This is a genomic window from Variovorax sp. PBS-H4 (assembly GCF_901827205.1).
Classification (GTDB): Bacteria; Pseudomonadota; Gammaproteobacteria; order Burkholderiales; family Burkholderiaceae_C; genus Variovorax.
On sequence record NZ_LR594675.1, the window covers coordinates 1 to 54,994 of the forward strand.

A 54,994-nucleotide genomic window follows, 5' to 3' on the forward strand; every position below is an offset into this window, starting at 1 on the left:
ATGCCGAGTGAAGGCATTGGCGACAGCCTTTGGCAGGCCTGCGTCGACCAGCTCGCGCAGGAACTGTCGGAACAGCAGTTCAACACCTGGATCAAGCCCCTGACCGCGAGGGTCGCTGACGATCTTTCGCGCGTCACCGTCTTTGTCGCCAACCGCTTCAAGCTGGACTGGATCCGGGCTCAGTACGCGGGCAAGATTGCTGCCATGGCCGAGAAGCTCTACGGCCAGCCAGTCATCATCGAGTTAGCGCTTGCTCCGCGAGAAATCGTTGCGCGGCCTGTATCAATGGCGGTCACGGTTGAGACCGATGTGCCTCGCGATGTGGCCGGCCCGGGGGAGGACCTCTCGGGCGGCGCCTTCAAGAACAGACTCAACTCCGGCCTGACCTTCGAGACGCTGGTCGAAGGCACGGCCAACCGGATGGCGCGAGCCGCCGCCATGCACGTGGCCGGCATGCCGGGGCATCTTTACAACCCGTTGTTCATCTACGGCGGCGTCGGCCTCGGCAAGACGCACCTGATGCATGCAGTGGGCAACCGCCTGCTGTCCGACCGCCCCGACGCCAAAGTTCTCTACATCCACGCCGAGCAGTTCGTGTCGGATGTGGTCAAGGCCTATCAGCGCAAGACATTCGATGAGTTCAAGGAGCGCTATCACTCGCTCGACCTGCTGCTGATCGACGACGTCCAGTTCTTCGCCAACAAGGACCGCACGCAAGAAGAATTCTTCAATGCCTTCGAAGCACTGCTGGCCAAGAAGTCGCACATCGTCATGACCAGCGACACCTATCCGAAGGGGCTGTCGGATATCCACGAACGGCTGGTCTCGCGCTTCGATTCGGGGCTCACGGTGGCTATCGAGCCGCCCGAGCTCGAAATGCGCGTGGCGATCCTGATCAACAAGGCGCGCGCCGAGAACGCCGAAATGCCCGAGGAAGTGGCCTTCTTCGTGGCCAAGAACGTGCGTTCCAACGTGCGCGAGCTCGAAGGCGCGCTGCGCAAGATCCTCGCCTACTCGCGCTTCAACCAGAAGGAGATTTCAATCGCCCTGGCACGCGAGGCGTTGCGCGACCTCCTGTCCATCCAGAACCGGCAGATCTCGGTCGAGAACATCCAGAAAACGGTGGCCGACTACTACAAGATCAAGGTCGCCGACATGTATTCGAAAAAGCGGCCGGCCTCGATTGCCCGGCCGCGTCAGATAGCGATGTACCTCGCCAAGGAGCTGACCCAAAAGAGCCTGCCCGAGATCGGTGAACTGTTTGGCGGCCGCGATCACACGACGGTGCTGCACGCGGTGCGCAAGATCTCCGGCGAGCGCCAACAGCTCACCGAGCTCAACCAGCAGTTGCACGTGCTGGAACAAACCCTCAAGGGCTGATGCATGCCTGCTCATCGCAGATTCATGGGGACCTGTCAAAGGACAACTCTGGGGAAAGTTCCGGCACAAGCAGGCGGTTGTCCACAGGCGAGTCGCGCTTCCCAAACTTGTGCGCTTTGGCGCGACACCACGGAAGCGCGCCTGCACACAGCCTGCCAGCGACGGCAAGTGGCTGTCGGCAAAGCGGAAAACCGCTCTGTCCACAGCGGAGGCCGTTCCTTATCTACTACTACTAATTTGAATTAAAGAAATAAAGGAAGAGGTAAGTCATGATCGTTTTGAAGGCTACACAAGACAAAGTCCTCGCCGCCCTGCAGTCGGTGGCGGGCATCGTGGAGCGGCGGCACACGCTTCCGATCCTGGCCAACGTGCTGATCCGCAAGACCGGGCCCCGCCTGCAGCTGACCACCAGCGACCTGGAGATCCAGATCCGCACCCATGCCGAGCTCGGCGGCGACGACGGCAACTTCACGACCACCGTGGGCGCGCGCAAGCTGATCGACATCCTGCGGACCATGCCAGCCGACCAGACCGTGAGCCTGGAGTCCAGCGCGAGCAAGCTGGTGCTCAAGGGCGGTAAAAGCCGCTTTACGCTTCAGTCGCTGCCCGCCGAGGACTTCCCGCTGGTGCAGGAGTCGGCCAACTTCGGGCCCGTGTTCAGCGTGCCGCAGAAGACCCTGAAAGACCTGCTGAGCCAGGTGTCCTTCGCGATGGCGGTGCACGACATCCGCTACTACCTGAACGGGATCCTGTTCGTGGCCGAAGGCAAGCAGCTGAGTCTGGTGGCCACCGACGGCCATCGCCTGGCTTTCGCTTCCGCGATGCTCGATGTCGAAGTCCCGCGCCAGGAAGTGATCCTCCCGCGCAAGACAGTGCTGGAGATGCAGCGCCTGCTGTCGGATGCAGATGGCGCGATCGAGATGCAGTTTGCCAACAACCAGGCCAAGTTCGCCTTCGAGGGCATGGAGTTCGTCACCAAGCTCGTGGAGGGCAAGTTCCCCGACTACAACCGGGTGATCCCAAAGAACCACAAGAACTCGGTGACGCTTGGCCGCGCGACTCTGCTGGCCAGCCTGCAGCGCACTGCGATCCTGACCAGCGAGAAGTTCAAGGGCGTGCGCCTCAACATCGAGCCCGGGACCTTGCGCATTGCCTCCAACAATGCCGAGCAGGAAGAAGCCCAGGACGAGCTCGACATCGACTATGGCGGCGACGCCATCGAGATCGGCTTCAACGTGAGCTACCTGATCGACGCGCTGGCCAACATGGGCCAGGACATGGTGAAGCTCGACCTCGCCGATTCCAACAGCTCGGTGCTGATGACGATCCCAGAGAACGCTTCATTCAAGTACGTCGTCATGCCGATGCGTATCTGACGGCGTTTGGCAGGGAGCGAGAAGACCGCCCGCGGCATTCCGCGGGCTTGGTCTTTGAGAGACGAACAAAACCCGGTCCGAGAGAGAGAGAGAAAGATCCTGATGAGCGAAGACAACAAGCCGGACGCGCCCCACACCGAGCCCGTCTACACCCCTGAAATCGACAGCGCCATTCCGATCGAAGTGACGCCCGCTGCCGTGGACACCTACGGCGAAGGCTCCATCACGATCCTCGAGGGGCTGGAGGCGGTGCGCAAGCGCCCCGGGATGTACATCGGCGACACCTCGGACGGCACCGGGCTGCATCACCTGGTCTTCGAGGTGGTCGACAACTCCATCGACGAAGCGCTGGCGGGCTACTGCGACGACATCATCGTCACCATTCACACGGACAACTCGATCTCGGTGGTCGACAACGGCCGCGGCATCCCGACCGGCGTCAAGATGGACGACAAGCACGAGCCCAAGCGCTCGGCCGCCGAAATCGCGCTGACCGAACTGCATGCCGGCGGCAAGTTCAACCAGAACAGCTACAAGGTCTCGGGCGGGCTGCACGGCGTGGGCGTGAGCTGCGTGAATGCGCTGAGCAAGATGCTGCGCCTCACGGTGCGGCGCGAGGGCAAGGTGCATGTCCTCGAGTTCAGCAAGGGCTTCGTGCAGAACCGCATCGTCGAGACACTGAATGGCGTCGAGGTGTCGCCGATGAAGATCACGGGCGATACGGAGAAGCGCGGCACCGAGGTGCACTTCCTGCCCGACACCGAGATCTTCAAGGAGAACGCCGATTTCCACTACGAGATCCTCAGCAAGCGGCTGCGCGAGCTGAGCTTCCTGAACAACGGCGTGCGTATCCGGCTGCTGGACGAGCGCACCGGCAAGGAAGACGACTTCTCCGGGGCCGGAGGCGTCAAGGGCTTCGTCGAATTCATCAACAAGGGCAAGACGATCCTGCACCCCAACGTGTTCTACGCGGCCGGAGAGAAGCCTGCCGACACCTATGGCGGCATCCCCGGCACGCACATCGGCGTCGAGGTCGCGATGCAATGGAACAGCGGCTACAACGAGCAGGTGCTGTGCTTCACCAACAACATTCCGCAGCGCGACGGCGGCACCCATCTGACCGGCCTTCGCGCCGCAATGACACGGGTGATCAACAAGTACATCGAGGAAAACGAGCTCGCCAAGAAGGCCAAGGTCGAGGTCACCGGCGATGACATGCGCGAGGGCTTGTGCTGCGTGCTCAGCGTGAAGGTGCCCGAGCCGAAGTTCTCCAGCCAGACCAAGGACAAGCTGGTTTCCAGCGAGGTGCGCGCGCCGGTCGAGGACATCGTCGGCCGGCTGCTCGGCGACTACCTGCAGGAGCGCCCCAACGACGCCAAGATCATCTGCGGCAAGATCGTCGAGGCCGCGCGTGCGCGCGAGGCGGCTCGCAAGGCGCGCGAGATGACGCGCCGCAAAGGCGTGCTCGACGGGATGGGCCTGCCGGGCAAGCTGGCCGATTGCCAGGAGAAGGACCCGGCGCTGTGCGAGGTCTATCTGGTCGAGGGTGACTCCGCCGGCGGCTCCGCCAAGCAGGGGCGAGACCGGAAGTTCCAGGCCATCCTGCCGCTGCGCGGCAAGATTCTCAACGTCGAGAAGGCGCGTTACGAGAAGCTGCTGACCAGCAACGAGATCCTGACCATGATCACGGCGCTGGGCACCGGCATCGGCCGCGCGGGCGCGACCACCGCCGGTGGCGGCGCAGACGACTTCAACGTGGCCAAGCTGCGCTACCACCGCATCATCATCATGACGGACGCCGACGTCGACGGTGCCCACATCCGCACGTTGCTGCTGACCTTCTTTTATCGCCAGATGCCCGAGCTGGTCGAGCGGGGTCACATCTACATCGCGCAGCCGCCGCTCTACAAGGTGAAGGTCGGCAAGGAGGAGCAGTACCTCAAGGACGGGCCTGCGCTCGACGCCTTCTTGCTGAAGGTCGCCCTCAAGGACGCGAGCATCCAGACCGGCGGCGACAAGCCGACGACGCTCAGCGGCGAGACGCTGGCCGAACTGGCCCGCAAGCACCAGTTGGCCGAGGCAGTGATCGCGCGCCTCGGCAACTTCCTCGACGCCGAGGCGCTGCGTGCGATTGCCGACGGCGTCTCGCTCGACCTGGACACCACGCCTGCGGCAGAGGCCTCGGCCGTGGCGCTGCAGGCGAAGCTGCGCGAACTCAGCGCCACCGGTGTGCCGGCCGAGGTGGCCAGCGAGTTCGACGCGCGCACCGACAAGCCGCTGCTGCGCATCAGTCGCCGCCACCACGGCAACATCAAGAGCAGCGTGATTACGCAGGACTTCGTGCACGGCGCCGACTACGCCGCGCTCGCCGAGGCTGCCAAGACCTTCCGCGATTTGCTCGGCGAGGGTGCTGTCGTCCGCCGGGGAGAAGGCGAGAAGGCCAAGGAAGAGAAGGCCGGCGATTTCCGCGAAGCGATGCGGTGGCTGATCGGCCAGGCCGAGAACGCCACCTCTCGCCAGCGCTACAAGGGCCTGGGCGAGATGAACCCGGCGCAGCTCTGGGAGACGACCATGGATCCCAACGTGCGCCGCCTGCTCCGAGTCCAAATCGACGATGCGATCGAGGCCGACCGCGTGTTCACCATGCTGATGGGCGACGAGGTCGAGCCGCGCCGGGAGTTCATCGAGCAGAACGCACTGCGGGCGGCGAACATCGACGTCTAGGAGAGAGAAGAACGGCGGCCGGGATGCTATGAACGCCGCAAGAAAAAGGCCCGCATTTGGGCCCGGCCGGTGCCGCACTGCGCGTAAACGCTATACCTAGCCTGACTTTTGCTAAGCAAGAATTTCGGCCGATTGGATGCCGTTTTTTGGAGCGAGGACAGAAGCGATGAAACCGAACCGTTTCGGGTGGGCCCTGGTGGCAATGGTCATCCTGGGTGCAGGGACTTCGGCACAGGCACTGCCGTCGAACCCGCCGATCCAGTTGACCCAAGGCATCGAGTACATGTGCGGCGGCAGGAACAGCGCGGAGGCGGCGTTCATGCGCATGGTGTCGCCGCGTTGGGCCGCCACACTGGAGTTCTCGGTCAACCGCGCAAAGCCGGGTGACGTGCCGGACGACGTGACCGTGGTGGTGCGTGAGCGCTATACCGGGCGTCCGATCATGGAAGCGGTCGCAGGGGCGCCATTCATGCTGGCGCGGCTCGATCCGGGCGCCTACGAGGTCGACGCCACCCTGGGCGGGGTCACCCTCCGGCAGGCCTTGACGGTGTTCAGTGGCGTCGCGTCGCGGGCCGTGTTTGTCTGGCCTTCCAATGTCGATTTCGCCAATGCCGGCGGCCCGCGCATGGCGCAGCAGCAGGCCGCCGTGCGCGGCAGCAGCGACTGACGCAGTGGCCGCGGCACGGCGCCGCCGCCCGACGTTCAGCTTCATCTAAGGCGGCCGAGCCATATTTGCTGCCGTGGGGGCGATCGATTTCGCCTCCGCTTCACAGAACCCGATCGAGGACATGGCTATGAACACAACCTGTTTCTGGCGGCCAGCGGCTGCCCTGGCGCTGGGTGGTGCGTCGCTTCTGGGTGCACTGTCGGCACATGCGGCCTACAACCCACCGATCCATATGGCCAACGGCATCGAATACATGAGCGGCGGCGTCAGCAGCGACGAGGCTGCGCTGATGGAGAGCGTGGCGCCCCGGTGGCCTGCGACCTTCGAGTTCGCGGTCAAGGACGGCAGCCGTTCGGACTTCGCGGCCGATGTTGCGGTGACGGTTCGCGACGCCGCCGGGCGCGCTGTGCTGTCGCAGGTCACGGCACGGGGCCCCTTCATGGTGGCGCGCCTCGACCCAGGCCGCTACGAAGTGGAGGCGACGCTCGGCGGCCGCACGCTGAAGCAAACCGTCGAGATCCACGCCGGCAGCCCGACCCGGGCGCTGTTCCTCTGGCCGCCGGGCACGGACGTCAGCGCCCACTCGTGAACGGCACATGGGCATGTAATGAAGCCAAGCGGATTGCCGGCTTTCCTGCCGCACGCGCTTGATTGTTGGCACGTACCTTGAATGGGGCCGAGGCAGCGCCCACATGCGCTCCTTGCCTCCTGCTGGTACCGTGCAGGGCTTCGATGCCGCTTCGCCCAATTACGCTCCTCTTCACACTGCTGCATGTCTACATCGGCCTGCGGCTGTTGCCTGCCCTCGCCGTACTCACTGGTGCCTGGCCATTGCTAGTGGCCGCACTGGTGCTGTCGGCGGCCACCATGCCGTTGCCCTTCGTCCGCGCGCGCAGCGCTGGCGGGCGTGCGACCTTGTCCGACGGCTGGAAGTGGCTGGGGCTGCTCAGCATGGGCTGGTTTTCCTCGATGTTCGTCCTGACCCTGGTGCGCGACCTTGGGCTGCTGCTGACCTGGATCGTCGTCGCCGCTGGCGGGTGGGCGTTCGACGCCCTGCATGCCCAGGCCTGGAGCGCAGCGGCGGTGCCCTTCATGGCGACCCTGGTCTCGCTGATCGGCTTCTTCAACGCCCGGCGCACCGCCAGTGTCGTGCGCGTGGACGTGCCGATCCGCAACCTGCCGGCGGGCCTCGAGGGCTTCACCATCGCCCAGCTCAGCGACATCCACGTCGGGACGACCATCCGGCGCGGATACATCCAGCGCATCGTCGATGCGGTCAACCGGCTGGGCGCCGACATGGTCGCGATCACCGGCGATCTGGTGGACGGAACGGTCGCCGAACTGCGCGAGCATGTGGCGCCCTTGGCCGGCTTGCGTGCGCGCCTCGGCACCTTCGTGGTCACCGGCAACCACGAGTACTACGCCGGTGCCCATGCCTGGATCGATGAACTGCGGCGTCTCGGGCTGCGCGTGCTGCTCAACGAGCACGTGGTGCTGCAGACACGCAATGTGAAGGGCGCGCAGACCGACGAGGAGGCGTTCGACAGCGCACTGCTGGTGGCCGGCGTGACCGACTACACCGCCGTGCATTTCGATGCAGCCCACGCGAGCGATCCCGTGCGCGCCCTGCACGGCGCGCCGCCGCTGGTGCGCACCCGGCTACTGCTCGCGCACCAGCCGCGCAGCGCGCCGGCCGCGGCCGAGGCGGGCTACCAGCTGCAGCTCTCCGGGCACACGCACGGGGGACAGTTCTTCCCGTGGAACCTGTTCGTGCCGCTCCAGCAGCCCTTCACGGCAGGGCTGCACCGGCTGCGCGAGATGTGGGTCTACACCAGCCGCGGGACTGGCTACTGGGGTCCGCCCAAGCGCTTCGGCGCGCCGTCCGAAATCACGCTGCTGAGGTTGGTGCCGGAGCGATCCTGACCGGGTTCAGGGCCGCGAGCGTGTGAGCCGCCGCGCGTTGGCGCTTGCCTTGGCGTGGATCGGCTTGAGGCCGCGTTGCGCGATACGAGCGCCGGCGCTCGACAGCTGGCTCAGGGTGGCAGCCGAGCGCGTGGCGGCGCCGATGAGCGCCCGGCCGTGGGTCGAGACCTGCGTTGGCGTGGTGCTGGTGGCCAGCGAAGCCATGGCGAATGCGCCGCCCAGCCATTGCTGCACGGCGCGGCCGACGAGCGCGAACTGGGTGCTGTGCAGCTGGTTGCAAATCGCCGCGCCCGACTCGGTGGCGGCCGCCAGCTTCTCATGGCCCATGAGCTGCATCTCGGCCACGTCCGCGTCGCTGGGCGCAAGCCCGGCCCTGGCCATGCGCTCGGTGCGCAGCTGGATCACGGAGCTGGAGTACAGCAGCATCTCGTGCGTCTTGAAGGCCACATCCGTCCAAAGCATGAACGGGTTGAAGAACCGAGGGGAGGAGAAGAAGGAGGCGGTGGACATGAACGTCATACGATAAGCAGAAACCCACTATAGGCTCATCAAGGGGAGTCCGTGGCGGCACGGCGGGTTTTCGGCGAAGATTTAGTCTCACTTGTCACGGCGACCTCGCACGTCGGCCCCTTCATGGGTGCGGTGGCAGGCGCCGTTTCCGTTTCTCCCCTGGCCCATTCGAATGCCCAATAAAAAATCGCCTTGCGCCAAGATTCTGCTGTGTGCGGGTCTCCTGTCGCTTTCAGTCAGCGCGTCCGCCTTTGAGGATGGATCCCCCGCCTTCTATTTCGAAGCCGGCCGCGCGCCGCACAACAACACCAGCACGCGATCGCTGACCGTCGGCGCCATCCTGCCCTGGGGACAGCAGAACCTGATCTGGGGTACCCAGGTCACGTCCTATGCGGACTTGTTCCTCAGCCAGTGGCGTACACCCAATGTCGAGCGCAATGGGGGCCATCACGACTACTCGCAGCTGGGTGCCATTGCCGGCTGGCGTCTTCGCTTCGAGGAGGGCGCTTCGCCCTGGTTCTTCGAGGCGGGTCTCGGTGCCACCACGATGAACGACCGCTACCGGTCGCCCGACCGCAGCTTCAGCACCCGCTTCCAGTTCACCGAGCAATTGGGCATCGGCCGCAATTTCGGCCCGCGCGGGGAGCACGAGCTTTCGCTGCGGATCCAGCACTTCTCGAACGCCGGCATCCGCAAGCCCAACCCGGGTGAAAATTTCTACAAGGTGCGCTACCTCTACCGCTTCTGAGCGGGCCGCTTGCCTGCGGCGAGATACTCGTTGGCGACCGCAAGGTCGTGCAGCCATTGGGCATAGGCGGAATCGCGTTGCTCCGGATCGCCCCTGAGCAGCGCTGACGGATGCAGCGTGACCAGCACAGGCAGGCCGCGCGCATCGGTGTGCCACTGGCCGCGCTCGCGCATCACCGGCACGGGTCGCCCGAGCAGGGCGCGCGCTGCCGTGGCGCCGAGCGCGATGAGCGCATGCGGGCGCACTTGGTCGATCTCTTTTTCGAGCCAGTGCAGGCAGATGGCGACTTCGCGTTGGGCTGGTGTCTTGTGCATGCGGCGTTTGCCGCGTAATTCGAACTTGAAGTGCTTGACCGCATTGGTCACATACAGCTGGTCGCGCGACCAACCCAGGTCAGCCACGGCCTTGTCGAACAGCCGTCCCGCCGGCCCTACGAAAGGCCTGCCTTGAAGGTCCTCCTGGTCGCCGGGTTGCTCGCCGACGACCATCACCGCGGCGGCGGCCGGGCCTTCGCCGAACACCGACTGAGTGGCGTGTTCGCCGATCGGGCATGCCCGACAGCGGTCCGTCGCCTGGCCCAGCAGTTCCAGCGCCTGCTCGGGGTCCGCGGGCAGTTTCGGTGGGTCGGGATAGTCGAGCGGGTCGGAGTGATCGGCCATGGCAAGCTCCATCGATCTGGGACTGCGTGCAGCGGCGGGAATGCGGCGCATGGGCAGGGTTGGCGCCGCCTCGATCATGCGCTCGCTGCGCGATGCAGCGTCGCGTGCGAGCGTATCGATCAATGGGGCTTCGGGCAGGTTGGGCCAATAGCCACGCGGCATCTGCCGCTGCATGGTGGCAAGCTTCAGGCGTGCCGGATTGAAGACGTGGCGGTAATAGGTGAGCCAGAGCTGCTCTCCGGCGTCGGGCGGTGGCATGTGGTCGCGCGAGGCGCCGGGCCCGCATTCGAGCACCTTGCCGTTCCAGCGCACGCTGCACTCGGGCGTCAGGATGGCCCAGTGCATGCCGGTGAAGCGCTGCAGGAAAAAGGGCGCAACCGCTTCGACGACGTGGTGGTCGGGCTCGAACCAGGCCACGTGCAGTGGCGCGTCCTCGTCCGGGTCCCCGACCGTGCGGAATCGGACGAATGCCTTCATGCGGTGCATGTCTCTTCGCACCGCCTGTGCCATGCGGCGCGCGCGCAAACGGTCGGGATCCAGTGAATCGTGGCGCAGCCCGGGCTCGTGCACCAGCCGCCAGAGCAGCAGGTAGAGCAGGGCGAAGCGCGTCGGATCGGCATGCAGGATCACGGATTCGCACAGCGAAAGAAAGGATGCCGGCACAGCGAAGGTGCCGCTACCGGTGTGTTCGCCGCGCACCTGGGGCACGACCTCGCCGAACAGCTCGCTGGTGCTTGCCCCGGGCGTGCACCAGCTCACCTCTTCCGGAGGCACGAGGTGCGCCAGCAGGGTGCGGGCCTCGCGGCGGAAGCCGTGCCAATCGGTCTCGCTGGACAGCGTGACGAGGTGATGCGCCATGCAGCACGTTAGAGAACGGGCACGCAGCCGTGTTGTAGGCCTTCAGCCGGAAAACAGCGAGGCCTGGACCGGCGCCGGCGTGAAGCGCGCGGCGATGTCGGCCGCGTCGAGGCCGCGGCCGGGTCGATGGTCCTCGGTAATGACGAATGGCATAACGGTCGAAAGCGGCACGCGCAGCCTGCGCAGGTCTTCGCCGCGCAGCCTCCGCACACGGCGCGTTGCCAGCAGCCGCTCGACCGTCTTGACGCCGAGGCCGGGCACGCGCAGCAGCATCTCGCGCGGTGCGCGGTTCAAGTCCACGGGGAAGCGTTCGCGATGCGCGAGCGCCCACGCCAGCTTGGGATCGAGGTCGAGCCGAAGCATGCCTTGCGTGGGTGGGACGATCTCCTCGTGCGAGAAGCCGTAGTAGCGCATCAGCCAGTCGGCCTGGTAGAGGCGGTGCTCGCGCACCAGCGGCGGCGCCTGCAGCGGCAGGGATGGCGAGGCATCGGGGATGGGGCTGAAGGCCGAGTAGTACACGCGGCGCAGGCCGTAGGCGCCGTACAGCCTGGCGCTCGACTCCAGGATGGCCCGGTCGTCGGCACCATCGGCGCCGACGATCATCTGCGTGCTCTGCCCGGCCGGCGCGAACGGAGCGGGCGCGCTGCGCCGGGGTGCCCCGCCAGGCAACGAGGCCGGCTTGGCGGACGCTGCCTCGCGTGCTTCCCCGCGAGCATCGTCGATCTGCGTGCGCAACCGGGCCATCGAGCGGCGAATGGCGTGGATGTTCTTTTCAGGGGCGAGCGAAGCCAGTCCTTGCACGGTCGGAAGCTCGATGTTGATGCTCAACCGGTCGGCGTAGCGCCCTGCGCGCTGCAGCAACTCGGGTGCCGCGTCGGGAATGGTCTTGAGGTGGATGTAGCCGCGAAAGTCATGCGTCTCGCGCAGCACGCGCGCGACCTCCACCACCTGCTCCATGGTGTAGTCGGGGCTGCGGATGATGCCTGAGCTCAGGAACAAACCTTCGATGCAGTTGCGGCGATAGAAGTCGAGCGTCAGCGCCACGACTTCGTCGATGGTGAAGCGGGCGCGAGGCACGTTGCTGCTGACTCGGTTCACGCAGTAGAGGCAGTCGAAGCTGCAGTAGTTGGTGAGCAGCACCTTCAGGAGCGAGACGCATCGGCCGTCCGGCGTGAAGCTGTGGCAGATGCCGTGTCCGTCGGTCGACCCGATGCCTCGGCCGCCGACCGAGTCGCGGCGCACGCCGCCGCTGGAGGCACACGAGGCGTCGTACTTGGCGGCGTCGGCGAGGATGGCGAGCTTCTGCTGGGTGTCCACTGTATGAATATACAGCTACAGCAGTTCCCCACTGGCATCAGGGTCTGCGCTTCCTCTCGATGCGGCGCCGTTGCCGGGCGCGCACCTCGGTCAAGAAATACGCGACCGATGCGATGCACAGCGGCAGCAGATAGTAGGTGGCCCGATAAGCCAGCAGCGCGCCGAGCAGGCGATCCGTCGGCACCTGGTACAGCAGCGCGACGAACACCGCCTCCAGCACACCCAGGCCTGCGGGCACGTGCGTGATGACGCCCGCCACTGCAGCTACCAGCAACACCGCAAGCACATGTGGATAGGGCAACTGCTGCTCGAGCAGGAACCAGATCACGCCGCCGATCAGTGCCCAGTTGGTGCAAGACAAGGCCAGTTGCAGCAGCGCCATGCCGAGCGCCGGCGTCTGCAACTCGTGTCCGCGAATATTCCAGATGTGCTCCCGTGCCACTGCGCACAAGACCAGGTAGCCCAGCGCCAGCACCAGCAGAGTCGCGCCGAGGATGCGCAGCCCATCCGCCTCGATCCTCCACTCGGGCGGCAGCGCCATGGGCCAGAAGTAGAAAGCGGCGCCGGCGACCACGAGGTAGCCGAGCCAGTTGGTCAGCATGCTGAAACCGAGCACACGCGTGATCGTGAGGTTGCCCAGGCCGTGGCGCGAATAGAGTCGGTAGCGGAAGGCAATGCCGCCGATCAACGATCCGAGGTTGAGGTTGAAGGCATAGCTGATGAAGGTGATCCCCATCACCGTACGCGTGCCGAGCCGATGACCCGTCATGTGTCGGCCGAGCAGGTCGTAGGTGCTGTAGATCGCGAAGCTGCACGCGGCAAGCAGCAGTGCAGCCAGCAGCGCTGGCAGTGGAATATCGAGCACCGCCTGGAGCACTTTCGTCCAGTCGATGGTGCGCGCCTGATGCACCAGCAGCCAGGCCACCAGGCCGAAAAAGATCCAGGTTGCAATACGTCTGGCCCATAGCCACCAGCCACGCTTCGGCGCTTGCCCGGGCGTCGCGGCGGGCAAGGTCGGGCGCGCGCTGCCGCTCATGCGTTGTCCGTTCGCGCCGCGCCCCCGTGCGGCCCTTGTCCGGCCAGCGGCTGGAGACGCGGCGCATGGCGCGGCAACCAGCCCACCCACGACGGGTACCAGCGCAGCAGGTGAAAGACAAAGAAGCTGCGCACCAGCCGCCACGCGCTCCATTCGCTGAGCTGCTCCACCTCGATCTTCTTGCAGTGGTGATGCATCAGGTGGTTGAGCCGTTCGTCGAGCTGGCGGGCGAAGCCGGGGTCGCGCACGATCACATTGGCCTCCAGGTTGAGCGACAGGCTCAGCGGGTCGAGGTTGCTGGAGCCGATGGTGCTCCAGTGCTCGTCCACCCGCGCGACCTTGCCGTGCAGCGGCCGCTGGCAATACTCGTGGATGTGCACGCCGGCGTGCAGCAGGTGGTGGTAGAGCATGCTGGCGCCCACCTTGACGATCGGCATGTCGGGCTCGCCCTGCAGGATCAGGTTTACATCGACACCGCGCCGGGCCGCGCGGCGCAATGCCTTGATGAGCCGATAGCCCGGGAAGAAGTAGGCATTGGCGATCACGATGCGCTGCCGGGCGGCGCGGATGGCCGCCAGATAGTGGCGCTCGATGTCGTTGGTGTGCCGCCGGTTGTCACGGCTGACGAATTGCACCTCGGACTCCCCGACCGCCGCGTGGGCCGGCGGGGGTGCGGCCTTCAGCCGGCGCCGGAACCAGCCCGCACCCTTGTTGCCGACGGCGATCGCGTGCAGCACGAAGCGATGGATCTCGGAGACGATCGGCCCCTCGAGCTCCACCGCATAGTCCTGCTTGGCCTTGGGCCCGAAATCCATCAGGTGGTCGGCCGAAAAGTTGATCCCGCCCACAAAGGCCAGCCGCCCGTCGATGACCGTGATCTTGCGGTGCATGCGGCGAAAGAGGTTGAGTCGCTGGCCCAGGAAGCGGCGACCCGGGTCGAACACGCGCACCCGCACCCCCGCGTCGGCCAGGCTCTGGGTGAACTCGTCGGACAGGTCCGGCGAGCCGAAGCCGTCGATCATCAGGTCGACCTTCACGCCGCGCCGCGCGGCCTCGCGCATGGCCTCGTGCAGCGCGAGGCCGACTTTGTCCTCGAACAGGATGAAGGTCTCGACGATCACCTCGCGCTCGGCGTTGCGGATGGCCTCGAAGACGCGGGGGAAGAACTGCTCGCCGTTCTCGAGCAGCTCCACGCGATTGCCAAATGTCCAGCGCTGGGCCATGGAAGAGTTCCCTTGGGCGGTCAGAGCTCGATCTCCGCCACGAGCGGCGCATGGTCGGACAGGTGCGACCACGGCTTGCGCGGCAGCACCACCGGCGCATGCACGCCTGCATTGCGCACGTAGATGCGGTCCAGCGGCAAAAGAGGAAAGCGCGAGGGAAAGGTCCTGGCGGCGCTGCCATGGGCATGCACGAAAACCTCGCGCAGCGACGCGCCCTGTTCGAGGATGTCGTGCGCGCGGCCGCGCCAGTCGTTGAAGTCGCCGGCCACGATCAGCGGCGCGTCGCGCGGGACCTCGTCGCGCACGATGTGGCAGAGCAGTTCGAGCTGCTGCACCCGGTGGTTTTCGGCCAGGCCCAGGTGCGCGCAGATCGCGTGCACATCGACCGGACGCCCGGGCAGCCGCAGCACGCAGTGCAGCAGCCCGCGCTTTTCGGGGCCGACGATCGACACGTCGTGGTTCTTGAAGTGCACGATCGGGAACTTCGACAGCACGGCGTTGCCGTGATGGCCGCGCGGATACACCGCGTTGCGGCCGTAGGCGAACTGCGGCCACATGGTGTCGGCCAGAAATTCATAGTGCGGCGCTTCCGGCCAGTTGTCGATCTTGCGCGAGTGGCGGGTATGGGTCCCGAGCACTTCTTGCAGGAACACCACGTCGGCGCCGACGGTGCGCACCGCTTCGCGCAGCTCGGGCAGGATGAACCGGCGATTCAGCGCGGTGAAGCCCTTGTGGGTGTTCACCGTCATGACCTTGAGCGAGGTGGGCGTGGTCGCCGTGCCAGCAGCGGGGATGGAGGGCTTCACAGGGGCAGTTGTAAGCCGCAGCGCGTCCCCATGCTGTAGGAGCTTGCCACCTCCTGCACCGGCCTGCGCGAGTCGGCGGCGGGTTCCTACAGCCGCGGCTGCCCGATCCCCACATCGAGGCTGTCCACGGCCACCTAGGTTGAACTCAGAGCCCCGCAAAAGGGGCTCATGTTCAGCCTGGTTTGACCTTTGAAAGGGGACATCATCATGAAGAGAGCCTTGATTGCGAGCACCGTGTTCACCGGCCTGATGGGCTTGGCGGGCGTCGGTTTCGCCCAGACCACGACGGTCCCGGCCCAGCCCGACCCGGCCAAGGGCGGCCAGGCCAGCACCAAGAGCGTGCCCGGCGGCGTGGCCAATGCCACCCAGCGGCCCGATGGCAGCGACCCCGCCTCGCGCAATGCTGTGAAGGCCGAGGCCCGTGCCCACAACCGCAACAACACGAACAACCCGGTCCCCAAGGGCGAGGCGACGACCACGGTGAACAGCCAGCCCAACGCCATGCCGAAGCCGACAGGCGAGATGTCGCGTGCCGAGGTGAGCGCGGACGCCCGCAAGGTCAAGCCGCACTTCGGCCAAAGGGGCGAGCGACCGGAAGTGCCGACCAACCCGAAGAACAAGACGGGTACGCCGCAGTAGGCGCGGCGCGATCACTAAAAAAGCCCGCAGCGATGCGGGCTTTTTCGTGGGAGGGGAACAGGCTCAGCTCTTCGCGCCTTCGCTCGGGCCCTGATGGCCATGGCCGCCACGATGACCGGCGTGAATGGTTTCCGCATCGAAGGTCTTTTGCTGCTCCGGCGACAGCGTCGCGTAGAAGCTGCGCGTGGCCTCGACGCGCTGGGTGAAGCGCGCGCTGCGTTCGGCCTGGCGCGCCTGCATGCGCTCCAGTCGCTGCGGCGTCGTCAGCTTGGCGAACTCGGCGCGGTCCATGCGTACCGTGGCTGCCGACCGGGGCCGCTGCTGCGTGGCGGTGAAGTTGTTCCACGCGCCTTCCTGGCTGGCATCGAGCCGCAGCTTCTGCTTGAGCTCGGCCAGCCGTTGCGCACGCTTGGCCTGCATGCGCTCGAAGCGCTGGGTGCGGTCCACGTGCGGGCGAGACGCCTTGGCGTCGGCCGGGGCGGCCTGCGCGGTCGCGGCGGGAGCCGCCGTTGCGGCCGGGGAACCCTGTGCGAAGCCGGTGCTGCAGGCGAAGGCGGCCGAGGCAATCAGGCCGGCCATGAGCGTTTTCTGACGAGACGAGATCATGAGAGTGCTTCCTTTCGAAGAAGCCTGCCGACACGGCGGCAGGTGAGGCAAGTGTGGAAGCGCTCTGTATCGCACCCGTCGAGCCACGGTGAGTGCGATGTAAAGAAAGATTTCGGTCCGTTTCGTCCCAACTCTACTTGGGCCGGGGCGGCTCGAGGCCGGCATCCGGCTGCTGGTAGCGCCCTTCACGCAGCGCTGTCACCGCGCGGGCCACCGCGCGGGCGACATTGCGAACCTCTTCCTGCAGGCCGGTATCGCGGTCGAGTGCCTCGTGGCTGGTGGCGTAGGGTTCGTAATACCCGACATATCGGTCCAGCCGCGCCTGTGCGCCGGCGTCGATCAGGCCCATCCAGTCCAGCCAGTCGCTGAGATTGCGCCGCAGGCTTTCCACGCCGGCCACGTCGCCGTGCACCACGAGGCCGTAGGCGCGGCCCGCCAGGTGCTTCGGATACCCCCAGCCCTTGAGCTCGATGGCCTTGGCTTCGTCGGCCTTCTTGCCATGGGTGGAGGTGGGGTCGGGGTTGCCGCCGTCGGCGCAGACCAGGCGGTCGGCCATCAGCTTGAGCGGGCTCGTGGCCTGGTACCAATGCGTCGGCGTGAAAAGAATGACGCCATGGGCTGCAGTCCACCGCTCGTAGATTTCGTTCATCCAGTCCCCCGTCTGCCGCAGCGAATGGTTCGGGTAGCAGCTGCAGGGCCAATGGCACAGCGGCATCGCGGTGGAGACACAGCCCTTGCAGGGATGGATGTGGCGCCCGTAGTCGGACGTCAGCCGGCTGAGGTCCAGCACATCGCAATCGAACTGCTGTGCGTCCAGCTCCTCGCGGGCCAGTTGCAGCAGCCGGAAGGTCTTCGACATCTCGCCGGGGCAGGTGCCATCGTTGCGCGGCGAGCCGTTGACCAGCAGCACGCGCGACTTCGTCTCCGGCCTCGACCAGGCGGCCTTCGCGTGCTCGATGCGCTCTTTTGCTTCAAGCCAATCGACGGAAAGCTCGTACTCGGGGTCCGCATAGCCCGGGCCTGCCTTGCGCGTCACGGGGGCCTTGCGGCCTTTCTGGTAGGCCTCCCAAGCGATGACCTCGATGCGCGCGAGTGCCTCCGACTCGGCGTGGAAGGCGGGGTCGCGGTAGGTCTGCATGAAGCGGTCGTGGAACTCGGCGCGCTCGATGGGCGGCGGCGCCTGGCCTTTGCGGACTTCAGTCATCGCTCGACTCTAAGCAGAGATCGGCTCGCGCGCTGCACCGCGGCGCACGCGAGTTGCCGTAGGCGCATGACGACATGTGCCCGGTTGGCGTCAGCCGAGCTTTCCGCTCTGAAAGTCGTGCATGGCCTGCGTCAATTGCTCGCGCGTGTTCATGACGAAGGGGCCGTACTGCACGATCGGCTCATGCAGCGGCTTGCCCGCGATCAGCAGCGCTCGCGCGAGGCTGTGGTTGGAGGCCGGCGCACGAACCAGTACGCCGTCGCTGCCTGCATCGTTGGCGAGGATGGCCATGCGCTTGGTCGGGATCTCGCTGCTCCCGATGTAGAGCGACTCGCGAAATACATAGACAAGCGCGTTGCGGTCCGGCGCCAGGGGCTGGGCGAACTCGGTGCCCGGCGGCAGCGTGAGGTCGAGGTAGAGCGGCTCGGTGTGCTCGCGCTGTACGGCGCCCGCGATGCCGTGGCTCTCGCCCGCGATCACGCGAACGTGCACGCCGGCCGGCGTCACGAGCTCGGGGATTGCCTCGCTCTGGATGTCGCGGTACCAGGGTTCGCGCATCTTGTCCTTGGCCGGCAGGTTGAGCCAGAGCTGGAAGCCTTCCATCAGCCCTTCCTCCTGCTCCGGCAGCTCGCTGTGCACCAGGCCGCGGCCGGCGGTCATCCACTGCACGCCGCCGTTGGCCAGCAGGCCTTCGTGGCCGGCGCTGTCGCGATGGCGCATGCGGCCCGCGATCATGTAGGTGACGGTCTCGAAGCCGCGGTGCGGGTGGCTGGGAAAGCCGCCGATGTAGTCGCCGGGGTTGTCGCTGCCGAAGGCGTCGAGCATCAGGTAGGGGTCGAGCCGCTGCTGCAGCGGCTGGTGCAGCACGCGCGTGAGCTTGACTCCGTCGCCGTCGCTGGTCGAGACGCCGGCGACGATCTGGTCGATGCTGCGCGGGCGCGACAGCATGACAGGTTCGACATGGTGCGGGGGGTGGGCCGTGTCAGGTGTGCTCATCCGCGGCATGGTGGCACGGAGCCGACGACCGCGTCAGGGGTGTGGATGCCCTCGCCGCCAGCGCCTCGAGCTCCCAGGACACGCCCTGCCAGGCCACGTCGATGCAGGCGGCGGATGGACGGGGCGCCGCGCGCCCGGCCCCCATGGCCCAGCGCGCGCCCGCACTCACGCTGTCGATCAGCGGCACCGGCAGGCCGGGCGCGATGGCAGCGGCCAGGCCGGCCAGTCCGGCGCCGCCTAGGATCACCGCGTCGGCCCCGAAGCGCGCCACGGCCTCCAGGCAGGCGTCGGCCAGCAGCGCATGGGCACCGGCCGGATCGGCTGCCAACTCGGCGCCGCTTTGCGCCACCGTGTGAATGCCTGCCAGCGAGTGCGCGTGGCCGAGCGCCAGGGCGAGGCGCTCTAGCATCGGGCCCCAGCGCTCGCCCCCCGTCACGACCGCAAAGCGCCCGTGCGCGGCCGCAGCCGAGAAGGCGGCCTGCGCCAAGCCGCCCACCGGCAGTCCGCAGGTCTCTCGCAGGGCGAACAGTCCCGGATCGCCGAAGCAGCCGATCAGCACCGCGTCGGGCCGCTCGCCGCGTTCCACCGCGGCGGCCCAGGCGTCGAGCACGGCATGCTGCGCCACCGCGTAGCTGGCCTCGCTGGCGATGTAGGGCGCGCCGAAACGGGCGGTGACGGTGTGCACCTTGAGGGCCGGGCTGACCTCGCCTTGCACGTGGCGCTGCAGCAGCGCGCTCACCGTGGCCGAGGTATTGGGATTGATGATCAGCAGGCGGCCCATGGTCATCGGCATCAGGGCCGCCGGCGCGTGGCACGCTGGCGCAGCCAGGCGGCGCTGCCGAGCGCGATGGCCATCACCGCCAGCGAGACGACGGTGGTCACCGTGCCCAGCGCGTAGATGGCGGGCGTGGTGATGGTCGAGGTGAGGCCCTGCAGTTCCAGCGGCAGGGTGTTGACGTCTCCGATGGCCTGCGAGGTGCGCGCGATCTCGTCCCAACTGAGCGTGAAGCCGAACATGCCGATGCCGATGATCGACGGCCCGATCAGCGGCAGCACCACATGCCTGAAGCTCTGCCACGGCGTGGCGCCCAGGTCGCGCGCGGCCTCTTCGTAGGCCGGGTTGAAGCGGTTGAAGACCGCGAACATGATCAGCAGGCCGAAGGGCAGGGTCCAAGTGAGGTGCGCTCCCAGGGCGGAGCTGAGCAGGCCCAGCGCGGTGCCGTAGTTCTCGAGCGCGCCGTGGGCCTCGAATGCGGCGAGAGCGCCCTTGATGCCGCTGTCGACCAGGCGGAACTGCAGGCCGATGCCCAGCGACACGATGATGGAGGGCATGATCAGGCTCGCCACCGTGACGAAGAAGAGCGCGTTGCCGCCCCGAAGCTTCTTGCGGAAGGCCAGGCCCGCGAGCACCGACAGCGCGACCGTCAAGAGCATGACCACCGTGCCCAACATCAGCGAGCGCCTGAAGGCCGCGCCGATGTCTACCGTGCCCAGGCCTTCGGCGAGCTTGTGGAACCAGTGCAGCGAGACGCCCCGCAGCGGAAAGGTCAGGCCGCCTTCGGGTCCCTGAAAGCTCAGCACGAAGATGGTGATCATCGGCCCGTAGAGGAAGAGCACGAAGAGTGCGAACACGATCGCCAGCGGCCAGAAGCCTGCGGCGCGCGCATTCGACACGCGCGCATGCATGTCAGTTCGCCCACCGCGCAACGCGCGGGCGTGTTCGGGAAACACCGTGGAACCGGCTTCGCCGGGCCACCGGTGTTGCCCCCTCGAGGGGCGAGGCGGCGACACGAAGTGAGCAAGCAACGGGGGTGGTCATAGCTCCTTGCGGATGTCGACCAGGCGCGTGAGGCCCCAAATGATCATCAGCACCACGGCGAGCAGGATCATCGCGTTGGCGGCCGCCAGCGGGAACTGGAGGTAGGAGGTCTGGACCTGGATGATCTTGCCGACCGAGGCGATCTGCTGGCCGCCCATGACGCCGATGGTGACGAAGTCGCCCATCACGATGGTGACGACGAAGATCGAGCCGATGAGAATGCCGGTGCGCGAGAGCGGCACGACGACGTTCCACAGCGTCTGCCACCCGGAGGCGCCGGCGTCGCTGGCCGCTTCGAGCAGCGAGCGGTCGATGCGCATCATCGAATTGAAGATCGGCACGATCATGAACATCGTGTAGAGGTGCACGAAGGCCAGTACCACCGAGAAATCGGAAAACAGCAGCCATTCGACGGGCGCGTCGACCAGGCCCAGCCCCACCAGGCCCTGGTTGACGAGCCCGTTGCGCCCGAGCAGCGGAACCCAAGAGATCATGCGGATCACGTTGGAGGTCCAGAAGGGCACGGTGCACAGCACGAACAGCAAGGTCTGCATGCCCGGCGAGCGCACGTGGAAGGCCAGGAAGTAGGCGACCGCGAAGCCGATGGACAGCGTGATGGCCCAGACCAGCAGGCAGAACTTCAGCGTGCTCAGGTAGGTCGAGAAGGTGACGCAGAAGTCGCCGTTGTCGGTGAGGTGCGAGCAGCCTTCGAAGATGCTTGCGTAGTTGCGCGGCGTGAGCGCCGGGATGAGCTCGTACTCGTTGAAGTTCCAGAGGCTGACCATCGCGATCAGCGCCAGCGGGATCAGGAAGAAGAGCAGGAAGACCGCTGCAAAGGGCGCGGCCTGCCACCAGGGCTTGATGGCGTGCATGGGCATGGTGCCCCCGGTCGGGGATGGGAGTCGCGACACGAAGTGCGCAGCGACCTGGGGGCGAGCCAAGGTCACGCTGCGACGAACTCGTTCCATTTCCGGACCATGTACTCGTTCTCGTCCATCACCGCGTTCCAGCAGGCGATGCCGCCCATGCGCTGCTCGTAGCTGCCGCCGTCACGCACCGCGCCGGCCTTGGCCAGCAGATCACCATTGGGACTCTTGATGTCTTGCGTGGCGGCCTTGCCCTCCATCCAGTAGGCCCACTCATAAGGCTCCATCTTCGCCTTCGCGGTTTCGAGCACTGCGCTGTAGTAGCCCTGGCGGTTGAGGTAGGCGCCGGCCCACCCATCGAGAAACCAGTTGATGAACTCGTAGGCGCCGTCGAGCTTCCTGCCCGACAGGGTAGCCGGCAGGCCGAAGCCCGCGGCCCAGGCGCGGTAGCCTTCCTTGAGCGGCTGGAAGTTGCAGGCGATGCCCTTGGTGCGCACGGCCGTCACGGCTGGCGACCACATCGACTGGATGACGACCTCGCCCGAGGCCATGAGGTTGACCGATTCGTTGAAGTCCTTCCACAGCGCGCGGAACTGACCTGCCTTCTTGGCTTCGATCAGGGTCTTGATCGTGAGATCGATCTCGGCCTTGGTCATGTTGCCCTTGTCGGCGTACTTGTGGAGGCCCTTGGCCTCCACCACCATCGCGGCGTCCATGATGCCGATGGAGGGGATGTTGAGGATCGCGGTCTTGCCCTTGAACTCGGGATTGAGCAGTTCGGCCCATGTGTCGATCGGCCGCTTGATCAAGTCGGGCCGGATGCCCAGCGTGTCCGCGTTGTAGACCGTCGGGATCAGCGACATGAACTGTGTCGGCGACTTGGCGAACACCTTGCTCTTCTCGCCATCCAGGAAGATCACCTTCTTCGGCGCCGTGCCCTGGTCGCCGACCTTCTTGCCGCCCACCTCGCCCTGGGTGAAGAGCGGGGTGATCTTGTCAGCGTTCTTGATCTTCCGGGTGTCGATGCCCTTGAGGTTGCCCGTGGGCACGATCTTCTTCAGCGAGAAGTATTCGGTGTCGATCAGGTCAAAGCTGTTGGGCGCGGTCACCGCGCGCTTGGTGACGTCGTCCGTGGTGACGGCCACGTACTGGATCTCGATGCCCGTGTCCGCCTTGAACTTCTCGGCGATCGCCTTGTCCTGGTTGACTGCGGTGCCGAGGTAGCGCAGCACCGTCTTCTCCTGCGCGTGGATCGCAGGGAACACGCCGGCGGCGAGGATGCCTGCCGTGCCCTGAAGCAGGGTGCGGCGCTGCACGTCTTTTCCGAAGGTCGAGTCGATGGGTTCAGACATGGAGGGGCTCCTGATGCGCGGTGATGAACTGAGTGAATGGGTCAGGCGGCCATCGCCGCGAGCGCGGACAAGGGCGCGGGTCGCGACACCGGCCCGGCGGGCGGTGGGTCCTGCGGACGGACCGCACCGGGGCCCAGCGCACGCGCATCGGACGGCGACCACGACAGGCGCACGGCCTCGCCGACGCCGTACGGACGCGTTCCGAAGGTCTTCTCCGGCAGCAGCACCGAGACGCCCCTGCGCTCGGGCGCCGCATCCGCAAGTTCCAGGCCGACCAGCACATAGGTGCCCTGGTACTCCACGTCGGTGACGCGTGCCGCGAGGCCGCGCTCGCCGCCTTCGGGCGCGATGCGCATGTGATCGTTGCGCACCGCGATCAGCCCGCTGGGCGTCTCCAGCACGTTGTGCCCGCCCATGAAGCGCGCCACGAATTCGCTGGCGGGGTGGTTGTAGACCGCGTGCGGCGTGCCCACCTGCTCGATCAGCCCATGGTTCATCACCACCATCGTGTCGGCCAGCGCCATGGCCTCTTCCTGCGAGTGCGTGACATGGATGAAGGTCAGGCCCAGCTCCTTCTGCCAGCGCCGCAGCTCGGCGCGCATCTGGACGCGCAGGAAGGGATCGAGCGCGGACAGCGGCTCGTCGAGCAGCAGCACGCGCGGCTCGGTGATCAGCGCGCGCGCCAGCGCCACGCGCTGCTGCTGCCCACCGGACAGCTCGCCCGGCTTGCGCTGGGCCAGCGGCCCCATGGCGACGCGCTCCAGCAACTGGCCGGCGCGCCGGTGGCGCTCGACCTGCGAGACGCCCTTCATCTTGAGGCTGAAGGCCACGTTGTCGAGCGCCGAGAGATGCGGGAAGAGAGCAAAGCTCTGGAACATCATGGCGGTGCCGCGGGCCGCGGCCGGCAGGTGCGTGATGTTGCGGTTGTCCAGCAGGATGTCGCCGCTGGTGACCGGCTCGTGGCCCGCCACCATGCGCAGCGTGGTGCTCTTGCCGCAGCCTGAGGGGCCGAGCAGGCAGCAGTAGCTGCCGCTGGCGATGCGCAGGTCGATCTGGTCGACTGCGGGCGGCGCGCCGCCCGCGTAGCGCTTGCTGAGCGCCACGATCTCGACGGCCGCGGGCGGGGGAGCGGAGGCAGCATCCATCGAGAGCGGCATCGCAAGATGGATGCCAGCGGCCGCCGGGCTTGGGCGCGTGCTGTCGCGCCGTCTTGGTGCGGTCTGTGCCCGCTTCAGGGCGGCGGTGCGAAGCGCGCCGCGGCGATGTTCCTTTGCAGCGACTCGCGCTGGCTGCGGGTGATCCCGCGCAGGCCCTCGGCCACCCATTTGGCGCGTTCGACGTCGATGTGTCCGTCGCGCTGCCACTTCTCGAGCGCCGCGCCGGGGTTGTTCAGCATGGCAGCCAGCCAGACGGCCTGCGCCGGCTCCAGGTTGCGGGCACCGCGCTTGAAGTAGCGGCGGGCCGCCGCCTCGGCGCCGCACAGGCCGCCCGGGCCCCAGGGCGCGTTGTCGAGGTAAAGCTGCAGGATGCGCGGCTTGCCCAGCGTCTGCTCCATCTCCACCGCGTAGAGCAGCTCGCGCAGCTTGCGCTCGGCGCTGCGCTCGCTGCCGGTCACGACCAGCCGGGCCAGCTGCTGGCTGAGGGTGCTGCCGCCGCGCTCGATCCGGTCGGCCTTCTGGTTCGCGTCGAGGGCGGCCGTGAGCTCGGCGAGGTCGTAGCCGGGATGGCTGAAGAAGCGCTGGTCCTCGGCCGCGATGACCGCGCGCGCGAGCCAGCTGTCGGGGGCGAGCCGGCTCGGCGGGCCGCAGCTGGTGCGGGTGTCGAGCAGTGCTTCGGTGCCCAGGCCCTCGACGCTGAACTGCTCGATGCGCGGATGCAGCGCGAGATGGTTGGCCGGCAGGTCGAGCTGGGCGCGCAGTGCCAGCGTGCCGCCGATGCGGGCCCGCTGCAGCTCGGGAATGGCAGGCGCCAGCACGCTGTACCAGCGGGCGATCGGTGCGTCGGGCGCATCGACGTGGATCTGCAGCGACTTCTGGGTGAGCTTGCCGTCCCAGCGCGCGCGCAGCACGTTGTCGCCGGCCAGGCTGGACACGGTGGTTGCGGCCGGCGTGGCTTCGAGCAAGCCGTTGAGGGAGCCGGCATCGCGGCGGGCGGTGAAGCGCAGGTTGTCGAGGCGTATTGGTGCATGGCCGAGCGCCGGCACCGACGCGCTGCAGGGCGCGCAGTCCAGCTCGAGGGTGCTGGCGGTCTCGTTCCAGCCGACACGCACGGGGCCGTGCTCGGTCTCGAAGCTGCGGCCCACCAGCCAGGGCGCGAACCAGGAGGAGGTGGCGAGCCGGATCGCGGTGGGCACGCCGACCTCGAGGGCAAAAGGCCCGGCCTTGACGCGGGTCGGCCACTCGCCCGGACCGGGCGCCAGCGCCAGCTTCACGACCAGGTAGACGGCGACCGCGGCGGTCAGCACCAGGGCCAGCAGCCCGAAGAGCAGGTAGAGCAGCGCTTTCTTCAAAAATGTCTCTCAATCACTCGGATGCGATCGGCCTGGCCAGGGTGACGGCCTGCCAAGGCCCCCTGGACCGGCCACCAGCGGCCGCCCAGTACCAGGCTGAAGTGTCGGTGAAAGCCGTGCCCTCGGCATCGACGATGCGCTCGCAGACTCGCAACTTTCGTCCGTCGGGGCCCTGGGTGACGAAACAACGCCACAGTCGATCCTGCGGATCGCGTTCGAGCCGGGTCTCGCCGATGCGGAAGCCGAGCGCCCGGTAACAGTCGGCGGCCGGGTGCAGCATGCGCGCGGGCGCGTCGACCTGGCGCAGCACCACGGTCTGCTGGCCGTCGCTCAGGCGGGCGATCGCGCCGGGGAAGCGCTCGGCAAAACGCTGTTCGACCGCACCCAATGCCATTGGCCGCAGCGCGGCGCCGTCCCAGTGGCTCGGCCATTCGTGAAAGGTCGCGACCGGCGGCGGTGCCTGTGGTGCCCGCAGGGCCGAGGCGGCGGACCACAGCAGGCACAGCGCCATCGCCCCTGCGAAGGCCGCCTTGTGCGCGATGCGATTGAGGAAGCGGTTGCCGAAGCAGCGTTCAAGACAAAGCGGTATCGACACGGCGGGCTCCGGGGGCGGTGATCAGGCCGGGAATGGCAGTGGGAGTGAAGCAAGGCGCGCGGGGCGCCGGCGCCATCAGTTGCGCGATGGCGCCGCAGACCAGCGCCAGCACGGTCAGCCCCATGGCTTCGTGCAACCAGGGCGCGAGGGCATGGCCCGCCCCTTCGAAGCCCACGAGCACGCTGTTGCGCAGGATGTTGCCGGCCAGCACCAGCAGGCCGACGGCCGGCAGCCGGGCAAGGAAGCGGCGGTCCCCGTGCCGCGCCCACAGTGCCACGGCACAGGCCGTGAAATAGCCGAGCCAGGCCATCTGCACGCCGGAGCAGGGCGCATCGACGATGACCCGCCGGCCATCGACCAGCAGGCTGCTGCCTTCGCGCAACACCGAGAAGCCGGGCGCCAGCAGCCAGCGGCTGGCTTCCGCCGTGATCACGCGCAGCGGATAGCCGGCATAGAACTGCAGCGAGGACAGGAGCGGCAATGCCAGGACCGCCAGCCCCAGCACGGGCAGCTTAGCGACCTGGCGCGGCAGGAACGCCAAGAGGCCGGCGGCGAGCGCCAGCACGGCGACCAGGCCCGCCGCGAGCGGCGGGAATGGCAGCAGGGGGCCGATGCCGGTGCGCAGCAGGGTGGCTGCCACGGTGCCGGTGCCGGCGAGGGCCAGCCAGCCGAGGCGCGGCGCGTTGCGCAGCGACCGGCGCCTCGACCACGCGAAGAGCGCGAGCGCGCCGAGCGCCAGCAGGCCGAGCGGATCGTCGGCCCCGTCCTGCAGCCGGCGGGCCATCCAGAGCCAGGTCGGTGCCAGCGCAGCGGCCTGCAGCGCCAGCCAGGCAGCGGCGGGCGCGCGATCGAGGCGAATGCCCGAGTCGAACAGGCGCGGATGCGTGCGGGCGAATTGGTCGAGGGTCATGCATGCGTCCTCGTTATGCCGTGAAGCGACGCGGATCATGGCGGCGCGCGCGGCGGCGCAGCATGGCCAGCATCGACAGCAGCACCGCGACGGCGCCCCAGGTCTCGGGCTCCGGCGTGCTCGGCACTTCGGCACCCAGCGTCGCTCCCTGGCCCAGCGCCAGTTCGCTCACGCCCTTGGGCAGAGGCTGCGGCTGGTCGACCGAGGTGCCGGCCCGCGGCGCGGGGTTGCGCACCACCTTGTCGACCGCGATGAAGCTGGTGTACTGCGTGAGCAGGCCATAGCGCAGGCCCAGGTCGGTGATGCGCTGCCGGAAGGCGTCACCCCCCTCCAGCGCCTCCTGGTCGCTCAGGCTCGCGATGCGGTGCCGTGCCCACAGGCTGCGCAGCGCGGCGGCATCCTGGCGCGTCTTCCCGTCGATCACCAGCTCCTGGCGGTAGGGACCTTCGGCGCCCTGGCCCTGGATGACGACGCGGCCCTTGGGTTCGCCGCGCCACTTGCCGAACAGGATCACCGGTCGCTCGCCGAGCACGTCGGGCAGCGCCTGGGGTTCCACGTCGTACACATCGAGGCCGTCGAAGCTGGCTTTCACGTGGGTGAGCACCGGCGACTCGACCATGCGCTTGAAGCGCGCCGCCTGCTCGGGCGCCTGGACCGGGTCGGTGATGATGAAAGGCTCGCCCATCCCGGCGCGCGCCAGGCCTTCCATCAGGTGCCGGTTGACCGAGCTGCCGATGCCGAACGCGAAGACATTGGCCTTGGACAGGTTCCGCCGCACCAGCTCGAAGGCCTCGCGCTCCACCGTGACATAGCCGTCCGTCACGACCACGACGGTGCGCGACACCTCGTCGGCCTTGGGCTCGGCATAGACGCGCTTGAGCGCCGGGATGAGCTCGGTGCTGCCACCGCCGCCGTAGTTCCTGATGGTGGCGAGTGCCTGCTCGATGTTGGCGCGGGTCGCTGGCACGGACTGCGGCGAAAGCATCTTGCTGCTGCCCGAGAACAGCAGCACGTTGAAGGTGTCGCTGGGCCGCAGGCCGCCGATGAGCCGCTCCAGCAGCACCTTTGCGGTGTCCAGCGGAAAGCCGTGCATCGACCCCGAGATGTCGACCACGAAGATGTAGTCGCGCGGGGAGATGGCGTTGGCCGCCACCGACTTGGGCGGCTCGACCATCGCGAGGAAGAAGTTCTCTGCGTTCTCGCCTTGTCCGTGATAGAGCATCAGGCCCGATTCGATCCTTTCGCCCGCCAGGCGCCAGTCGAGGATGAAATCCCGATTGCCGGCGGGCTCGCCGGTGTGCGCCAGCGTGATGTCGGCACGCTGGTCGTCGTCGCGCTTGCCGACGTCGATGGCGTGGGTTGCGGAGCGCACTTCCTTGATGCCCAGCGGTGTGTCGAGCGCGACCTTCATCCTGAACGTGGTGTTCGGCGCGACGCCCGCACGCAGGGTGGGCTGCGCCGCCCACTTTGCATGGGCCTGGGACGATTGCGGGCTGTTGTACCGGGGGCCCACGACCGTCGGGAACACGAACTGGTAGTTGCCTGCCTGCGGCACCAGCAGCTCGGTGTAGCGCAGCTCCACCTTGACCTCGTCGCCCGGCAGGATGTTGGCGACGTTCATCTGGAATACGTTGGGCAGGTGCTGCTCCAGCAGGGCGGCAGTCTTGCCCTCGTTCTTCGCGGCGTCGTACTCGATGCGCGCCTGCTGCTTCTCGCGGATCTGCGCGGCGATCAGGCGATCGCCCAGCCGCACGTTGAGTCCGCTGACCGCGGCGCGCGTGGAGCCCGGGAACACGTACCGGGCCTCGATGGCGCGCGTGCCCTCGTTGCGGTAGGTCTGCGTGACGGTGACGTCGGCGATCACGCCCGAGACCTTGACGTCGACCGCCGTCTCCTTGAGCGGCAGTGCATCGACGGCGGGGTCGTCGCTCTTGATGAAGAAGTACGGGCTTTCTGTCTTCAGTCGCGGGCCGGGTGCTTCCTGTGCATGCAGAGGCCGCGCGACGAGCAGCGCGAAGCCCGCGCTCGCGAGGCCCAGGGTCGCGAGCCAGAGCCAGCGGCCGGGGCGGATGATGATGGCTTCCATGGCGTTGGTCCTTTTCCCCTCGATTCGTGCAACGGTGCACGGGCTCGACTGTCGAGAGGGAAGGCGAAGAAAGTTGGAAGCCTTCTTGAAGCACGCGGCGTCGTGTGAAGGCCGTGTGAAGTCCCATGCCGCGCGCACTTCACATGCGCTTCGGGTCGCACGCCCAGCATCGGCCCATCGTCATCGATGAGGAGATTTCCATGCTTGTGCGGCTTCGACGTCCCGTGCTCATCACGGTTTCGGGCTTGCTGGTCCTGGCCGTGCTGCTGATGGCTGCCTTCATGCTGCTGGGCCCGCAGCTGCCGGACGTTTCCGAACTCTCCGACTACCGGCCCAAGCTCCCCCTGCGCGTCTACACCGCGGATGGCGTGCTGATCGGCGAGTTCGGCGAGGAGCGGCGGGAGCTGGTGCCCATCGCCGAAGTGCCGAAGCAGCTCAAGGATGCCGTGGTGGCGGTGGAGGATGCACGGTTCTACGAGCATCGAGGCATCGATCCGAAGGGCCTGGTGCGCGCGGTGCTGGCCAACCTGCGGCACGGCGTGCACCAGGGCGCCTCCACCATCACGCAGCAGGTGGCGCGCAACGTCTACCTGAGCGCCGAGCGGACGCTGTCGCGCAAGATGCTGGAGGCGCTGCTGGCCTTCCGGCTTGAGCAGCATCTGAGCAAGGACCAGATCCTCGAGATCTACATGAACCAGATCTTCCTCGGCCACCGCGCCTACGGCTTCGCCTCGGCATCGGAGCGCTACTTCGGCAAGGCCTTGAAGGACATCACACTGGCCGAGGCTGCCATGCTGGCCGGCCTGCCGAAGGCGCCGGGCACCAACGACCCGGTGAGCAATCCGCGCCGCGCCCGCGCTCGGCAGCTCTACGTGCTGGACCGCATGGTGGCGACCGGTGCCATCAGCGCAGCGCAGGCGGCCGAGGCCAAGGGCGAAGCGTTGCGGCTGCGCGACCCTTCCGAGCCGAAGCGCCTGCATGCCGAGCACGCGGCCGAGACCGTGCGGCAGCTGATGGTCGCGCAGTACGGAGCGAGCACCTACACGCGCGGCTTCAAGGTCTTCACCTCTCTGGTGGCGAGCGAGCAGGCGGCCGCTTATCAATCTCTGCGCAAGGGCATCCTCGACTATGAGCGGCGGCAGCCCTGGCGTGGGCCGGAGCGCTTCGTCGAGTTGCCCGCCGAATCGGACGATCGGGCCTTGCTCGACGACGCCGTCGATGAGGCATTGGCCGACCATCCCGACAACGGCGATGTGCTCGCCGCCGTGGTGCTGCGGGCCGACGCAAAAGAGGTGGTGGCTGTGCGCGGCAATGGTGAAAGCATGAGCATCGTGGGCGAGGGCCTGCGCACGGCGCAGGCCGGGCTGTCGGCGCGAGCCGCGGCGAATCTGCGCTTGCGTCCCGGTGCGGTGATCTACGTGATGAAGAAGCCCAACGGCGCCTGGGAGATCACGCAGTTGCCCGAGGTCGAAGGCGCCTTCGTGTCGCTCGACCCCCGCGATGGTGCGATCCGGGCGCTGGTGGGCGGCTTCAGCTTCGACCGGAACAAGTTCAACCATGTGACCCAGGCCTGGCGCCAGCCGGGCTCGAGCTTCAAGCCCTTCGTCTATTCAGCGGCGCTCGAGAAGGGCTTCACACCGAGCACCATGGTCGACGACGCGCCGCTGTTCGTTGACGGCGCGACCACGGGCGGCTCACCCTGGGAGCCGCGCAACTACGACGGGACTTTCGAAGGCGCGATGACCTTGCGCCGCGCGCTCGAGCAGTCGAAGAACATGGTCACCATCCGGGTCCTGCAGTCGATCGGGCCGCGCTATGCGCAGGACTGGATCAGCCGCTTCGGCTTCGAGCGTGCGAAGCACCCGGCGTACCTGCCGATGGCGCTGGGGGCGGGTTCGGTCACGCCGATGCAGATGGCGGCGGCCTACGCGGTCTTCGCCAACGGCGGCTATCGCGTGAGCCCCGCGCTGGTGACGCGCATCACCGACCACAAGGGAAACGTGCTGGTCGAGGCACCACCGCCGGTGCGCGACGAGACGATGCGCGCCATCCCTGAGCGCAATGCCTTCGTGGTGAGCTCGCTGCTGCAGAGCGTGGTGCGGCACGGGACCGGCTTCAAGGCCTGGCAGGCGCTGCGGCGCGAGGACCTGCATGGCAAGACAGGCACCACCAACGACTCGATCGATACCTGGTTCGCGGGCTTTGCCTCGACGCGAGTGGGCGTGGCGTGGATCGGCTACGACACGCCGCGCCAGCTGGGTGTGCGCGGCGAGACCGGCGGCAGCCTGAGCCTGCCGATCTGGACCGGCTACATGCAGGCGGCCCTGCAAGGGGTTCCGGTTGCGCCCATGGCGGTGCCGGCAGGGGTGATGCAAGTCGACGGCGAGTGGTACTACGACGACTACGCGCCAGGGCGCGGCATCGCGAGCCTGGATCCGGCCATGGACGCGGTCCCGCAGGCCGAGGCGCTAGCCGGCGTGCCCGTCGGCGAAGCGCCGACGCCGGAGGAACGCAGCAGCATCCTCGATCTGTTCCGCTGAAGGACATGCAACTCGCCCCACCGCGGCCGGCGACGCCAAGCCCGTTCGGGAGACACCGCGGAACCGGCTTTGCCGGGCCGCTGGTGTCGCCCCCGGTGAGGGGGTGGGCGGCTACACGAAGTGAGCCAACCTGGGGGAGAGCCTATTGCACCAGCGGCAGCGTGAGCGTGGCCAACGCACCGCCGCGCGGCGCATTCGCGAGCTCGATGCGCCCGCGGTGCAGCGCGGCGATCTCCTTCACGAAGGCGAGTCCGAGGCCAGTGCTCTTCTTCTGGCTTTGCGGGCGCGCCAGCGAATAGAACTTTTCGAAGACCTTGTCCTTGGCGTAGTCGGGAATGCCGCGGCCATGGTCGCGCACGGTGACGCGGGCCTCGCGCGCGTTGGCATGCAGGGCCAGCGCGACCTCGGCGCCGGCAGGCGAGAAGTCGATCGCGTTGTCGAGCAGGTTGCTGACCGCGCGCCGCAGGAGGAAGGGGTCGCCCTCGACATGGGCCTCGGCGTCGATGGCCACATGCACGCGGACCTCGCGCGCCGCCGCCGCGCCTTGCGCGCTGGCCGCCACCTCCTGCAGCAGCGGCGCGAGCGCGACGGTCTCGCTCCGGTCGAGTGCGCGCTGGGTTTCCAACGCGGTCAGCTCCATCATGCGGTCCACGATCTCCTGGATGCGCTGGGTCTCTTGCGTGATGTTCGCAAGAAAACGTTCGCGCTCGGACTGAGGCATCGAGGGCTCCTGCACCAGCTCGGCAGCACCACGGATGGCCGACAGCGGGCTCTTGATCTCGTGCGTGAAGGTCTGCACGTAGTCGGCGACGTAGCTGCGGCCGGTGAACGCATCGCGCATTTCGCCGAAGCCGCTGCGCAAGGTGTCCACCGCGCGGCGCAGCATGCGGGACACGCTCCAGCTTTGCTGCTTGCGCAGCCAGCGCCAGTAGTCCGAGATCAGGCCGAAGGGCCGCACCAGCCAGACGGAAAAGATCAGCGCGCCCACCAGCAGCGCAAGGGCCGAGCCCACGCCCACCCACAGCGTGCGGGTGCGCGCGTCCTCGACGAACTGGCCGAAGCTCTGCACCGGCTTGCCGACGCTGACCACGCCGACGATTTCGTTGTTCCAGCGCACCGGTGCGGCGGCGTACATGACAGAGGTCAGCGGGTCGCTCTCGATGTCGCGCGAGGTCCGCGCGCCGTAGAGGCCCGCCAGCGTGCGGCTGACGTCGCTCCACCGCGAGAAGTCGGCGCCGGTGCTGCGGCCCAGCGAATCGAAGAGCACGCGCCCGCTGCGATCGGTGACGTAGACGCGCAATTCCACGCGACTCTTGTGCAGGTTGTAGATCTGTGCCGAAAACTGGCGCCCGTAGACCGAGCGGAACAGCGGCTGCAGCCGCGCGGTGTTGATGGCGCCGGCAATCACGTCCTGTTCGACCAGGCTGGCCATGAACTGCGAAGTCTCTACCAAGGACTCCTCGGCCGACTCGCGGTAGCGCGGGTCGATGTCGACGACAACGCGGTAGAGCAGGAAGGCGATGCCGGCTGCGTAGACCAGCAGGATTCCGATGAAGATGCGGGTTCTTCGGCTCATGGCGCCCCCGCGTTCCGCACTTCGTGTCGTCGCTGCGTTCTTGCCGGCCTGGCACGCTTCATCGCAAAGGAAGCTCTTCGTTGAGGGCGTAGCCCGTGCCGCGCAGCGTGCGGATCGCCTCGACCTCGGGCGCGACGGCACGCAGCTTGGCGCGCAGGGTCTTGACGTGGGCATCGACGGTACGGTCGAAGCTCTCGCTGGCGTCGTCCCACACGAGTGCAAGCAGTTCGTCGCGCGTGAACACGCGGCCGGGACGTTGCGCGAGCAGCTTCAGCAGCCCGTACTCGTAGCGCGAAAGCTCGAGCAGGCGGCCGTAGTAGCGGATCTGCATGCGCTCGGCATCGAGCGAGAAAGGCGAGGGTGGCCCGCCGCTCGTAGGTGGCGCTGCGGCGGCGGGCCCGGGGCGCGCCGTCGAATGCCCGTTGCCGCGCCCGCTGCGCCGCAGGATGGTGCGCACGCGCGCCACCAGCTCGCGCGGCGAAAAGGGCTTGGCCACGTAGTCATCGGCGCCCAGTTCGAGGCCCACGACCCGGTCGATCTCGTCGCTGCGCGCCGTGAGGAAGAGCATCGGCACCTCGGCGCCGCCCTGCTCTCGGTTGAGCGCCTGCAGCCGCTTGAAGAGCTCGAATCCGTTCATGTCGGGCAGGCCCACATCCAGGATGGCGAGCGCGGGCGGCTGGGCCGCGAACTCGGCGATGGCCTCCTCGGCGGTAGCGCACCAGACCGGTATGAAGCCGTCAGTCCGGAGCACGTACTGCAGGGTGTCGGCGATGCCGGACTCGTCTTCGGCAATCAGGATCCGCGGGTGGGAAAGCATGGGGCGGATGGTAGCGGCCCGAAGCGTTTGCGCACCGCGGCGGATGGCAGCCGGACACGCGCCTGGCGCGCCGGGCCGTGGGCTCAGGCCTGCTGCAGGTCGAAGCAGCAGCCCGCGTAGAAGGGCTTGTCGCCGCCATCGACGAAGGGCACCTCGATCGCCTTCCCCTCGTTGCGCCAGGCGTCACGCCGCCTGTAGCCGGAGGCAGCCAGGTCGGCCATCAGCTCGTCATGGTGCTGAATGCGGTAGGGGCAGACGGCAAAGCCGATGCTGTTGAGCGTGTAGATCGTGCGCTCCGGATGCACGGCGGTGGTGTTCAGCACGATGCGCCGCGGCTTGACGGGCAGCGCAGCGATGATCTCCGAGATGCGCTGCTGCAGGTACTGCAGGCTGCCCGAGGCGTAGAGCACGTCGTAGCCGCTCGCGTCCCGGAAGTCGGTGCTGAAGCTCAGCTGCGCGGTGGCCTCGCGCTGCACCGCAAGCTCGCGGCCGGTCTTGACCACCGTAGGCACATCGCACACCGTCCAGCGCAGGTCGGCCGGGTAGTTCAGCATGCGGCGAAAGGCGTAGTACTTGATACCGACGTGGCCGCCCAGGTCGAAGATGCTGCGCATCCCGTCGTCCAGCGCGCGGCCGATCCAGAACAGGCCCGGATAGTCGTAGGGCGCGACCTGGTGGCTGTAGAAGGCGTCGGCCGGCGCGTTGTCGTAGCCGACAGCCTTGCTGGGCGGCGCACCGGCCTCGGCCGCGGCAAAACTTTCGAATGAACCCATGAAGAGGTTTTCTTCGCGGTTCTCCAGGAACTTTCGGCGGTAGGCCGCTTCGCGGACCGACGGGGGAAGGAGACTCGTAAGCATGGGTGCTCTTTTGCCTTGTGTTGAATGCATTTGCAACGCGCATTTTGCACTTTGAAACAAAAGTATTCAACAGCAAATACTCGGCAACGCCCGCCGTCTGGCCCGCCACCGGCCGCCGCTATTCGACGCGGTAGCCAGCGTTCTCGATCGCCAGCACGATGTCCTGGCGGGGCTGCGTGCTCAGTACGTCGACGTGGCCGGTTTCGAGATCCACCGTGACTTGCGCCTTCGGATCGATTGCCTGCACGGCGTTCTGGACCGTGGTGACACAGTGATTGCAGCTCATGCCCGACACCTGGAATTTCTGGCTCATCGTTGCTCCTTGTTGGGGTTGAAGCGGAAGTTTCGACTTTGCCACGGTGTCAATGTCAAGTTCGCCTCCACCGCCTGTCTGTTGAACGGCAATGCCCATTTCTGGGAACCGAGGGCCGCGCCCGGCTGTCGTATCCTCGTGCGCGATTGCGCCGCCAGCCTGCCAGTGATCAGCCTCCTGGCTTTTGCCCTTTTTTTGTTTTATCCATGCGAATCCTCCTGATCGAAGACGATTCCGTGCTGCGCGGCGTGATGTTGCGCAGCTTCGGCGATGCCGGGCATCGCGTCGACGTGGCGGCCAATGCCGAGGACGCGGACCACCTGTGGCGGGTGCAGCTCTTCGATGCCGTACTCCTCGACCTCAGCCTTCCGGCCACCGCGAGCGCGACCAGCGGGCTCGGCAGCGGGTTGACGGTGTTGCGCCATGCGCGTGCACGCGGCGACCGCACGCCGGTGCTGGTGTTGACGGCCCGCGGACGGACCGAGGAGCGCATTGCCGGCCTGGATGCCGGCGCCGACGATTATCTTGGCAAGCCCTTCGATCTGGCCGAGGTGGAGGCGCGGCTGCGTGCGCTGGTGCGGCGGGCGCAGGGCACCGAGGACATCGCAACCTTGGGGCAGCTGAAGCTCGACCGCAAGGCGCGCCGCTTCGCCGTGGCCGGCGCGCCGCTGGACCTGCCGGCACGCGAATTCGAGGTGCTCTGGGAGCTGATGAGCCCGCCGGGACGCACCGTGAGCAAGCGCGCGCTGTCCGACAAGCTCTCCACCTTCGACGAGGCGCTGGGCGACAACGCGCTGGAGGCGTTCATCTCGAGGCTGCGCAAGAAGCTGACCGGCAGCGGCGCGGCCATTCGCACACTGCGGGGCATCGGCTATCTGCTGGAAACCGCGACGTGAGCGGAACGCCACGCCGTGCTGCGGCGGGCGCGCCTTCGCTGACCGCGCGCGTGCTGCGGCGCGTGCTGCTGCCGCTGGCATTGACTTGGCTCGCGGGCACGGCGCTGGCGGTCGCCGTGGCGAGCCATTTCACCGAGCAGGCTTTCGACCGCTCAATGCTCGACGACGCCTACGCGGTCTCGGCCAATGTCGAGGCAGGCGAGCGCGACATCCAGTTGCGGCTGACGCCGCGGGAGGTCTCGAGCGTCCTCTTCGATCAATCTGAAGTCATCTACTTCGCAGTGCTGCGGCAGGACGGCTCGCTTCTGGCGGGCCACCAGGGCCTGCGCGCACCGCCGCCGGCGGAGGGCGCCCGCTACCGGTTCTCCGACATCGTTCACCAGGGCCAGCCGCTGCGCGCGGTGGTGCTGGACCATGAGCCGCCGAACGCGTTCCGCGTGGTGATCGCGCAGACGACGCTGGCGCGCAGCGCGCTGGTAAAGCGCCTGCTGGCCTACGCGCTGGCGCCGCAGTTGCTCCTGCTGGCGCTGCTCGCCGTGTGGCTTTGGCGCGGCATCGAGGGCGAGCTGCGGCCGCTGGGCGCGCTGCGGCGGACGCTGGACCAGCGCGATGCACGCGACCTGGCGCCGGTGCCCGTGGCACGCAGCTCGCGCGAGCTGGAGCGCCTGGGCGAAACGCTCAACGCGCTGTTCGAGCGGCTCGGGCACAGCGTGCGCGCGCAGCGCGAATTCGCCGGCAACGTGGCGCACGAGCTGCGCACGCCCCTGGCGGGTATTCGCGCGCTGGCCGACTATGGACTGGCGCAGCAAGCCCCCGCCGTTTGGCGCGAGCAGCTGCGGCAGATCGCCGCGAGCCAGGCGCGCGCCAGCCGCCTGGTCGACCAGCTGCTCGGTCTGGCGCTGGCCGACGAAGGACGCACGGGCCTGCAGATCGAGCCGTTGCGACTCGACCTGCTGGTGGAACAGGCGGTGCTGCGCCACCTGGCGCGCGCCGATGCCCAGGGCGTGGACCTTGGCGCGCTGGGCCTGGAGGCGCCCGTGACAGTGCAGGCCAACGCCGCGCTGGTCGAAGGCATTCTCGACAACCTGATCGACAACGCACTGCGCTATGGGGGCCGCACCATCACCATTGCACTGGCCGGGCGCACGCTGGCGGTGATCGACGACGGGCCCGGCATTGCGCCCGAGCTGCAGCGTGCGCTGATGCAGCGCTGGGCCCAGGGCCCCGAAGGCGTGAAGCTGGGCCAGGGTGCCGGCCTCGGGCTGCCGATCGTGGCCCGCTATGCCGCGCTGCTGAACGCCGAATTGCGCTTCGAAAAGGCCGGCGACGCCGGCGGGCTGCGGGTCAGCGTGAACTTCGGCGCGCCAGCGGTTCAGGCGAGCGCCGGATAGTCGATGTAGCCCTCTTCGCCACCGCCATAGAAGGTGTTCTTGTCCCAGGGATTGAGCGGCGCGTCTTCGCGCAGCCGGCGCACCAGGTCAGGGTTGGAGATGAAGGGCTTGCCGAAGGCCACGAGGTCGTCGCCTTCCTTCAGGGCATTTTCCGCCAGCGGCTTGTCGTACCCGTTGTTCACCATCCAGGCCGCGCGGCCGCCGGCTTCGCGGTAGGCGGCCTTGAGGGCCTCGTAGTCGAACGGCCGGTCCTCCAGCTCGCGAGGCCCGCCGGTGGCGCCTTCGATGACGTGGATGTAGGCCAGGCCCAGCGGCGCGAGCTGTTTCACGACGTATTCGAAGAGGGGTTGCGGGTCCGCATCATGCACGTCGTTGGCGGGCGTGACCGGCGACAAGCGGATGCCGGTAATGCCGCCGCCCACCGCATCGACCACGGCCCTGGCCACCTCGAGCAGCAGGCGCGCCCGGTTCTCGATGCTGCCGCCGTAGTCGTCGCGGCGATGGTTGCTGTCGGTCTTGAGGAACTGATCGAGCAGGTAGCCGTTGGCGGCATGGATCTCCACGCCGTCGAAGCCGGCGGTCTTCACGGCGTTGCGGGCGGCTGCCGCATAGGCGTGGACGATGCCAGGAAGCTCGCTCGCCTCGAGCGCACGGGGCTCGGAGGTCTCGACGAAGGTGGGCACGCCGTTCTTGATCAGGACCGTCTTGGTCTTGGCCGCGATGGCCGACGGGGCGACTGGCTTGCCGCCGTCGGGTTGCAGCTCGTTGTGCGAGACCCGGCCGACGTGCCACAGCTGCACGACGATCTTGCCGCCCTCGGCATGGACGGCATCGGTGACGTGTTTCCAGGCCTCGAGCTGCTCCGTGCTGTAGAGACCGGGCACGTCGGCATAGCCTTGGCCCTGGTGGCTGATGGCGGTGGCCTCGGTGATCAGCAGACCGGCGCCGGCGCGTTGCGCATAGTAGGTGGCGGCAATGGGGGGCGGCACTGCATCGGGCGAGCGGTTGCGCGTGAGCGGTGCCATGACGATGCGGTTGGCCAGCTTCAGGTCGCCGGCCTGGATCGTATCGAAAAGGGAGGGCATCGATTCATCCTTTGTTGTGATGGGAATGACGCACGGTAATGCGATGCGCACGGCCGTGCTGCCGCGGGGTTGTCGCATTGCTGCTAGTGCAAGCCGCAGAATGGCCGTCCCAGATGACGACGCTTGCCACCACGCTCACGCCCGCCCGAGCCCTGCGCCTCGCGCTCGCGCTCTCTCTGGGAGCGGCGGTATCGCTGGGCATCACGCGCTTTTCCTACGGCTTGCTTTTGCCGCCGATGCGCGCCGACCTCGGCTGGAGCTACACACTGGCAGGCGGCATGAACACCGCCAACGCCGCCGGCTACCTGCTGGGCGCGCTGATGACGCCCGCCTTGATAAGACGCTACGGGCCGCTGCGGCTGCTGGTCGGCGGTGCGATGTGGGCCAGTCTCTTCATGGCGGCCAGCGGCTTCTTCACCTCTGCGCCGGCGCTGCTGGCGCAACGGCTGCTGGCCGGCCTCGCGAGCGCCTGGGTCTTCGTGGCTGGCGGACTGCTGGCCGCGCGCCTCGGCGCGCTGCAGCCCGAACGCGCAGGCCTGCTGCTGGGCCTCTACTACGGGGGCACGGGCTTCGGCATCACCCTGTCTGCGTTGCTGGTGCCGCCGGTGCTGCTGGCCGCGAACGCCCGGGCGCATGGCTGGGCCTGGGCTTGGTGGGCGCTGGCGCTGGCCTGCATGGCTGCGACGGCAGTGCTCGGCCTGGCGGTGCGCGCCATGCCGGCCGGCGCGTCCCCAAACGCTGCGACATCGCCGGCTGCCGCCGCTGCGCCTCGCAGCGGCGTGCATCGTCTGGGCTGGGCGCTTGCAGGCTACGCCATGTTCGGGATGGGCTACATCGGCTACATGACCTTCGTGATCGCGCTCCTGCGCGAGCAGGGGGCGAGTCCGGTGGGCGTCACGGTTTTTTATGCACTGCTCGGCGCGGCCTGCGTGGGGTCGGCTCGGCTCTGGGCCGGGCTGCTGGATCGTTCTCGGGGCGGCGGGCCGCAAGCCTTGCTCAACGCACTGCTGGGAGTGGCGACGCTGCTGCCGGTGCTCAGCACGGCGTGGCCGGTTGCGTTGCTGTCGGGTCTGCTGTTCGGTGCGGTCTTCCTGTCGGTCGTGGCCTCCACCACGGCGCTGGTGCGCCACAACCTGCCGGATGCGCAGTGGGCGGCCGGCATCAGCGTCTTCACCGTCGTCTTCGCGCTCGGGCAGATCGTGGGGCCGACGGTCACAGGCTGGATCTCCGACGGCATGGGCGGCCTGGGCCGCGGCCTCGTGGCCTCGGCCGCGGCGCTATGGATCGGCGCGGCGCTGGCGTGGCGTCAGCGGCCGCTCGGCCGCTGACGACATCGAGCCTTACTTGCCGAGGCCCTCGGCCTTGAGCGCTTCCTGCACGTGCGGCCGGGCGCCGACGCGCGCGTGCCAGGCCTGCACATTCGGGTAGGGCGAGAGGTCCATGCCGACCGGCTTGGCCCAGTTGGTGACGGTAAACAGATAGCCGTCGGCGACTGTGAAGTGTTCGCCCATGAGGTAGTTTTTGCCCTCGAGCTCGCGGTTCAGCCACTCGTAGCGAGACTCCAGCTTGCTCTTGAAGACGGCCTTCGCCTCGTCGGGCATGGCGGGGTTGAAGAAGGGCGAGTAGGTCTTGTGGATCTCGGTGCCGATGAAGGTCAGCCACTCCTGCAGCCGATAGCGCGACAGCGTGCCGGCGGCGGGCGCGAGGTTCTTGGTGGGGGCGAGATCGGCGATGTACTGCACGATGGCCGGGCCTTCCCGCAGGCGCGTGCCGTCGTCGAGCTCGAGCATCGGCACATAGCCGAGCGGGTTGATGCCGTAGTAGTCGGTGCCGTCCTTCAGCTTGTGGCTTTTGGTGCTGGCGAGCACGGCTTCGAACGCGATGCCGGCTTCACGCAGCGCGATGTGCGGCGAGAGTGAGCAGGCGCCCGGCGAGTAGTACAGCTTCATGCGAAAGACTCCTGATGAATGTTGGGAACGATTTCGAGTGAGCAGAGGATGCTAGCGGTTTCGCGCCGCGTTTTTGTCCTACGGTTCCACGGGTGGGCCGACTATCGGCAACGAAAGAAGCTTTTCCTATCTTCGAGTCGCTGCGGCCGGGGCCGCGATCTTGAAAAGGAGCTTCTCCATGTTGAAGTACGCCATCATCTTTGCCATCGTTGCGTTGATCGCGGGCGCGCTCGGCTTCGGCGGGATCGCCGCGGGCGCAGCCGGCATTGCCAAGCTGCTCTTCGGCCTGTTCCTGATCATGGCCGTGGTGTTCCTGGTCTTGGCCGCGCTGGGCATCGGCGCTGCGAAAAAAGCCTTGGACTGACGGACGCGGGGCCTAAGGAGGAACATGCATGCCTCGAACCTCGAAGCCGTGCTCGACTACGAGGTCGAGGCGCCTTCGCACCTGGTGTTCAACATCGAGGCAGCACGCTGCGGCGCGCAGGCCATCACCAGCGAGGAGCTGGTGATCGAGCCTGCGGTGCAGCGGGAGGCTTTCTGCGACGAGACCAGCGGCAACCGCTTCGTGCGCTTCGATGCGCCGCCCGGCCCCTTGAGGATTCGCTATCGGGCCCAGGTCCAGCGCTCCCACGTGCTGGTACCAACCGACCTCGCGGAGCTGCCGGTGAATCAGGTGCCGCATCAGTTCCTGCGCGACCTGATGCCCAGCCGCTACTGCGAGTCGGACCTGATGTCGCGTTGCGCGCAGCAGCTGTTCGGCGACCTGCCCCCGGGGATTGGGCGCGTGCAGGCGATCGCCGACTGGATCCACGACAGCATCACCTATGAGCCGGGAAGCAGCAGTTCGACCACGACCGCCCGCGAGGTGTTCGTCGAGCGCGCCGGCGTGTGCCGTGACTTCGCGCACCTGGGCATTACTTTCTGCCGCGCGCTCAACATCCCGGCGCGCCTGGTGGTCGGCTATGTCTGGTTCGATGAGCCGCCCCAGGACTTTCATGCGGTGTTCGAGGCTTGGTTGGGCGGGCAATGGGTGCTGTTCGACGCGACGCGCATGGCCCCGCCGGACCGCCTGGTGCGTGTCGGAACCGGGCGCGATGCCAAGGATGTGGCCTTTTGCACCTTCTTCGGGCCCGTCCGAATGACCGGCAAGGCACTGAGCGTGCACGAGGTGCAGGATCAGCGGCTCGTGGTGTCCCGCGCGCCTGCTCCGAGTGGGCAACTGGTGGGTATCGAGAAGCCGGTGCCGGTGATTTCGGCTTCGGCGACGCTGCTGCAGATGCCCGCGCCTGCACAGTTGCTATAAAAAAGATAGCAAACCGGGCATTGTATCAGCGCTCGGGCGTCCAAATAGTGGCCTGCGCCGCCTTGCCCCTGCGGGCCAGCGGGCACGCTCTGCGCGATTAAAATCGACGCCCCCTTCCCGCAAGCGCATGCGCAAGTGCGCCCTTTCCCAATGTTGTATCCCGAAGAATTCGACGTGATCGTCGTCGGCGGCGGCCATGCCGGCACCGAGGCCGCGCTGGCGTCCGCGCGCATGGGCGCCCGAACCCTGCTGCTCACGCACAACATCGAGACGCTCGGGCAGATGAGCTGCAACCCGTCGATCGGCGGCATCGGCAAGGGGCACTTGGTGAAAGAGGTCGATGCGCTCGGCGGCGCAATGGCCATCGCGACGGATGAGGCGGGCATCCAGTTCCGCATTCTCAACTCGAGCAAGGGGCCGGCTGTGCGGGCGACCCGCGCTCAGGCCGATCGAGTCCTTTACAAGGCGGCGATCCGGCGGCGGCTCGAGAACCAGCCGAATCTCTCGCTTTTCCAGCAGGCCGTCGACGACCTGATGATCGAAGGGGACCGGGTGGTCGGCGCAGTGACGCAGGTGGGCATCGCGTTTCGGGCCCGGGCCGTTGTGCTGACGGCCGGCACCTTTCTCGATGGCCGAATCCATGTCGGCCTCGACAACTACCAAGCCGGCCGAGCGGGAGACCCGCCTGCCGTCAGCCTCTCGGCGCGACTCAAGGAGTTGAAGCTGCCGCAAGGCCGGCTCAAGACCGGAACGCCGCCGCGGTTGGATGGCCGCAGCATCGACTTCTCCAAGTGCATCGAACAGCCGGGCGATGGCATGGCCGGTGGGGCGGGGCCGATGCCGGTCTTCAGCTTCATGGGCCGGACGGACATGCATCCGAAGCAGCTGCCGTGCTGGATCACCAACACGAATGCAAGTACGCACGAGATCATCCGCTCGGGTTTCGATCGCAGTCCGATGTTCACGGGCAAGATCGACGGCGTAGGGCCGCGCTATTGCCCCAGCGTGGAGGACAAGATCAACCGCTTTGCCGACAAGGAAAGCCACCAGATCTTCCTGGAGCCGGAGGGACTGACGACCAATGAGTACTACCCGAACGGTATCTCTACGAGCTTGCCCTTCGACATCCAGTACCAGCTGGTCCGCTCGATCGCCGGGCTGGAGAACGCGCACATCCTGCGACCCGGCTACGCTATCGAATATGACTACTTCGATCCGCGCGAGCTCAAGAGCAGCTTCGAGACGCGCGCCGTTCATGGGCTGTTCTTCGCCGGGCAGATCAACGGAACGACCGGCTATGAGGAGGCTGCAGCTCAGGGGCTCTTCGCCGGGGTGAACGCTGCGCTGCTATGTCGTGACGAGGCGGCATGGCTGCCGGGCCGGAACGAAGCGTACTTGGGCGTGTTGGTCGACGACCTCATCACCAAGGGCGTCACCGAACCCTATCGCATGTTCACAAGCCGTGCCGAGTTCCGCCTGCAACTGCGGGAGGACAACGCAGATGCGCGCCTGACCGAGGTCGGCCGCAAGCTGGGCTTGGTGGATGACGCCCGTTGGGACGCGTTCGCCCGGAAGCGCGATCTTGTTTCACGTGAAACAGAGCGCCTGCGGTCGATCTGGGTAAATCCGCGCAACTTGCCGGCGAGCGAGTCGGAACGCGTGCTGGGCAAGGCAATTGAACATGAGTACAACCTTGGAGACCTTCTTCGGCGTCCCGATGTCGACTATGCCGCGCTGATGTCACTGGACGGGGGCAAGTACGCTTCAACCGAGGTCTTGGGTGAACCCGAGATCGAGCAGATCGAGATCACTGCGAAGTACGCCGGCTACATCGATCGGCAGCACGACGAAGTCGAGCGCGCCGCCCATTTGGAACACCTCAAGCTCCCCGCGGATCTGGATTACGGCCAAGTCAAGGCGCTGAGCTTCGAGGTGCGCCAGAAGCTGGCCAAGCATCGGCCGGAGACCCTTGGCCTCGCATCGCGGATCTCTGGCGTGACGCCGGCCGCCATCTCGCTGTTGATGATCCATCTGCGTAAGGGCGGACACCGCGCGTTTTCGCCGGGCGCTGCGACCGAGTCTCAGCACGTTGGGAAATGAGCTCCGATCGCGAACTGCGTGCAGGCGCAGCAGCGCTCGGCCTGAACCTTGATGAGCGGCAGTGCGAACTGCTGCTGAGCTACGCGGCGTTGATCTTGAAGTGGAACAAGGTTTACAACTTGACCGCGTTGCGCGACCCCTCGAGCATCCTCACGCATCACCTGCTCGACAGCTTGACCGTCATTGAGCCTCTGGCTCGTGAGTGGCCGGGGAGGGCGGCGCTGCTCGATGTCGGCTCGGGGCCGGGTTTGCCGGGTGTCGTCATTGCGATCATGCGCCCAGACGTTAGCGTCACGTGCTTGGACGCAGTGGCAAAGAAGACAGCTTTCGTCCGCCAAGTGTCTGCGGAACTTGGCTTGCCCAACTTGCAGGGCTTGCACGCTCGCGTTGAATCACTGGCCGGAAGCTTCGAGCTGATCAGCTCCCGCGCCTTTGCCTCCTTGCCTAATTTCTTTGCGGGCTCCAAGCATCTGCTCGCGGATGGTGGCAAATGGCTGGCGATGAAAGGCAAGCTCCCGCAAGATGAGCTGGCCCAGCTATCCGCCGACGTTGATGTGTTTCACGTGGAACAAGTGCAAGTCCCCGGGCTGCAAGCCGACCGCTGCATCGTTTGGGCACGAAAACAGCCAGCCTGAGCGGCTCCGGTGCACTGTCCTCGCGTAGACTCGAAACCTCCCTTACCTAGGCAAACCCATGTTCGGCATCGCTGACTACGGCGCGTTCGTCGTCGCCATCATCATTTTTCTTGCGATCCCTGGGCCGGGCAACCTCGCCATCATCACGTCGACAGGGAAGGGTGGCATCCGGGGTGGGCTTGCGGCTACGTTTGGCGTGATTGCAGGCGACCAAGTCTTGATGTGGGCTGCCGTAGCCGGGGTTGCAGCCTTGCTGACCGCCTATCCACCTGCTTTCCGCGCGGTGCAATGGCTAGGTGCTGCCTACCTGGCTTGGTTGGGGTTTCGAATGCTGACCGCCAAGGCGGGAGCGGCGCCCGTGCTGAACATCCGGCCGCGCCAGTATTTTCGACAGGCGATGATGATCACACTGTTGAACCCGAAGGCGATCGTTTTCTATATGGCCTTCTTTCCGCTCTTCGTCGACCCCATCCGCCACCAGGGCTTGCTCACCTTCGGTGTCATGGCGCTCACCATCGCCGGCTTGACCTTTGCGTACTGCCTTGGCGCCACCCTGCTCACACATTTCCTGGCGGAGCGCCTTCGCGCCAACCCGCGAATCAAGACATCGCTCGAAAAGCTCGCCGGCATCTTCCTGATTGGCTTCGGCGTGAAGCTGGCGGCCTCTCAGTAGCATGGCGAAGATTTTCTGCATCGCAAATCAGAAGGGCGGCGTGGGCAAGACCACGACTGCCGTCAATCTCGCTGCGGGCTTGGCCAAAGTGGGGCAGCGAGTTCTGATGATCGACCTCGATCCTCAGGGGAACGCCACCATGGGCTCTGGCATCGACAAGCGCCGGTTGGAAACCACGGTTTATGACGTGCTGCTCGAATCGGCCTCCGTGGCCGAGACGCGTGTGAAATCCGAAAAGTGCGGCTACGACGTACTGGGCGCCAACAGAGAGCTGGCCGGCGCTGAAGTCGAGATGGTGACGCTCGACCGCCGCGAAAAGCGGCTGCGCACCGCGCTGGCGGCCGTCGGCGCGGAGTACGACTTCATCCTCATCGACTGCCCGCCCAGTCTGAGCTTGCTGACGCTCAACGGCCTTTGCTCCGCGCACGGCGTCATCGTGCCCATGCAATGCGAGTACTTTGCGTTGGAGGGCCTGACCGACCTGGTCAACACCATCAAGCAAGTGCACGCCAATCTCAACAAGAACCTGCAGATCATCGGGCTGCTGCGGGTCATGTTCGACCCCCGCATCACGCTTCAGCAGCAGGTCAGCGAGCAACTCAAGGCGCATTTCGGCGAAAAGGTGTTCGACACCGTGATTCCGCGCAACGTGCGGTTGGCAGAGGCACCCAGCTACGGCTTACCGGGCGTCATCTTCGACCCAGCAGCACGGGGCAGCCAGGCGTTTGTGGCGTTTGCGGAGGAACTCGTGCGCAAGATGCCACCCGCCAGCGCGTTCGCCAATGCCTCGCCCGCTCCTGTGCCCGTCGACGCCCCACCCGTCGCCGTGCAGGACCCGAGCGGCGTCTGAGCCACGCGGCTTTTCTGTCAAATTGCAGCAGATGCCCAAGACAGCCATCCTGTTGCTGCCCGGCTGGCAGAACAGCGACCCGCCTCACTGGCAAAGCCGTTGGGAAGCGGTCCATGGTGATCGGCGAGTCGAGCAGCACGAATGGATGCGGCCCCGGCGCGGCGATTGGTCGACCCGCCTCGAGGAAGAGGTGCTCGCCGCCACCGGTCCCGTGGCCTTGGTCGCGCACAGCCTGGGCTGCATTCTCGTAGCAGCCTGGGCGGCCCATTCGCGCAACACCCATAAGGTAAATGCTGCGTTCCTGGTCGCCCCTGGCGACCTGGAGCGCGACGACCTGCGTCAGATGATCCCCGGCTGGGCGCCGATCGTGCGTGAGGCCCTGCCTTTTCGGGCCCTGATGGTTGCCGCGAGTGACGATCCTTACTGCAGCGCCGAACGCTCCCGCGAGATGGCGTGCGACTGGGGCGCCCGCTACATCGACGCCGGCACCGGTGGCCACCTCAACGGCGATTCCGGTTTGGGCGATTGGCCCGAGGGACGCCAACTGCTGAACGAACTCCTGAAAGAAGAATGACCTCCATGGCCACCAAGAAACCCAAGGGCCTCGGGCGCGGACTCGAAGCCCTGCTCGGGCCGACCTTCACCGGCCCCGACACCTCGGCGAACGACGATGCCGCGCCGCTCAATCCGACCACCCTCAACCTGGACCAGATGGTGCCCGGCGTCTACCAGCCGCGCACGCGGATGGACGAGGGCGCGCTCTACGAACTGGCCGAAAGCATCAAGGCGCAGGGCATCATGCAGCCCATCCTGGTACGCCGCCTCGATGGCGATGCTGCGCGCGCGAAGAACGCCGAGTTCGAGATCATCGCGGGCGAAAGGCGCTTCCGTGCCGCCAAGCTGGCGGGACTGGACAGCGTCCCCGTGCTCGTGCGCGACGTGCCGAACGAGGCCGCGGCGGCCATGTCGCTGATCGAGAACATCCAGCGCGAAGACCTCAATCCGCTGGAAGAAGCTCAAGGCCTGCAACGCTTGGTCTCTGAGTTTGGGCTCACTCACGAGTCGGCTGCGCAGGCCGTCGGCAGGTCGCGCAGCGCCGCGAGCAATTTGCTGCGCCTGCTGAACCTGGCCGAACCTGCCCAGGCCATGCTGATGGCGGGCGACCTCGACATGGGCCACGCGCGCGCGCTCCTGTCGCTCGACAAGGGTACCCAGATCACCGCGGCCAACCAGATTGCCGCCAAGAAACTCTCCGTCCGCGAGACGGAGGCCCTGGTCAAGAAGCTGAGCGCCGAATTCAGCCTGCGCCCGCCGACCCGGCGCGGCGGTACGGACAAGTCCCGGGACCTGCAGCGCGTCGAAGAGGAGCTCGCCGACTTACTGGCGGCCGAGGTCGAGGTGCGCATCAAGAAGCGCAGCAAGCGTGGGGGGCGGGTGGAGCAGAGCGGCGAGCTCGCAATCCATTTCGGATCGCTCGAAGCCTTGAACGGCTTGATCGAGCGAATCCGCCAAACGGCCTAATTGAAAGTTGGGAAGTCCTAGCTTCTGGACAGTTGTCCGGAGGCTTCTTTCCGCCTATGCTCTGCCCGTTACTTTTTCTAACCAATAACCTGAAAGTACTCCGAGGGGTCCCGACCATGAATTTCGCCCGTCTTTCGCTCGTCACCGTCGCCGTGGGCGCGTTTCTCCTGGCCGGCTGCCAGACCACGGACATGCAGATGGGCAGCCAGAGCGCGAAGACGGTGGCTACCGGCAGCGCCGCCGGCACTGCATCGGCCAACACGAGCAGCGCGCTCGAGCGCTGCCCATCACCGCTCGGTACCGTTTCGCTGATCGAGAACCAGTCGGCCGGTTGGTACACCATTCTGCGCAACGAATACCGCCTGCCGCCGACCGCGAACCTGCTGCGCCTGCTGGTCCAGCAATCCAACTGCTTCGTGGTGGTGGAGCGCGGCGCGGCCGGAATGAATGCGATGTCGCGCGAGCGTGACTTGATGGCGTCGGGCGAAATGCGCCAGGGCAGCAATTTCGGCCGCGGGCAGATGGTGGCTTCGGACTACGGCTTGTCGCCAGAGATCGTCTTCAGCAACAACAATGCCGGCGGCGTGGGCGGCTCCTTGGGGGGCCTCGTGGGCGGGCGCTACAGCGGCGTGCTGGCAGCGGTGGGCGGCAACCTGCAGACCAAGGAGGCCAGCGCGCTGCTGACCTTGATCGACAACCGTTCGGGCGTGCAGGTCGCGGCCTCGGAGGGCAGCGCCTCGAAGACAGACTTTGGTGCCTTCGGTTCGGTCTTCGGCAGTGGCGGTGCGGGCGGCCTGGGCGGCTACACGAACACGGCACAGGGCAAGGTGATCAGCGCCGCATTCATGGACGCCTTCAACCAGATGGTCGTTTCGCTGCGCAACTACAAGGCACAGACGGTGCAGGGCCAGGGCCTGGGTGGCGGCGGACGCCTGGGTGTGGACGGCGGCGTGGCGCCGTCCCAGACCTCGGCACCGGCCGAGCGTGCGCCCGCCCGGGCGCCGGCGCGTCGCAAGTAGTTCGCGAGCGAGCACCGAGCTCGCTCGAGGTACAGGAAGCGCCCGGCCTCCTCGAAAGGGCGGGCGTTTCCGCGCATCAAAGAGTGAAGATCTTCCCCGGATTCATGATGTTCTTGGGGTCGAGTGCGCGCTTGATGGTCCGCATCATGTCGATGGCGCCAACCCCGGCCTCATTCACCAGGAACTCCATCTTGTGCAGCCCGACGCCGTGCTCGCCGGTGCAGGTGCCTTCGAGCGCCAGCGCGCGGGAGACCAATGCGTGGTTGAGGTTCTCTGCGGTCACGCGCTCCTCGGGTGCGTTCGGGTCGAGCAGATAGCCAAAATGAAAATTGCCGTCGCCCACGTGGCCGACGAGAAAGTACGGGATGCCGCTCGCGTCGGCTTCGGCGACGGATTCGAGCAGGCAGTCGGCGAGTCGCGAAATCGGCACACAGGTGTCGGTCGAGATCACGCGGCAGCCGGGGCGTGACTGCACTGCCGCGAAGTAGCTGTTGTGCCGCGCGGTCCAAAGCCGCGTGCGCTCCTCCGGCGTACTGGCCCATTCAAAGGCCTTGCCCCCATGGCCGCTGGCCAATTCCTGCACTGTCTCCGCCTGCTCCTTGACGCCGGCCGGTGAGCCGTGGAACTCCATCAGCAGCATCGGCTCCTCGCGCAGCGCCAGCTTGGCGTACGCGTTCACCATGCGTACCGTGTTCACGTCGATCAGTTCCACGCGCGCGATGGGCACGCCGAGCTGGATGATCTCGATGGTGGTGCGCACCGCGGCCTCGATGCTCGGGAAGGAGCAGATGGCTGCCGACACGGCCTCCGGCAGCGGGTAGAGGCGCAGGGTGATTTCCGTCACCACGCCCAGCGTGCCCTCGCTGCCGACGAAGAGGCGCGTGAGGTCGTAGCCGGCAGACGACTTCTTCGCGCGGGTGCCGGTGCGGATCACCTCGCCGGCGGCGGTGACCACTTCGAGCGCGAGCACGTTCTCGCGCATGGTGCCGTAGCGCACCGCGTTCGTGCCGCTCGCTCGCGTGGCGGTCATGCCGCCGATCGAGGCATCGGCACCGGGATCGATGGGGAAGAACAGGCCCGTGCTCTTGATCTCCTCGTTGAGCTGCTTGCGCGTGACGCCGGGCTCCACGGTCACCGTGAGATCGTCGGCGTTGACCGAGAGTACGCGGTTCATGCGGCTCACGTCGATGCTGATGCCGCCCTGCACCGCGAGCAGGTGGCCTTCGAGCGAGGAGCCGACGCCGAAGGGAATCACCGGCACGCTGTGCGCGCTGGCGAGCTTCACCGCGTCGGCCACGTCCTGCGAGGTCTCGGCAAAGACCACGGCAGCCGGCGGCGGCGCATCGAAGGAGGACTCGTCGCGCCCATGCTGCGTGCGAACCGCCAGGGCGGTAGAGCACTGCCCACCGAAGCGCTCCTTCAGCGCCTGGAGCAATGCGTCCGGTACGTCGCGCAGCGCAATGGAAGGAGTGAGATGGGCGAGGGCGGTGGGCGCGTTCATCGGCGAGTCTCCAGAGGGGGCTACCATTCTACGAACCAGCCACCCTCGAAGACACCGACATGGGAAACCGACTCACGCAGATCGCCACGCGCACCGGCGACGACGGCACCACCGGCCTCGGCGACAACACGCGCGTTCCCAAGGACCACCTGCGCGTACACGCGATGGGCGACGTCGACGAACTCAACTCGCACGTCGGCCTGCTGCTGTGCGAGCCGATGCCGGCCGCGCTGCGCGAGCTGCTGGTCGACGTGCAGCACCAGCTCTTCAACCTCGGTGGCGAACTGTCGATGCCGGGTTTCACGCTGCTGAAGGCCGATGCGCTGCTGCAACTCGACAATGCCCTCGCCGAACACAATGCCGCGCTGCCTCGGCTGGCCGAGTTCATTCTGCCGGCGGGCACTCGCGCCGCCGCGCAGGCGCACGTGTGCCGCACCGTCGCGCGGCGTGCGGAGCGAGCAGTCGTGGCCCTTGGCGCCGAGGTGGAACTCAACGAGGCGCCGCGGCAGTACCTGAATCGCCTGAGCGACCTGCTCTTCGTGCTCGCGCGCGTGCTCAATCGCGTGGACGGCGGCGACGACGTGTACTGGAAGAGCGAGCGGATGGCGCGTGCCGCCGTTGGCGACGGCGATGGCGAATCAAAGACCTGATCCACGGAGACCGATACATGCCCATCAAGCCTCTCTCGTGCGCGTGCGCCGCAGCGCTCGCCGCCTGGCTCGCATTCCCGACGTTGGCGTGCGCGCAGAACGCCAACGATCCGCCCGCCGCCCAACGCGCGCACACGCTCAAGCCGCCGCCGAAGAACGGCAAGGTCCTGGGCGGTATCCAGCGCGGCTCTGATGCCGCGGGCCGCGGCATCGACCACGCCGACTCGGCCACGCGCCGGGGCATCGGCAATGCCTCCGAGCGTGCCAGCCGGCCCATTCGCAACTTCGGTGAATCGCTGGGCCGCAAGCTGCCCGGTGGGCACGGCAGCGGCGCGCAACCGGCCGTCGGGCCGCAGGGCAACGCGCCCTGAACAGGACCTGGGGCCGAACCTCCGGCCCGTACCCGCGCTTACCCGCGCTTACACCCTTCATGGCCGCCACACCGGTGGCGCGCGGCGGCGATACATGGGCTTTTCATACTGCACCCATGTTCCAACGCACTGAAGGAGTTGCAATGAGCAGCAGGCGCATCAAGACCCGGACCAGCATCGTCGCAGCCGTGCTGGCGCTCGGCATGGCTGGTAGCGCGATGGCGCGCGACGATGGCTACGGTCATCGCGACCGCCGTGACGACGATGGGCCGCGCCACTCGCAACGGTTCGATCGCGACCACGACCGCAGCGGCCATTGGGATGCAAGGGACAACGACCATCGCGGCTGGCGTCGCGGCGGCTACCTGCCTCCGACCTACCGCAGCCCTTACAGTGAGGTCGGTGACTGGCGCGCCCGGCGCCTGCAGGCACCGCCCAGCGGCTACCACTGGGTGAGCGCGAACGGCGACCTGGTGCTGGCGGCGATCGCGACCGGGTTGATCGCCAAGATCATCGCGTCGCACTGAGCCGGGTCAGGCGGCCGCTGCGACCGTCTGGGCACACACGTTGTGCCCGGTGATCGTGAGGCGCAGCCCACCCCCATGCCATTCGAGCCAATTGAGAGCGACGTAGGCCTCGATGTCTGCATCGGCGATCTGGTCAGCCTGACGCTGCTTCAAGAGGTTGACCGTGGCCGGCAGGGCCTGCCGCAGCCTTTCCCTCGCCGTGGCCTGGTCTGCCGCCGCGGGGGAAAGGTTGCGCGTGGGAAGAGAAGTCGATGCCTTGGCCAAAATCGCTCCGATCGCAGACGAAAGAGACCAATGTACGCTTCCTGAGAGCACCGTCGCGGACCTTTTTGGCAAAATCCGCCGCCGGGTGTGCGCTGCCGGCAGCGACAACGCGGCCTACTTGCGCGGCGTCTTCAGCAGCTTGCTGACTTCCTCCACGTTGTCGCGAATGCGCTGGCTCACGATGTCGAAGGCCTCTGCCTGCGACTTGGCCGCCAGCTCCGACAGCTCCCTGATGTCGTCGAGCGCCTGCTTGAACGCCGCCTTGCCCATGGCATCGAGCTTGGCAAGGTTCTCGCGAGGCTCGGCGGGCGACATGCCCTTGACCGTCCCCTGCCACTCGACGATCGAGTTCTTCAGCATCTCGGTCTGGCGCGCCACCACGGCCTGCAACCCTTGATAGGACTTCTGGTTCGCCTCCATCAGGGCCTGCAGATCCTTGCGTCCGCTCTCGACGATGGTGCCGGCGGCGCCTGCCAGCGGCAGATTCTGCAAGCGCTCGGCCATCCCCTTGAGCGGCTTGATGAAAGCGTCCTGCACGTCGTCGGCGGCGGTCGGCCCCGCCTTGCCGGCGCTGGATGTGCTGCGCGTCTTGCTGCTGGTTGCCATGCTTGTCTCCGGGTTATGTTGGAGCCGCCACGATACGCCCACACCCCGGCCGAATGGAAGCAGCAAACACCCCCAATTCCTTCGGTTTTGCTATTTCGCACGCAGGTGCTAAATTACGATCATGGATGCCAAGACCCAGAAGAGCGAGCTGACCCGCACTGCCATCGTCGGCGCGGCGATGGATCTCGCCTCGGCGGAGGGCCTGGACGCCATCACTCTGCAGGCCGTGGCCACGCGGCTGGGCCTGTCCAAGAGCGGCGTGTTCTCGCGGGTGGGTTCTCGCGAGGCGCTGCAGAAGGCGGTGATCGAGGAATTCGGCCGCCGCTTCCTGGCCGACGTTTTCGTGCCCGCGATGCAGAAGCCCAAGGGTATCGCGCGGCTCGACGAGATCGTCTCGCGCTGGATCGTGCGCACCCGTGACGTCGAGACCGAGACCGGCTGCATCTACACCGCCGGCGCCTTCGAGTTCGACGACCGCGAGGGCGAGTTGCGCGACCTGCTGGTGGAGGAGGTCACGCGCTGGCGCGCCGCCTTGCGCCGCACCGTCCAGCAGGCCGTGGATTCGGGCGACCTGCGTGCCGATACGGACCCTGCGCAGCTCGTCAGCGAGATCAACGGATTGATCATGTCCCTGCTGCACGACGCGCGCTTCCTGCGCGACACGCGGGCTGCAGACCGCGCCCAGCTCACCTGGCGCCGGCTGGTTGCCAGTTACGGGGCGTGAGTTCCATGCCGGCCCCCGACTTCCTCATTCGTTCGTTCAAATTTCGCACAGTCGTGCGATAAAGGAAAAAGCATGCTGATCGCTCTTTTGTTCCTGGGTGCCTGCCTGCTGGGCGCCGGCCTCCGTACGGTGCTCGACATCGTTCGCAGTCTGCCGAAGAGCAATGACGACTGGGTCTGGTACTGAAACCGGAGCGCACGATGCCGACCGACACACCCGCTACCTCCAACCCTGCCGCCGCCGCGGCCGCGGCCTCCAGCTATTACGGCGCCAGCCTTTTTATGCGCGCCCTGCGTGTGGCCCTGGCCACACTGCAGCGCGCCTGGCCCGCGCTCGGCGTACGCGCCGCGTACCGCCTCTTCGGCACCCCGCTGCCGCTCAAGTGGCTCAACCGCCGCCATGCACCTGGCGCCGGATGGCAACGCGAGGCGTGGGCTTTCGAGAACGCGAGCCTCGGCGTTTACACGCCCCAGGCCGCCTCGCCCGAGGCGCCGCGCGTGCTGCTGGTGCACGGCTGGGGCGGACACGCAGGCCAGATGCTGCCACTGGCGCAAGCGCTGATCGCCCTCGGCACGACCCCGTTGCTGCTGGAGATGCCGGCCCATGGCCGCAGCCCGGGCACGGCCAGCAACCTGCCGCAATTCGTCCGGGCCATCGACTACGTTGCGGCCCGGCTCGCGCTCGAGGGCACGGCGCTGAAGGCCATCGCGGCGCACTCGCTGGGCGCGAACGCATTGGCCTACGCGGCCAGCCGAGGCCTGCGCGCGGAACGGCTGGTCCTGCTGGCGCCGCCTGCGTCGCCGCATGCCTTCACCCGCTATTTCGCCCATGTGTTCGGCCTCAGCGAGCGCACGCGCGCCGCCATGCAGCACCGGATCGAGGCACGCGAAGGCATCCTGATGCCGCTGCTGGAGCCTGCTGCCGTGGGCCCGCGCATCGCACAGCCCACGCTCGTGGTGCATGACCGCGACGACCGCGTCAATCGGTTCGCCGACGGCGTGGCCTACCGCGATGCCATCGCCAATGCACGGCTCGTCGCCACGCAGGCGCTCGGACACCGGCGCATCCTGCGCGAGCCGTCGGTGCTGCAGCAGGTCGCCGCCTTCATCTCGAAGGCTTGATTCAGAAGCGCTTAGCGCGCGGCCAGCGCAGTCCCGTCCGGCAGCTCGATCTTGACCTCGAGCACCTCGAGGTCGTCCTGCTTCTCCAGGTGGACCTTGATGTCCTCGGCCTTGATCGACACGTATTTCGAGATCACCGCGATCAGCTCGCGCTGCAGCTCGGGCAGATAGTCGGGCCGCCGCTTGCCGCTCAGGCTGCTGCGCTCGTGCGCGAGGATGATCTGCAGGCGCTCCTTCGCGACGCTCGCCGTCTTCTTCTTTTCGCCCAGCAGGAACGAGAAAAAGGACATGCTCACCTCCCCCCGAAGAAGCGCTTGAAGAAGCTGGGCTTCTCGGCCTCGACGAAGCGCATCGGCCTGTCTTCGCCGAGGAAGCGCGCCACCACGTCGCTGTAGGCCTGGGCGACCTCGGTCTCCTTGTCGTGGATTGCCGGAATGCCCTGGTTCGAAGCCTGCAGCACGCTCTCCGATTCGGGGATCACGCCGATCAGCTTGATGCGCAGGATGTCCTGGATGTCCTCCAGCGACAGCATCTGCCCTCCGGCCACCCGGTTGGGGTTGTAGCGCGTGATCAGCAGATGCTCCTTGATCGGCTCGCCGCCTTCCTTGGCCCGCTTCGTCTTGGAGCCGAGCATGCCCAGGATGCGATCGGAATCGCGCACCGAGGAGACCTCGGGATTGGTCACGATCAGCGCCTCGTCGGCGAAGTGCATCGCCATCAGCGCGCCGGTCTCGATGCCCGCAGGCGAGTCGCACACGATGTAGTCGAAGCCCTGCTCGCTCAACTCGTTGAGGATTTTTTCGACGCCCTCCTGCTTGAGCGCGTCCTTGTCGCGTGTCTGCGAGGCGGCCAGCACGAAGAGGTTGTCGCACTGCTTGTCCTTGATCAGCGCCTGG

At 67.0% G+C, this 54,994-nt stretch carries 55 protein-coding genes (1 of these 55 cut by a window edge); 26 read left to right on the forward strand and 29 right to left on the reverse strand.

Annotated elements, in window-relative coordinates:
* The 6 genes from dnaA to E5CHR_RS00030 all read left to right on the forward strand — a co-directional run bounded on the left by dnaA (position 1) and on the right by E5CHR_RS00030 (position 8,070).
* Positions 1–1,380: a chromosomal replication initiator protein DnaA gene (dnaA, locus tag E5CHR_RS00005; protein ID WP_162577782.1), complete on the forward strand. Its 1,380-nt coding sequence runs from the start codon at positions 1–3 to the stop codon at positions 1,378–1,380.
* Between the two features lie 269 nt (positions 1,381–1,649).
* Positions 1,650–2,756: a DNA polymerase III subunit beta gene (gene dnaN / locus E5CHR_RS00010; RefSeq protein ID WP_162577783.1), complete on the forward strand. Its 1,107-nt coding sequence runs from the start codon at positions 1,650–1,652 to the stop codon at positions 2,754–2,756.
* Positions 2,757–2,858: 102 nt separating this feature from the next.
* Entirely contained in the window at positions 2,859–5,480 is a 2,622-nt protein-coding gene (gene gyrB / locus E5CHR_RS00015) for a DNA topoisomerase (ATP-hydrolyzing) subunit B (protein WP_443083051.1), read from the forward strand.
* Positions 5,481–5,646: 166 nt separating this feature from the next.
* Positions 5,647–6,147: a hypothetical protein gene (locus tag E5CHR_RS00020; protein WP_162577784.1), complete on the forward strand. Its 501-nt coding sequence runs from the start codon at positions 5,647–5,649 to the stop codon at positions 6,145–6,147.
* A gap of 127 nt (positions 6,148–6,274) precedes the next feature.
* A complete protein-coding gene (locus tag E5CHR_RS00025; protein ID WP_162577785.1) occupies positions 6,275–6,736 on the forward strand; it encodes a carboxypeptidase-like regulatory domain-containing protein in 462 nt (153 codons plus the stop codon).
* Positions 6,737–6,879: 143 nt separating this feature from the next.
* Positions 6,880–8,070 (forward strand): metallophosphoesterase, encoded by a 1,191-nt coding sequence (locus E5CHR_RS00030; RefSeq protein WP_162577786.1) that lies wholly within the window; start codon positions 6,880–6,882, stop codon positions 8,068–8,070.
* Positions 8,071–8,076: 6 nt separating this feature from the next.
* Here the strand turns inward: E5CHR_RS00030 and E5CHR_RS00035 are convergent, their stop codons facing one another.
* Entirely contained in the window at positions 8,077–8,580 is a 504-nt protein-coding gene (locus tag E5CHR_RS00035) for a polyhydroxyalkanoate granule-associated phasin (RefSeq protein ID WP_162577787.1), read from the reverse strand.
* Between the two features lie 172 nt (positions 8,581–8,752).
* Here E5CHR_RS00035 and E5CHR_RS00040 point away from each other — a divergent pair, with 172 nt between their 5' ends.
* A complete protein-coding gene (locus E5CHR_RS00040) occupies positions 8,753–9,328 on the forward strand; it encodes an acyloxyacyl hydrolase (protein WP_162577788.1) in 576 nt (191 codons plus the stop codon).
* Here the strand turns inward: E5CHR_RS00040 and E5CHR_RS00045 are convergent.
* From E5CHR_RS00045 to E5CHR_RS00065, 5 genes are read right to left on the reverse strand one after another with little or no spacing between them, the layout of a single operon-like run.
* Positions 9,316–10,845 (reverse strand): UdgX family uracil-DNA binding protein, encoded by a 1,530-nt coding sequence (locus tag E5CHR_RS00045; protein WP_162577789.1) that lies wholly within the window; start codon positions 10,843–10,845, stop codon positions 9,316–9,318. The two genes, E5CHR_RS00040 and E5CHR_RS00045, sit on opposite strands and share 13 nt — an antisense overlap.
* Before the next feature lie 42 nt (positions 10,846–10,887).
* The gene (locus E5CHR_RS00050) at positions 10,888–12,162 is read right to left on the reverse strand and encodes a putative DNA modification/repair radical SAM protein (RefSeq protein ID WP_162577790.1); all 1,275 of its coding nucleotides are present in this window, start codon (positions 12,160–12,162) and stop codon (positions 10,888–10,890) included.
* 37 nt (positions 12,163–12,199) lie between these two features.
* Positions 12,200–13,198 (reverse strand): lysylphosphatidylglycerol synthase domain-containing protein, encoded by a 999-nt coding sequence (locus tag E5CHR_RS00055; protein ID WP_162577791.1) that lies wholly within the window; start codon positions 13,196–13,198, stop codon positions 12,200–12,202.
* Positions 13,195–14,421 (reverse strand): cardiolipin synthase ClsB, encoded by a 1,227-nt coding sequence (clsB, locus tag E5CHR_RS00060; RefSeq protein WP_162577792.1) that lies wholly within the window; start codon positions 14,419–14,421, stop codon positions 13,195–13,197. The genes E5CHR_RS00055 and clsB overlap by 4 nt, the downstream gene beginning before the upstream one ends.
* Before the next feature lie 20 nt (positions 14,422–14,441).
* Complete coding sequence (locus E5CHR_RS00065; RefSeq protein WP_162583488.1) at positions 14,442–15,170, reverse strand: endonuclease/exonuclease/phosphatase family protein; 729 nt, start codon at positions 15,168–15,170, stop codon at positions 14,442–14,444.
* 264 nt (positions 15,171–15,434) lie between these two features.
* Between E5CHR_RS00065 and E5CHR_RS00070 the strand changes: the two genes are divergently transcribed.
* A complete protein-coding gene (locus E5CHR_RS00070; RefSeq protein WP_162577793.1) occupies positions 15,435–15,866 on the forward strand; it encodes a serine/threonine protein kinase in 432 nt (143 codons plus the stop codon).
* 63 nt (positions 15,867–15,929) lie between these two features.
* Here the strand turns inward: E5CHR_RS00070 and E5CHR_RS00075 are convergent, their stop codons facing one another.
* The 12 genes from E5CHR_RS00075 to E5CHR_RS00130 all read right to left on the reverse strand — a co-directional run bounded on the left by E5CHR_RS00075 (position 15,930) and on the right by E5CHR_RS00130 (position 28,809).
* The gene (locus E5CHR_RS00075) at positions 15,930–16,472 is read right to left on the reverse strand and encodes a Spy/CpxP family protein refolding chaperone (protein WP_162577794.1); all 543 of its coding nucleotides are present in this window, start codon (positions 16,470–16,472) and stop codon (positions 15,930–15,932) included.
* Positions 16,473–16,605: 133 nt separating this feature from the next.
* The gene (locus E5CHR_RS00080; RefSeq protein ID WP_162577795.1) at positions 16,606–17,676 is read right to left on the reverse strand and encodes a flavodoxin family protein; all 1,071 of its coding nucleotides are present in this window, start codon (positions 17,674–17,676) and stop codon (positions 16,606–16,608) included.
* A 90-nt stretch (positions 17,677–17,766) separates the two neighbouring features.
* Positions 17,767–18,672 (reverse strand): pirin family protein, encoded by a 906-nt coding sequence (locus E5CHR_RS00085; protein WP_162577796.1) that lies wholly within the window; start codon positions 18,670–18,672, stop codon positions 17,767–17,769.
* A complete protein-coding gene (locus tag E5CHR_RS00090) occupies positions 18,659–19,453 on the reverse strand; it encodes an aspartate/glutamate racemase family protein (protein WP_162583489.1) in 795 nt (264 codons plus the stop codon). The genes E5CHR_RS00085 and E5CHR_RS00090 overlap by 14 nt, the downstream gene beginning before the upstream one ends.
* 11 nt (positions 19,454–19,464) lie before the next feature.
* The gene (locus tag E5CHR_RS00095; protein ID WP_162577797.1) at positions 19,465–20,358 is read right to left on the reverse strand and encodes an ABC transporter permease; all 894 of its coding nucleotides are present in this window, start codon (positions 20,356–20,358) and stop codon (positions 19,465–19,467) included.
* A gap of 129 nt (positions 20,359–20,487) precedes the next feature.
* A complete protein-coding gene (locus E5CHR_RS00100) occupies positions 20,488–21,432 on the reverse strand; it encodes an ABC transporter permease (RefSeq protein ID WP_443083106.1) in 945 nt (314 codons plus the stop codon).
* Between the two features lie 2 nt (positions 21,433–21,434).
* Positions 21,435–22,709, reverse strand: a complete 1,275-nt coding sequence (locus E5CHR_RS00105; protein WP_162577799.1) for an ABC transporter substrate-binding protein — start codon at positions 22,707–22,709, stop codon at positions 21,435–21,437.
* A gap of 41 nt (positions 22,710–22,750) precedes the next feature.
* Positions 22,751–23,854, reverse strand: coding sequence for an ABC transporter ATP-binding protein (locus E5CHR_RS00110; RefSeq protein ID WP_162577800.1), 1,104 nt, complete (start codon positions 23,852–23,854; stop codon positions 22,751–22,753).
* An 86-nt stretch (positions 23,855–23,940) separates the two neighbouring features.
* Positions 23,941–25,218, reverse strand: coding sequence for a biosynthetic peptidoglycan transglycosylase (locus tag E5CHR_RS00115; protein ID WP_162577801.1), 1,278 nt, complete (start codon positions 25,216–25,218; stop codon positions 23,941–23,943).
* Positions 25,219–25,231: 13 nt separating this feature from the next.
* The gene (locus tag E5CHR_RS00120) at positions 25,232–25,813 is read right to left on the reverse strand and encodes a hypothetical protein (RefSeq protein WP_232061899.1); all 582 of its coding nucleotides are present in this window, start codon (positions 25,811–25,813) and stop codon (positions 25,232–25,234) included.
* Positions 25,791–26,723 carry an exosortase Q gene (gene xrtQ, locus E5CHR_RS00125; RefSeq protein WP_162577802.1) on the reverse strand — a complete coding sequence of 311 codons (933 nt, stop codon included), beginning with the start codon at positions 26,721–26,723 and terminating at the stop codon, positions 25,791–25,793. The genes E5CHR_RS00120 and xrtQ overlap by 23 nt, the downstream gene beginning before the upstream one ends.
* 13 nt (positions 26,724–26,736) lie before the next feature.
* Positions 26,737–28,809 carry a VIT and vWA domain-containing protein gene (locus E5CHR_RS00130; protein WP_162577803.1) on the reverse strand — a complete coding sequence of 691 codons (2,073 nt, stop codon included), beginning with the start codon at positions 28,807–28,809 and terminating at the stop codon, positions 26,737–26,739.
* A 200-nt stretch (positions 28,810–29,009) separates the two neighbouring features.
* Here E5CHR_RS00130 and E5CHR_RS00135 point away from each other — a divergent pair, with 200 nt between their 5' ends.
* Positions 29,010–31,349: a penicillin-binding protein 1A gene (locus E5CHR_RS00135; RefSeq protein ID WP_162577804.1), complete on the forward strand. Its 2,340-nt coding sequence runs from the start codon at positions 29,010–29,012 to the stop codon at positions 31,347–31,349.
* 142 nt (positions 31,350–31,491) lie between these two features.
* Here the strand turns inward: E5CHR_RS00135 and creC are convergent, their stop codons facing one another.
* The 4 genes from creC to E5CHR_RS00155 all read right to left on the reverse strand — a co-directional run bounded on the left by creC (position 31,492) and on the right by E5CHR_RS00155 (position 34,912).
* A complete protein-coding gene (gene creC, locus E5CHR_RS00140; protein WP_162577805.1) occupies positions 31,492–32,925 on the reverse strand; it encodes a two-component system sensor histidine kinase CreC in 1,434 nt (477 codons plus the stop codon).
* Between the two features lie 58 nt (positions 32,926–32,983).
* Entirely contained in the window at positions 32,984–33,742 is a 759-nt protein-coding gene (gene creB, locus E5CHR_RS00145) for a two-component system response regulator CreB (RefSeq protein WP_162577806.1), read from the reverse strand.
* An 83-nt stretch (positions 33,743–33,825) separates the two neighbouring features.
* Positions 33,826–34,515 carry a TIGR04325 family methyltransferase gene (locus E5CHR_RS00150; RefSeq protein ID WP_232061900.1) on the reverse strand — a complete coding sequence of 230 codons (690 nt, stop codon included), beginning with the start codon at positions 34,513–34,515 and terminating at the stop codon, positions 33,826–33,828.
* A 202-nt stretch (positions 34,516–34,717) separates the two neighbouring features.
* Positions 34,718–34,912: a heavy-metal-associated domain-containing protein gene (locus E5CHR_RS00155; protein WP_162577808.1), complete on the reverse strand. Its 195-nt coding sequence runs from the start codon at positions 34,910–34,912 to the stop codon at positions 34,718–34,720.
* 206 nt (positions 34,913–35,118) lie between these two features.
* Here E5CHR_RS00155 and E5CHR_RS00160 point away from each other — a divergent pair, with 206 nt between their 5' ends.
* Entirely contained in the window at positions 35,119–35,808 is a 690-nt protein-coding gene (locus tag E5CHR_RS00160; protein WP_162577809.1) for a response regulator transcription factor, read from the forward strand.
* Positions 35,805–37,199, forward strand: coding sequence for a sensor histidine kinase (locus E5CHR_RS00165; protein ID WP_162577810.1), 1,395 nt, complete (start codon positions 35,805–35,807; stop codon positions 37,197–37,199). Before E5CHR_RS00160 ends, E5CHR_RS00165 begins: the two co-directional genes overlap by 4 nt.
* Here E5CHR_RS00165 and E5CHR_RS00170 read toward each other — a convergent pair.
* Positions 37,181–38,284 (reverse strand): alkene reductase, encoded by a 1,104-nt coding sequence (locus tag E5CHR_RS00170; RefSeq protein WP_162577811.1) that lies wholly within the window; start codon positions 38,282–38,284, stop codon positions 37,181–37,183. The genes E5CHR_RS00165 and E5CHR_RS00170 overlap by 19 nt on opposite strands.
* Positions 38,285–38,397: 113 nt before the next feature.
* On the opposite strand from E5CHR_RS00170, the gene E5CHR_RS00175 reads away from it, so the two are divergent.
* Complete coding sequence (locus tag E5CHR_RS00175) at positions 38,398–39,612, forward strand: YbfB/YjiJ family MFS transporter (RefSeq protein WP_162577812.1); 1,215 nt, start codon at positions 38,398–38,400, stop codon at positions 39,610–39,612.
* Positions 39,613–39,624: 12 nt separating this feature from the next.
* Here E5CHR_RS00175 and gstA read toward each other — a convergent pair whose 3' ends face one another.
* Entirely contained in the window at positions 39,625–40,233 is a 609-nt protein-coding gene (gene gstA / locus E5CHR_RS00180) for a glutathione transferase GstA (protein WP_162577813.1), read from the reverse strand.
* Positions 40,234–40,411: 178 nt separating this feature from the next.
* Between gstA and E5CHR_RS00185 the strand changes: the two genes are divergently transcribed.
* The 9 genes from E5CHR_RS00185 to E5CHR_RS00225 all read left to right on the forward strand — a co-directional run bounded on the left by E5CHR_RS00185 (position 40,412) and on the right by E5CHR_RS00225 (position 48,334).
* Positions 40,412–40,597 carry a DUF1328 family protein gene (locus tag E5CHR_RS00185; protein ID WP_162577814.1) on the forward strand — a complete coding sequence of 62 codons (186 nt, stop codon included), beginning with the start codon at positions 40,412–40,414 and terminating at the stop codon, positions 40,595–40,597.
* Between the two features lie 24 nt (positions 40,598–40,621).
* The gene (locus tag E5CHR_RS00190) at positions 40,622–41,536 is read left to right on the forward strand and encodes a transglutaminase-like domain-containing protein (RefSeq protein ID WP_162577815.1); all 915 of its coding nucleotides are present in this window, start codon (positions 40,622–40,624) and stop codon (positions 41,534–41,536) included.
* Between the two features lie 150 nt (positions 41,537–41,686).
* A complete protein-coding gene (gene mnmG, locus E5CHR_RS00195) occupies positions 41,687–43,636 on the forward strand; it encodes a tRNA uridine-5-carboxymethylaminomethyl(34) synthesis enzyme MnmG (RefSeq protein ID WP_162577816.1) in 1,950 nt (649 codons plus the stop codon).
* A complete protein-coding gene (gene rsmG / locus E5CHR_RS00200; RefSeq protein ID WP_162577817.1) occupies positions 43,633–44,271 on the forward strand; it encodes a 16S rRNA (guanine(527)-N(7))-methyltransferase RsmG in 639 nt (212 codons plus the stop codon). The genes mnmG and rsmG overlap by 4 nt, the downstream gene beginning before the upstream one ends.
* 58 nt (positions 44,272–44,329) lie before the next feature.
* Complete coding sequence (locus E5CHR_RS00205; protein WP_162577818.1) at positions 44,330–44,944, forward strand: LysE family transporter; 615 nt, start codon at positions 44,330–44,332, stop codon at positions 44,942–44,944.
* A gap of 1 nt (position 44,945) precedes the next feature.
* Positions 44,946–45,794, forward strand: coding sequence for a ParA family protein (locus E5CHR_RS00210; protein WP_162577819.1), 849 nt, complete (start codon positions 44,946–44,948; stop codon positions 45,792–45,794).
* Positions 45,795–45,825: 31 nt separating this feature from the next.
* Positions 45,826–46,368, forward strand: a complete 543-nt coding sequence (locus E5CHR_RS00215; RefSeq protein ID WP_162577820.1) for an RBBP9/YdeN family alpha/beta hydrolase — start codon at positions 45,826–45,828, stop codon at positions 46,366–46,368.
* Between the two features lie 5 nt (positions 46,369–46,373).
* Complete coding sequence (locus E5CHR_RS00220; RefSeq protein ID WP_162577821.1) at positions 46,374–47,315, forward strand: ParB/RepB/Spo0J family partition protein; 942 nt, start codon at positions 46,374–46,376, stop codon at positions 47,313–47,315.
* A 116-nt stretch (positions 47,316–47,431) separates the two neighbouring features.
* Positions 47,432–48,334 carry a CsgG/HfaB family protein gene (locus E5CHR_RS00225; protein ID WP_162577822.1) on the forward strand — a complete coding sequence of 301 codons (903 nt, stop codon included), beginning with the start codon at positions 47,432–47,434 and terminating at the stop codon, positions 48,332–48,334.
* Positions 48,335–48,410: 76 nt separating this feature from the next.
* Here the strand turns inward: E5CHR_RS00225 and E5CHR_RS00230 are convergent, their stop codons facing one another.
* Complete coding sequence (locus tag E5CHR_RS00230) at positions 48,411–49,835, reverse strand: FAD-binding oxidoreductase (protein ID WP_162577823.1); 1,425 nt, start codon at positions 49,833–49,835, stop codon at positions 48,411–48,413.
* Between the two features lie 59 nt (positions 49,836–49,894).
* Here E5CHR_RS00230 and E5CHR_RS00235 point away from each other — a divergent pair, with 59 nt between their 5' ends.
* The 3 genes from E5CHR_RS00235 (at position 49,895) to E5CHR_RS00245 (ending at position 51,383) form a co-directional block, all read left to right on the forward strand.
* Positions 49,895–50,485: a cob(I)yrinic acid a,c-diamide adenosyltransferase gene (locus E5CHR_RS00235; protein WP_162577824.1), complete on the forward strand. Its 591-nt coding sequence runs from the start codon at positions 49,895–49,897 to the stop codon at positions 50,483–50,485.
* Between the two features lie 17 nt (positions 50,486–50,502).
* Positions 50,503–50,856 carry a hypothetical protein gene (locus E5CHR_RS00240; RefSeq protein ID WP_162577825.1) on the forward strand — a complete coding sequence of 118 codons (354 nt, stop codon included), beginning with the start codon at positions 50,503–50,505 and terminating at the stop codon, positions 50,854–50,856.
* A 143-nt stretch (positions 50,857–50,999) separates the two neighbouring features.
* Positions 51,000–51,383: an RcnB family protein gene (locus E5CHR_RS00245; protein WP_162577826.1), complete on the forward strand. Its 384-nt coding sequence runs from the start codon at positions 51,000–51,002 to the stop codon at positions 51,381–51,383.
* Positions 51,384–51,389: 6 nt separating this feature from the next.
* Here E5CHR_RS00245 and E5CHR_RS00250 read toward each other — a convergent pair whose 3' ends face one another.
* Both E5CHR_RS00250 and phaP read right to left on the reverse strand, forming a co-directional pair.
* A complete protein-coding gene (locus E5CHR_RS00250) occupies positions 51,390–51,647 on the reverse strand; it encodes a hypothetical protein (RefSeq protein ID WP_162577827.1) in 258 nt (85 codons plus the stop codon).
* 114 nt (positions 51,648–51,761) lie between these two features.
* Positions 51,762–52,253, reverse strand: a complete 492-nt coding sequence (gene phaP, locus E5CHR_RS00255; RefSeq protein ID WP_162577828.1) for a TIGR01841 family phasin — start codon at positions 52,251–52,253, stop codon at positions 51,762–51,764.
* Between the two features lie 121 nt (positions 52,254–52,374).
* Here phaP and E5CHR_RS00260 point away from each other — a divergent pair, with 121 nt between their 5' ends.
* The gene (locus E5CHR_RS00260; RefSeq protein WP_162577829.1) at positions 52,375–52,977 is read left to right on the forward strand and encodes a TetR/AcrR family transcriptional regulator; all 603 of its coding nucleotides are present in this window, start codon (positions 52,375–52,377) and stop codon (positions 52,975–52,977) included.
* Between the two features lie 200 nt (positions 52,978–53,177).
* Positions 53,178–54,098: an alpha/beta hydrolase gene (locus tag E5CHR_RS00265; RefSeq protein ID WP_162577830.1), complete on the forward strand. Its 921-nt coding sequence runs from the start codon at positions 53,178–53,180 to the stop codon at positions 54,096–54,098.
* Positions 54,099–54,109: 11 nt separating this feature from the next.
* Here E5CHR_RS00265 and minE read toward each other — a convergent pair whose 3' ends face one another.
* Positions 54,110–54,388 carry a cell division topological specificity factor MinE gene (gene minE, locus E5CHR_RS00270; protein WP_162572237.1) on the reverse strand — a complete coding sequence of 93 codons (279 nt, stop codon included), beginning with the start codon at positions 54,386–54,388 and terminating at the stop codon, positions 54,110–54,112.
* 2 nt (positions 54,389–54,390) lie between these two features.
* On the reverse strand, positions 54,391–54,994 hold the 3' portion of the coding sequence (gene minD, locus E5CHR_RS00275; RefSeq protein ID WP_162572238.1) for a septum site-determining protein MinD. It continues 212 nt past the right edge of the window; the window shows 604 of its 816 coding nt (coding positions 213–816); the start codon falls outside the window, past its right edge — the gene reads right to left on this strand; it ends in the stop codon at positions 54,391–54,393.

Coding starts and splice junctions, on each gene's coding strand:
- dnaA (WP_162577782.1), top strand. CDS start 1: ATGCCGAGTGAAGGCATTGGCGACAGCCTTTGGCAGGCCTGCGTCGAC.
- dnaN (WP_162577783.1), top strand. CDS start 1,650: ATGATCGTTTTGAAGGCTACACAAGACAAAGTCCTCGCCGCCCTGCAG.
- gyrB (WP_443083051.1), top strand. CDS start 2,859: ATGAGCGAAGACAACAAGCCGGACGCGCCCCACACCGAGCCCGTCTAC.
- E5CHR_RS00020 (WP_162577784.1), top strand. CDS start 5,647: ATGAAACCGAACCGTTTCGGGTGGGCCCTGGTGGCAATGGTCATCCTG.
- E5CHR_RS00025 (WP_162577785.1), top strand. CDS start 6,275: ATGAACACAACCTGTTTCTGGCGGCCAGCGGCTGCCCTGGCGCTGGGT.
- E5CHR_RS00030 (WP_162577786.1), top strand. CDS start 6,880: ATGCCGCTTCGCCCAATTACGCTCCTCTTCACACTGCTGCATGTCTAC.
- E5CHR_RS00035 (WP_162577787.1), bottom strand. CDS start 8,580: ATGTCCACCGCCTCCTTCTTCTCCTCCCCTCGGTTCTTCAACCCGTTC.
- E5CHR_RS00040 (WP_162577788.1), top strand. CDS start 8,753: ATGCCCAATAAAAAATCGCCTTGCGCCAAGATTCTGCTGTGTGCGGGT.
- E5CHR_RS00045 (WP_162577789.1), bottom strand. CDS start 10,845: ATGGCGCATCACCTCGTCACGCTGTCCAGCGAGACCGATTGGCACGGC.
- E5CHR_RS00055 (WP_162577791.1), bottom strand. CDS start 13,198: ATGAGCGGCAGCGCGCGCCCGACCTTGCCCGCCGCGACGCCCGGGCAA.
- clsB (WP_162577792.1), bottom strand. CDS start 14,421: ATGGCCCAGCGCTGGACATTTGGCAATCGCGTGGAGCTGCTCGAGAAC.
- E5CHR_RS00065 (WP_162583488.1), bottom strand. CDS start 15,170: ATGACGGTGAACACCCACAAGGGCTTCACCGCGCTGAATCGCCGGTTC.
- E5CHR_RS00070 (WP_162577793.1), top strand. CDS start 15,435: ATGAAGAGAGCCTTGATTGCGAGCACCGTGTTCACCGGCCTGATGGGC.
- E5CHR_RS00075 (WP_162577794.1), bottom strand. CDS start 16,472: ATGATCTCGTCTCGTCAGAAAACGCTCATGGCCGGCCTGATTGCCTCG.
- E5CHR_RS00080 (WP_162577795.1), bottom strand. CDS start 17,676: ATGACTGAAGTCCGCAAAGGCCAGGCGCCGCCGCCCATCGAGCGCGCC.
- E5CHR_RS00085 (WP_162577796.1), bottom strand. CDS start 18,672: ATGAGCACACCTGACACGGCCCACCCCCCGCACCATGTCGAACCTGTC.
- E5CHR_RS00090 (WP_162583489.1), bottom strand. CDS start 19,453: ATGGGCCGCCTGCTGATCATCAATCCCAATACCTCGGCCACGGTGAGC.
- E5CHR_RS00095 (WP_162577797.1), bottom strand. CDS start 20,358: ATGCATGCGCGCGTGTCGAATGCGCGCGCCGCAGGCTTCTGGCCGCTG.
- E5CHR_RS00105 (WP_162577799.1), bottom strand. CDS start 22,709: ATGTCTGAACCCATCGACTCGACCTTCGGAAAAGACGTGCAGCGCCGC.
- E5CHR_RS00110 (WP_162577800.1), bottom strand. CDS start 23,854: ATGGATGCTGCCTCCGCTCCCCCGCCCGCGGCCGTCGAGATCGTGGCG.
- xrtQ (WP_162577802.1), bottom strand. CDS start 26,723: ATGACCCTCGACCAATTCGCCCGCACGCATCCGCGCCTGTTCGACTCG.
- E5CHR_RS00130 (WP_162577803.1), bottom strand. CDS start 28,809: ATGGAAGCCATCATCATCCGCCCCGGCCGCTGGCTCTGGCTCGCGACC.
- E5CHR_RS00135 (WP_162577804.1), top strand. CDS start 29,010: ATGCTTGTGCGGCTTCGACGTCCCGTGCTCATCACGGTTTCGGGCTTG.
- creC (WP_162577805.1), bottom strand. CDS start 32,925: ATGAGCCGAAGAACCCGCATCTTCATCGGAATCCTGCTGGTCTACGCA.
- creB (WP_162577806.1), bottom strand. CDS start 33,742: ATGCTTTCCCACCCGCGGATCCTGATTGCCGAAGACGAGTCCGGCATC.
- E5CHR_RS00150 (WP_232061900.1), bottom strand. CDS start 34,515: ATGGGTTCATTCGAAAGTTTTGCCGCGGCCGAGGCCGGTGCGCCGCCC.
- E5CHR_RS00155 (WP_162577808.1), bottom strand. CDS start 34,912: ATGAGCCAGAAATTCCAGGTGTCGGGCATGAGCTGCAATCACTGTGTC.
- E5CHR_RS00160 (WP_162577809.1), top strand. CDS start 35,119: ATGCGAATCCTCCTGATCGAAGACGATTCCGTGCTGCGCGGCGTGATG.
- E5CHR_RS00170 (WP_162577811.1), bottom strand. CDS start 38,284: ATGCCCTCCCTTTTCGATACGATCCAGGCCGGCGACCTGAAGCTGGCC.
- E5CHR_RS00175 (WP_162577812.1), top strand. CDS start 38,398: ATGACGACGCTTGCCACCACGCTCACGCCCGCCCGAGCCCTGCGCCTC.
- gstA (WP_162577813.1), bottom strand. CDS start 40,233: ATGAAGCTGTACTACTCGCCGGGCGCCTGCTCACTCTCGCCGCACATC.
- E5CHR_RS00185 (WP_162577814.1), top strand. CDS start 40,412: ATGTTGAAGTACGCCATCATCTTTGCCATCGTTGCGTTGATCGCGGGC.
- E5CHR_RS00190 (WP_162577815.1), top strand. CDS start 40,622: ATGCATGCCTCGAACCTCGAAGCCGTGCTCGACTACGAGGTCGAGGCG.
- mnmG (WP_162577816.1), top strand. CDS start 41,687: ATGTTGTATCCCGAAGAATTCGACGTGATCGTCGTCGGCGGCGGCCAT.
- rsmG (WP_162577817.1), top strand. CDS start 43,633: ATGAGCTCCGATCGCGAACTGCGTGCAGGCGCAGCAGCGCTCGGCCTG.
- E5CHR_RS00205 (WP_162577818.1), top strand. CDS start 44,330: ATGTTCGGCATCGCTGACTACGGCGCGTTCGTCGTCGCCATCATCATT.
- E5CHR_RS00210 (WP_162577819.1), top strand. CDS start 44,946: ATGGCGAAGATTTTCTGCATCGCAAATCAGAAGGGCGGCGTGGGCAAG.
- E5CHR_RS00215 (WP_162577820.1), top strand. CDS start 45,826: ATGCCCAAGACAGCCATCCTGTTGCTGCCCGGCTGGCAGAACAGCGAC.
- E5CHR_RS00220 (WP_162577821.1), top strand. CDS start 46,374: ATGGCCACCAAGAAACCCAAGGGCCTCGGGCGCGGACTCGAAGCCCTG.
- E5CHR_RS00225 (WP_162577822.1), top strand. CDS start 47,432: ATGAATTTCGCCCGTCTTTCGCTCGTCACCGTCGCCGTGGGCGCGTTT.
- E5CHR_RS00230 (WP_162577823.1), bottom strand. CDS start 49,835: ATGAACGCGCCCACCGCCCTCGCCCATCTCACTCCTTCCATTGCGCTG.
- E5CHR_RS00235 (WP_162577824.1), top strand. CDS start 49,895: ATGGGAAACCGACTCACGCAGATCGCCACGCGCACCGGCGACGACGGC.
- E5CHR_RS00240 (WP_162577825.1), top strand. CDS start 50,503: ATGCCCATCAAGCCTCTCTCGTGCGCGTGCGCCGCAGCGCTCGCCGCC.
- E5CHR_RS00245 (WP_162577826.1), top strand. CDS start 51,000: ATGAGCAGCAGGCGCATCAAGACCCGGACCAGCATCGTCGCAGCCGTG.
- phaP (WP_162577828.1), bottom strand. CDS start 52,253: ATGGCAACCAGCAGCAAGACGCGCAGCACATCCAGCGCCGGCAAGGCG.
- E5CHR_RS00260 (WP_162577829.1), top strand. CDS start 52,375: ATGGATGCCAAGACCCAGAAGAGCGAGCTGACCCGCACTGCCATCGTC.
- E5CHR_RS00265 (WP_162577830.1), top strand. CDS start 53,178: ATGCCGACCGACACACCCGCTACCTCCAACCCTGCCGCCGCCGCGGCC.
- minE (WP_162572237.1), bottom strand. CDS start 54,388: ATGTCCTTTTTCTCGTTCCTGCTGGGCGAAAAGAAGAAGACGGCGAGC.